Consider the following 57671-nt stretch of genomic DNA (forward strand, 5'->3'; position numbering starts at 1 on the left):
AGGCGCGGATTCTGTTCCTGATTGCCGGGGGCGTGGCGTCGGTGCTTGGGAGCCACCTGGCGGATGTACGCAACGCTAAGCTCCCTGCGTCGCAAAAAGACTTTGTCCAGTGGCTACGAGAGGAGAATGATCTCTACAACACATCCAAGGGCATCCTGGCGTTCACGTACGAAGGCCATCAACACAGGTATTTGAGCTACGTAACCTCTGCATTTATTGCGAAGCTGGATCCGTCGCTCAAAATGGGCATCAGTTACGTTGACAGCGAAACCGGCGGATATGTCTGCGTCGCTTTGGATCCGCTTCCTATACTACCGTAGGCTCGAATCGGCGGGGTAGCTGCCATTGCACAGTAGCTGGTTCAGTTGTGACTGCGCTGGGCCTCCGCTATTGACTGGCCGCGATGTACGTTCCCCTTGTCGCTTAAGGCGGACTCTAACTCTTCTGCGCTCCAGGTCGATGTCTTCTGCCGCGAGGGCTGTCAGTTCGGAACGCGAGAGGCCGAGCCAGCAGTTGCAAACCAGCATCCGCGCAGGCGCCATATTTTGCGGATATCTCCAGAGCAGTTTCTGCATTTCTTCGAGATCGAAAGGATCAGCAATACTGGTAGGCTCTAGGACATGGTTTGCGACCCCGTCAGCGCGGTTTGCGCTTGTGATGTCATTTTTTTCCTAGCATCCTCCCAGACACCTCGTAACACCGTCAGCACATCATTAGTGGTCTTTGGCGACAAGCCGTCCGGATTTGCTCGGCTACGTACCAGCTGATTTCTGAATTGCTGGCTCTTGAGTAGTCACGTCCGCGAGCAACCGCTCTCCAAAAGCCGCCAGTACATGCTTGGCGCGGCTTCGGTAATTCGTGGACGTGCTTTTCGACTTGCCCGAAATCTGGGCCGTAAGCCAAGCTTCGATTTTATTTGCTATCCCGTCGGCTGGACTAGACAAGCGCACTGATATTGCTTGGTTACCTGCTTATGAGCTTTACATTCTCAAGTAAAAATAAGTGAGCAGACTGCATTACGATCCATGATGCATCATTGAGTAAGCTTAGACGTTCATTTACTCAGCCAAGTTAAGGCGTTGGCATCTGATCAGTTGCACTTTTCAATTTTGGGAGCTCCGTTTTTAATGAGCTGATCACTGAGAATAAAGCGTCCACCTTGAGCTCCTTGCTAAGGCCGGGAGTATTGAATGGCTTCATTACAGAACAAAGTCTCTCGTGAGTTTTCACACTGGGAGATCTTTTGAAGACGGGCTGCGCATGGTGAGGCCAGATAGGTGCGATCAAGGTGAGCAGGGAAAACAGGCGCTGTTCGCTTATGGTCTTACATTTTGGCGGAAAGATCTTTTTTGTTTTTACCCATGCTAGCTTTGCGCTGTCGCCTAGCGCTCCACGTTTCGCGTACATCTCCATGGATTCGTACGTGAAGCGATACATCACCACGATTGTTGCTGCTATTTCCTTGTCGTCCATGTCGCTCCGAAAAGACAATTGGCTCGTATACATATCTACTATCGAGTCGAAGCGCTTGTCCAAGATTATACGGTATAGCCTTTCAATCGTTGGGACTAATCGATTCTTTTCGGTCTGTAGTGCGGCGTCTAAGAAAATAATCAATTGGTTCTCATGGATGCATCGAATGTAATTAACGGCTTTGTAGGTTTCTCTAGGTTCTGCATCTGGCATGTAGACAAATGTAACCCCTTGACTTGCAAAAGCATTAACTTTATCTGACGTAACGTTTAGCAGCGATAAGAGGTCGTTGGTTTCGTGATAAATAACGTTATTTGTAAAATGGAAGTTACAGGTTTTTTCGTTGATTTTATAAGATAAGCGCATGAGGATGTCCTGTCTTGTGTGCCGAACCAGTACAGGATATGCATGCGCGGTGTTTGTGAGTCAATCAACCTTCACTTGGGTGTTTGGCCTAGTTAGTTATATTTTTGATATATTCTTTACTGCAAAAAGGGTTTGGTTGCGTAAGTTATCGTTCACATAGCTAAGTTATTCTAGATTAGCTCGTCTCAGAGTGTCGGAAACAGTCGGGAACTGCTATGCAGGTGCTAGACCAGAACTCAATCAAGTGTCAGTGGGGCTTTGATCTAGCCCATGGAGGAAGCGGTAGCTTGCCGAGCGGGGTGGGGCTGGCATGGCTGTTCTGGAATGAATGAGCAAATACTTCTGCCTGGCGGCTATGAATAATCACGCCGCGCTGCGACATATGCGAGCCGGCGCCCATCCGCTGGGTGGGTAGCAATCCGAACTCTACAGCGAGATGGGGCGCGGTACAGCGTGACGCATCCCGGTTCTAATGCTATGGGTTTAGCTGCTAAGGAAGGGGGCGTTGAATCGTTGGTCAGGCTTACCCGCTATATAGGATGAGCTGAACGTGAACCGCTCCGGAGCGGTTGTCGGCCCGCAATTTGGATGAAACCGACTGGTTTAAATCACGTGAGAATCTCTCGCTCCCGCTAGGCCCCATGACAAAACGCGTATAAAACCTTTGTTCCGCAATTTTATGTCTTATGGTCTGTAAGTTATTGATAATAAACGATAAATAGAAAACCTTTCTGGATTTACAGTTTGCTAATAGCGACCGATCGTCGGGTTTCCCAATAGAGGGGGGTTGAAAAAAAATTCGCGAGACGGATCTATATATTTGAGAACAAAAAAAAGCGAGTGATGTGAATCCTGAATTTTTTGTGTCAGATGAGACGCGATTTTGTGGCATCCATTGATCAAGCACGACCGTTAAATTTGAAGAGCATGTGCAGCTGGCACCTCCCTCTCCCTAGGGATCGCCTCCTTCGCGGCCGACAGGCTGCGGCTTAAGGTTTGACAACAAAAAAATGAAACGGCCAAAATTTTTTTGGCTAAAACGCAAGATGTTGTGGTTGTTTTTGCTTAAAGCACCATATATTGCGATTACAGTTGTTTTTCAATCATTCTTGCGCCGTCCATCGCGAGCTTTCAATCATCTGGCCTTGACCGCTGATTAGCGGAGCGCACCGAAGCGCCCGGGCGAGAGTATGGCGAGCTGCGCAACGCGAACGAGATGATACGATCCCAAAGGATAGATGTAGCTCAGGCATGAGCGTTTCGATGCCCCCCTTCACTGCCTCCGTCATCGACGTCTTTGCGCCCCGCATCGTTGCTGGAGAGCCAGTGCCAGCATGAAGGTCGGCTCGTGCTGGATGCCTCAAGCAGGCGCTGCATGTCACGTCAGCGGCGTCGCACATGAGGCTGATCTACTACCGCGGCCTTGGACAGCCAGTACGACTCGATCCGCTATACCGCGCGCCTGACCGAGCTGAAACACCGTCCATAATGAAGGAACGTAAGGCCGTGGGGATGGTGGCCTTGAAATCGACTCACTGGTAAAACCACCAGCGCCTGCTGAGCTCAATCGGCTCTTCCCGAAAGAGGCTTAGGCAAGCTTGCCACCGGCAACTAGAAGGTCAGGCCATGGCTGCCTAACTTAAACGACGTAGCCTTGCACGAAAACGGGAGCGATTCAGTACCTGCTGAACGCAGTGAGGTTTTAGATACTTTGTATGTGCTCGTTTATATAGCCATGGCTGGAGCTCATCCAAATTTGCGAAGTATTTTCGACCGTTTCGACCGTTTCGACCGTTTCGACCGTTTCGATTAGGCGGTAGCGCAGCGCCAGATCCCGGCGAACCTGCTCGACTGCCTGTGACCTTTTCATGGCTTCTCCACGTGTGCGAATAGTTTACCTGTTCAGGTAAACACTATAGGTATGTAGGGTTATGCGACATATATTAGGGGTGGCTTTCAACGGCGATGAATGCTCTGGCGATGCATCGGGCTTGGTATCTATTCTATAAGCATATGGTTGGCACTTCCGCTACCAAGGAAAGCTCAGCGGCTGGCAACCCACAAAGGAGTGTTTTATGTCGAGGCTGGTTAGGATCGTACTGATTGATTCGTTGTGTCGTGGCACCAAAGCTGACCTTTGCCTAGATGGCAACACAGCCATCATGGGTACCAACGGCATTGGCAAGACCAGCTTCATGCGTCTGATCCCGATTTTCTATGGCATAAAGCCAGGGGAGTTGATTTCAGCCGACTCGAATAAGAAATCATTTGCCGATTGGTACCTGCCCAACCCGACTAGCTTCATCGTGTTTGAGTATCTGAATTGGGAGAGCCACCTGCGTTGTGTCGTCATGCATAGGAGCAGCGATACCTACGCTTATCGTTTTGTGAAAAGTGGTTGGCGCAGCGAGCTCATCTACGACGACATTGAAGCCGGACGCATGGTCATGTCGTCCGAACTCCAGCGCCACATGTCGAAGCAGGGGGTGGACTGCACCGCGCAAATCCCGCCGCTGTATTACGGTCGCACAATTCTATTCAACACCGACTCCAATAACCTTGAAGGTATTGACGGCATCGACAAGCGAAACCTGGTTCGCACGATGCGATCAGCATATTCGTTGGCTCCGCGTGGCAAGCATCTGTCTGGGCTTGACCGCCTAACGGTCGCGCTTATCGAGAGTAAAGGTACTTTCGACTCCATGAAGTCGACTATGGCCAGTATTTTGGATCAGGACAGTGCCAATCCTGCCGACATGCTTAAGACCTTTTCGGTGCAGTCTTTCAAGGAAATCCTGGACTCGCGAGATGGATACCTAGCACTTGAAGAGCTGGGCAAAACCATCGTTGAGCTTGATGCGACTCGTCATGAGTTTGAAGCGTGTATTGCCGAAATGGGCAAGCTACGGGGTTGGGCAGCTTTGCTCAATGAAGAACGAGAGGCAGACAGCAGACTGCTCGATGACGAAGCTAAATTGCTAACCGCGAAGGAGAGTGAGTTTAACGAGCAGGCCAGCGATTTGCGGGGTAAAGCTGGGCTTAAGGTTAGTGAAGCGGGTGTTGCCGCCACGACTGCTGAACAGTCTCTGAAAGCGGTCGAAGATAGGCAGGAACGCTTTCAGCAGCATGGCATTGACGAGCTACGGGCTCTGCATCAACGCTTTGAGGGGATGTGCTCTTCGGTCAGTGAGAAGCGCCAGCTACAGGAACATATTGAGCGTGAGGGCGCTGACCTACGCCGTTTCGCTGAGATCAGAATCCAGCAAATTAAAAACGATTTTGCACGTGGTAAAGAATCTCTGGAAGCGAACTACAAGGTAGCTGCCGAGGATTTTGAGCATCGCTACGTAGACATCACGACCAAAAGAGAGCAAGGCTTAGACGACTGCCAGGCAAGGGAGCGAGTCGAGACTCTCGCGCTCCAGCAAAAACTGACTGGGCTGGAGGTGCGTCGCGGGCAATTGCAAAGTGAGCACGCGCAGCTTGCTAGGATGAAGGTGCCTCCCGAAAGTCAGGTCGCTATTGATGAAGCTAATGCAACGATACGCCGCTTGGATGCAGCTCTTAGCGAAACGAATGAGCTGATTGCGCAATGCCAAAAAGACACTCGAAAGATTCAGGAAGGTCTTGATGACTGCGCCCGTGGCACACAGAACATTTCCAACAATCGAAATGAGCTTGTCAGGCTCCAGGAGGAGCTCAAGCGTCAATGCGAACCCGGTCGGGATTCGTTCCTTGGATTCCTTCGCTACTGTCCAGAGGGCTCTCCAGACTGGGTATCCACCATTTCTAAGATCGTTCCAGCTGAGATTCTCTTGCGTACTGATCTTTCTCCCCGAATATCGGGAAAGGGCGATTCAGGGAGCTCACTTTATGGGTACGAGATTGATCTAGATCGCCTTGACGATGGCTTGATTGCCAACCTTGAGCAAATGCGTGTGCAGATTGCTGAGTTGGCAATTCAGCTCGATGATCTCGACCAAGAGCAGTTAAGGATTCAGAAAGAGGCTGACCAGCTCACTGGGAAGTTGAAGCATCAGAAGCTTGTATCAGAGCAGCTCAGCAGGAAGTGGAGTGAGTGCGACGCAAATTTGAAAACTCAAATTAGTGCTCATGAAGCCTTGTGTGAGCGGGCTGAAGCTGAGCATCGCGAGAGCTTGGAGCGTTTGAATGCTGAGTTGATCGAGATGACAGCTTTGGCCGGGGAGGCTGCACAGGCGTTAAAGCTTTTAGAAGCAGCATTTGGCCGGGAGCGCCTGGCCATTAAAAATGAAGCCAAGCTCCACGTTGATGCCCTCGACGCAGAAAAAACTACCTACAAGCAAAGCTATGACAGCCAGGCAGATGGATTCAGGCGTGAGGAAAAACAGCAGATCGAAGGAGTGAATGCGGCGCTTGAATACGATCTTGGTGCCAAGGGTATCAATAACCTTCAGCGCAATCAGCTCCTGAAAGAAATTGACGATTTAGAGCAGAGAATCAAACGCTGCAACGAGTCGCGTAGCCTTATTGAAAGCTATGAGCTTTTTCTGGCTAATGATCTTCCTCGGCTACCCGAGCTTGGCCTTGAGTTATCAAGGAAGCAGGCAGCACTGGAGCTGGCTGATAGGGAAAGGGTACGTCTTGAGCAGGATCTTGATGCGCAACGAAAGCTACATAGCAATGCACGCAAGCTGCTTCGCGAAACATGGGACATTGTCAGTAAAGACCAAGATCGACTGGCCAAGGTTATTGCTCGCCTATCGAGTGTTGCGGCGAACACGTCGGAGTCCATACCTACAGGGATGTCCGTAGCTCAGCTGGAATACCAGGCATCGCAATTGGCCGTTAACCGTAAGCGTCTTGCAGATTCAGGGCGTGAATTGCTTCGTACTGTCCATGACCGGTTTGTACGCAGCCCTGCACGTTCTCTTGCCCACACCCACCAAGGTGCGAAGATCAGCAGGATCTACAGCCAGGCCACAGCAGATGCTGACGATGAATACCAAGCGTGGGTTTACGCAGCACCGCCACTGCTAGACCTGCTCAATAGTCAGCCCGATCACAAACGGTTGCTGATCATGCAAATTCACAACCTGTCCACCGAGCTGGAGAATAGCCGAGGGCAGCTCAAGGATCTGCACAAAACGATCCTGAAACTAGGCCGAAGGGCTACAGACAAGGCCAGAGAGACATTAGGTGCTTTCCCGGCGATCAGAAACTTTGAGTTTCATGTGTCATCTCGAATTCATGCGCTGGATTTCTGGGATGAGTTAGAAGCCTATGTGCGAGAGTTTGCGCGTTGGAAGGCTTTGGGAGCCGATCTCTTGCCATCGGCCTCGTTTATCTCGGCGATGAAGCAGGTAGTGCAGAAGCTTGCGGAAGGTGCCTTTGGCGCAACACTTTCCAACTGCTTTGACGTGTCGGTTCGAGTGGATGACCAGGGCAGTAATAAGGTCGCAACCACGAACAATCAACTGATTGGGATCAGCAGTCAGGGCCTTTCAAGGATCATCGTCTACATGATCTATGTATCGCTTTTTGAGCTGCTGCGGGATACGGCCGATTTTGAGATGTCTATTCCGTTCGATGAGGCTCTCGAAATCGCGCCAGAAAACGTCATCGCGTTGGTGAGCTACTTCAACAATCGGCATATCAGGATGTTGGCTGGATTCCCAGGCGGCGCACCTGAATTACTTCGCCGCTTTCAGCATTGCTACACCCTACGTCGGCAGAGGGAGCGGGTCATCGTCACTCAGTACCTGCCTCCTCGCACGAATCCACTCCAGGTATTAAATGACGAAATTGGTGAGAGCAAGGAAGCGGGGATATACGCATGAGTCGTTTGCGTGAGTGCCTTGAAACACTGCTTCGAGGGGGATTCATCTGCCCATTCAGTCAACCGGATCTTCACCAGGCAATGCTTGATCAGGATCTAGCTGTGCGAGTAGAGCAAGGGTTGCTGCCAGTGGGGCGGGTGCTGGCATGTATTGGTGATGAAGCTGCACCGGATACGTTTTATGCAGGTTACGCATCGCTCGACTCACCTCAGGATCGCCAGTCTGTGGCCAGTGAGCTGACGTGGCTTCGTGATCAGATCAAACCTTTACTGGACTTTATTCGTCTGTATAGCCGGGCTGAAGGCAGTGATGTGTACTTGGCACCCGGTGAGGAGGTTTCTTTCTCTAGGCTGATCGAGGCTATCGAGGCCAATACCACATACGCAGAGATGCTTCGTGACCTTGCGGGACACCAAATCTTTAGGCGTATCAGTTCAGCCCGCGATAACAAAGACAGCCTTGGGAGAGCGCTAGAGGCCTTAACAGATGAGGGCTTCCTCGTGCGAGCCAACACGCAAAGCGCAAATTATGTAGTGACCGGAAAAATGGGTTATGTCTTCATGGCCTTGGAATGGGTGGCTGCGTATCACGAAATTGCCGAGCCCGAGAATCGTCACGAGCTGGCTGCTGTGCAGGGAGGCTTGGAGCTTTGAAGGCTGAAGACTGGAAGCGACTTGGGCAGAGCGTCGCCGCCAACGCGGAGCTGCTTGAGTTGCTGGCAAACTCAGACGAGCTCGGAGTCACTACCCAAGAAAAGGGGCAGAAGAAGCTTCTGTCATGGCTAATCGCAAAAAACCTTATTGATGTTGATGATGGGGTCTACAGCCTGTCGTCGTTGATGCTGGATCTGGGCGCTCAAATCTCGATGACAGGATTCGAGAGAGCCGCTCTAGATTTGGAAGAAAGCATCATAGCCATTACGAATCTTTGCGAATCCTACGGGAGCGCACGTGATAGCGGCAGCGTCGACAGAATGGCACGCGTTGAGAAGAAGCTGAGCCTGCGGCTACGCCAGATCATCAAAGCAATTCGCAGCGAGATTGTTTCGACAAGAATGTTTGTTGAGGCCGGTTTCAATTTTTCTAATAGCCTCTCCGACCAGCTGCGTGAAATTCGCCATGTGGCGGATCGTCTAGTGCATATTCATGACCGGCTGAGCTTATTCACGTACGAGAGCCTATCGCCGCTTTGTCATGATGACCGCACCTTACATCGAGTGATTGTGAAGTTTTTTCTCAGCGCACTCTCCAAGCAACGCGTTCACCTGCACGACCTCATTTCTCGTCTGAACAAGCTCAGTGTCGCTGTTCGTAAGCGCAAGCGGCAACGGCAACTAATCCTTGTTGTTGATGCCTGGCTTGATAGTGGAAATATTCTGGATTTGCTCCCCATGCAGGACGCGAAGACTTACTCAGGGAGTATTCGTGCCCAGAGTATGAGTCTGTCTGCGCATGCGGTTGCAGGGCATACAGATGCTGATTACGTCGCTCAGTTGGAGTCGATTATCGCCAGTCTGCCTCCCCCCAAGGAGCGGATTTTACGGGATGTTGCTCAAAGGCAAGAAGGTGAGTACCCGTTAGTGCCCGACGTTGAGTTGGAGCAGGAGGAAGAGGTGCCGCCATTTGCTGAGCCTCATCTTATCGCGATGCTGGAGGCTTACAAGCAGGCTCAGGCTCCTCAATCGGCTGTGGATTATTGGCTGTTGAATGCCCATCCTGAGGATGACCTCAAGGTCTGGCTATGTGCTCTGGACAACTATCTGCTTGTGCTTCAGTCAGAAGTCAAAAATACGGGAGGAAAGCTGAATTTCAGCATCGTTCCCGAAGAGCTTCCAATGAGCCGATATTCAGCGAATCAGTACATCACGGATATTTGGATTTGCTCAGAGCATGCCCTTGATCAACCTCGCGTCAGAGCCATGCATTGCTGATGCATGCTGAATACCATGTGTGCCCCCACCTATGATCCAGCCAGGTGATATCAGAGCTATCGCCGAAACGGTAGCTTTAGCAAAGGATTACGTCACGGCCAACAAATTATGGAAACGTATTAATGCACAGTACGGGATAGGCGCTAAGCAAGGGGCACGGTTTAGCCTAACGGCGGCGGATCACAAGTACCTTCGCGATATTGTGAGGAACGAGTATGGCTTCGACCCTTTGAAGGAGAGGCCGCTCGACGGTGAGCTCGATCGGATGTCATTGGCGCAAAAGACCCGAAGCGAAAAGCTATCGGGCGAAGGGGTGGGCAGGGACATTATTTTGGTCAGCTCTGGGAGTGGCGACCTGTTTCTACCTCAGGGGGATTTCACTCTGCCCAAGGGGGCTGTACTTCAGCTTCAGGCAAGCGCGCTCCATGGAGCAGAAGAGGTCGTTCTGGTCGAAAACCTCAGCCCTATGTATCACCTTCATCGCTACATCTGGCCTGAAGGGATGAGCCAGATACCAATGATTTTCCGTGGAAGCCCTCAGTATTCGCCCGCAGCTGTAGCTACGGCGTTGGCGGGCGTCAGGAGGGTTATCTGCTTTCCAGATTTCGATCCACAAGGGCTGCTCAACAGTTTCTGTACCGACAAGGCCGGCGGGTTGATGATACCAACCAGGAGCGCGCGCTCTGAACTGATTCGCAGGGGCTTAGATAAGCCGGAAGACTACACCAGGCAAGTTGAAGCAAGGGATTGGCTGCGTAAGCAGAAATTGGGGCTTGAGTTCGTGACTGATCTGTTGGTCTCAGAAACAGGATTCAGCCAAGAATCTATGGTTGGGCTGGACTTACAGGTTGTAGACATTCCGTGAGTCACAGTATTCAGCCTCACCCACAAGGCAGTGGCGAGTCGCTGCATTATTTTTGAGCCAGGGGGCATGCCCTCGTATGCTTGAAAAGTTTACCTGTTAATGTAAACACTACAGATGTGTAAATTTTGATTGCATATATTCCTCCTGAGGGCAAGGAGCCAGCAGTCAGAGGATTCGAGATGGCGTCATTCACACAGCTTTGGGCAGTCGTAGGTCTGGCCGCAGGATTGGGCTTGCTGCTCGCCTTGGTTCTCATCTGTCAGCAACTGCGTATAAGCAGCTTGCCCTCGACGCGCCGGGATTTGCTCCAACAGGTTGAAGCTTTGAGCAATGGTAAGCGCGAGCTTCTAGACCACCAGTTTGAGCTGCAAGCCGCGCTGCGCGCAGAGCATGCACATGTTGAGCAGTTAAAGCGCAAAGCCCTGCTGCTAGAGACGGCCATGCAGGATGAATCCCTACATGCAGCCAGGAGCAAAGCATGACCATCACGGGATGGATAGGTGTGTCCTTTGGACAAGTCGATTGCCTTGCCAATCCGAAATGGTCGGTCTTGTGTGGCTACCGACAGCAGGAACGACACGAGAGCAAGAACTCTTCATGCGCGTTGTATCGAGTGTGTTCTCGATTTGCCCATCACCTTGCACTCTTGAATGTGGTCGGCGCTAGGGCGTTTGTCGCTGGCGCTCAGTCCGGCCGGCACTCAAAATAGGCGCTCTGATGTCGTTGATGAGTTCGAAGCCCTTATGAGCACTCTTTATCTGGCCAATTTCACCAAATGCTCATTAATTGTGCCCGAGACCCGCATCGTTGCTGGTCTGCTGTTGCAGGGAGTGGAAGCTCAAGAATGGGAAAAGCAAGTACATGAGCTGAATGTACTGCAAAAACGCACGGCCAAGACGGCAGCGAGCTATGCCGATTTGGCGCGTGCCCGGTTGCAAACGATGGATGCAGATCTCTGGCAATTGGTGCGTGACGGCAGCATGCCTGTTGCGACCCATGCCGTCCTGGCTGCTACCGTGAAATTCTCGCCCTTGTTTGGCGACTTCCTGCGTACGGTCGTGCGGGATCAGTTTCGTCGTTTTGCAACGCGCCTGGAGGTTCGTCACTGGGACGCCTATATCGAAGACAGCCTACGCTCGCAGCCGAACATGCCTACTCTCAGCGACTCCACACGCGTTAAGTTAAGGCAAAATGCCATGCGTATGCTGGCGGAGGCTGGTTTCATCGAGGCCACCCGTAGCTTGCGCCTACGCAGTCAGCAGATTGAGCCAGCGGTTCTTCACTATTTACGTCAACACAACGAGCAGTACGTGCTCGATTGCCTTCAGGTATGCCCGTGAACGACCTCGACGAACGTCTCAATAAAATCCTGGAAAAAGTCACCTCCGATGACTTTCTCGGCGGTCAAGGGCTGGGCAACGAGGTGCCGTTTTATGCCTTTGACTATCCGCCGCAGGATGAAGTGAAGGTACGTGAGCATGTCCGGTTTCTTGAAGGTGCTATCAGCAAACGCCGTCCTGAGCTGAAGGTTGCGTTTATCAACCTGTTTGAACTGCTTCTGGACATGCTCAACAAACGCAAGCTGCTAGACAAGTCCATCGGCCTGCAAGCGCAGAAGGGCGACGAGGCTATGCAAAAAGCCCTCAAGGCGCCACTGGATGCAGGCAAGGTCGCCAAAGAGCTGGTTGATCGCTATCCGCCCAGTGAGTACGGCTTGCTGGTCATCAATGGTGTCGGCAGTGCCTATCCACTGATCCGCACCCACAACCTCCTGAACAACCTCCAGCCTTTCATGGGGCAGACCCCGCTGGTGGTGTTTTATCCAGGCCTCTATGACGGCCAATCGTTGAAGCTGTTCGGTCAGCTGGGCGAGAAACCTTATTACCGCGCTTTCCGTTTGGTGAGCTGAAAAGGATGTCCACCGTGCAAATCAAGAGTCTGTTTACCCGCTCCATTCACCGCTCGATCAATGGCGTTATCAAAGCTGACCAGGATGACGCTGAGTCGGTCTGGCAGGAGCTGGATGAGTACGTCATCACTCGCGAGTTGGATCAACACCTGCGTAGTTTTTTTGAAAGCTATCTGGCGGCCCTAGACAATCCCCAGGATGCATCCGGACGAGTAGGGGTGTGGATCTCTGGTTTCTTCGGCTCGGGTAAATCGCACTTCCTGAAAATTCTCTCTTATCTGCTGGAGAACAAGAAGGTCAGCAAGGACGGCGAAACGCGCCAGGCCATCGATTTCTTCGAGCGCAAAATTGCCGACCCGATGCTCGCTGCCGACATCAAGCGTGCCATCGCTGCTGAGACCGATGTGCTGCTGTTCAACATCGACAGCAAGGCCGATAGCGGTGATGGGCGTGATGCCATCCTTCGCGTCTTCCTGAAGATCTTCAACGAGCGCCTGGGCTTCTGTGGGGATCATCCGCACATCGCCCACATGGAGCGTCACCTGGACGACCAGGGCAAGTTTGCTGCGTTCAAGCAGGCGTTTGCCGATGCATCAGATTCCACTTGGGAAGATGAGCGCGACGCCTACCACTTCCAGGTTGATGCACTGGCTACTGCTCTTTCCCAAACCCTGGGGCAGGAAATCAAAGATGCCGACGCTTGGGTGGAGCGCTTCGAAAACGACTTCAGCCTCAATGTCGAAAGCTTCGCCAAGTGGGTGAAGGAATACCTGGATAAACGCGGCAAGGATCAGCGCATCGTGTTCCTGGTGGACGAAGTCGGCCAGTTCATTGGCCAGGACACCCACCTGATGCTCAGCCTGCAAACCATCACCGAAAACCTCGGCACGATCTGCGGTGGCCGCGCTTGGGTTCTAGTCACCTCGCAGGAAGATATCGATGCTGTCTTGGGCGAAGTCCGCGCCTCCAAGGCCAATGACTTCTCCAAGATTCAGGGGCGTTTCAAAACCCGCTTGTCGCTGTCCAGCGGTAACGTTGATGAGGTCATCCAGCGTCGCCTGCTCGACAAAGAACCTGAGCCCAAAGATGCCCTGCGCAAGATCTACCGCGAAAAGGCCGACATCCTGCGCAACCAGCTCAGCTTCACCAACACCGGGCGCACGTACAAAGCGTTCACCGACGAAGATAACTTCGCCGCCGTTTACCCCTTTGTGCCGTACCAGTTCCAGCTTGTGCAGCGCATTTTCGAAAGCATTCGCAAGGCCGGTGCCACGGGTACTCACCTGGCCCGGGGGGAGCGCTCACTGCTGGATGCCTTCCAGTCAGCCGCCAAGGCCGTCAGTGAAAACAACGTCGGCGTCTTGGTACCGCTGTACCGCTTCTATCCGTCCATCGAAGGCTTCCTTGAGGGAGTGGTCAAATCGACCATCGATAACGCCGCCAGCAACCCAAGCCTGCAAGAGTTCGACCCCTTGGTGCTGAAGACCCTGTTCCTCATCCGCTACGTTGATGAGATCAAGGGTAACGTCGATAACCTCATCACCCTGTTTATCGATGAGATCGACGCTGATCGCCAAGGCCTGCGCAAGCAGATCGAAGACAGCCTCCAGCGCCTGGAGAAGGAAACCCTGGTCAGCCGGAATGGCGATGACTTCTTCTTCCTGACCAACGAAGAGCGCGACATCAGCCGTGAGATCAAGGATATGGATCTCACTAGTGCCGATGAGGCCCGCGAGCTGGGGCAGCTGCTGTTTGATGAAGCACTACGCGGTCAGCGCAAGTTCCGCTTCCCCGACAATGGCAAAGACTTTGGCCTCAACCGCCAGTGTGATCTTCATCCCCTGGGCAACCGCGTAGATGGTGACCTGTTGATCTCAGTTATTAGCCCCTTGGTGGATGACCGAGACACCTGGAGCGAGCAACGTTGCATTCTTGAGTCCAGCCAGGGGGAGGGCAGTGTGCTCTTGCGCCTTGAGGACGAACGCGACCTGGCCCGTGAGCTGCGTCTGTACCTGCAAACCGACAAATACATCACGCGCAAAAACGACGGCACGCTGCCGCACAACACCAAGCGCATCCTTCAGGATCGTGCCGAGGAAAACCGCCAGCGCCGTCAGCGCCTGAGTACCACTGTGGATCGTCTGCTGCGTGAGGCTGAGGTCTATGTGGCCGGCAACAAACTGGAGACCAAGGCTTCCAGCGCGCCGATGTTGGCCGAAGAAGCACTCGACTACCTGGTGCGTAATACCTTCAGCAAACTGGGTTACATCCAGCATCTGAGCAGCGACCCGCAAAAAGAAATCCAGGCCATGCTGGCCACACAGCAAACACCAGGCCTGGGTCTTGAGAGCACCGGCGAAGCTAATCCACGCGCACTGAAAGAGGTGAGTCAGCACATTGAATTGCTGGCGGGGCAATCACGTCGCATCGTCCTGCATGACCTCGCGGAAACCCACTACGGTCGTCGCCCTTATGGTTGGCCAGAATGGGAAACCGTATTGCTGATTGTGCGGCTAATGCTCAAGGGCGAAGTCAGCCTGATCGGCAATGGTGGCCCGCTGGCTCCGCAGCAAATCTGGGCTGAAATCTCCACCCCGGCTCGCTGGCGCACCACTGAAATTCAGAAGCGCCAACAGGTCGGCTCAGGCGAGCTGCAAAAAGCCCGTCAGCAATTCAAAGAGGTGTTTCAGAAGATCGCCCCGGATGGCGAGGACAGCCTCTATACCCTCCTGCAAAGCAGCCTGGCCAGCTGGGAGAGTGAGTTCAAACAGTGGCGAGCACTGGCGCAGACCGGCCAGTACCCAGGGTTGGACGACATCGACCAGGGCATCAAGCTGATTGGCAAACTCAAGGCTGCGCCGGATAGCTTCGATGCTATCCAACTATTCCTCAAGGAGCGCAGCGCGCTGCTCGACCTCTCTGACAGCTACGGTGACCTGGATAACTTCTATAGCAGCCAGAAAACCGCCTGGGACAAGCTAGGTGCGGCGCAGCGGGACTTCCAGCCCAACCGCCCCAAGTTGGAGAAGGATGAAAAAGCCGCTCGTGCCCTGGCACGCATCGACGAAATCCTCAGCGCCAAGGCTCCATTCAACCTGATTCGCGAAGGTGAAGGGCTGATCCAAACCATCACTCAGATCAACGACGGCTTCCTCAAGGATGCCCACGCACGCGCGGATGCCTGGCTGGACAAGCAGTTGGCCAAGGTCAATGCGGAACTGGATGATTTGCAAGCCAGCACGGATCAGCGCAACAAGAGCCTGCTCGCCCTGCAAAACCTCCGGCAGCGTATTAGCAAACAGCGCAGCCTGGCCCATATCAGCCAAATGCAGGATGAGGCGCGCGATCTAGCCGATGCAGCCATCGACCATTTACACCTGTTGGCCGAACAGGCTGCCGCCAAAGCCAAGGCCGCAGCCAGCGCACCGGCACCAACGCCCGTGGTCTCGGGCAGCGGTAATCCGGGTGTGCCTGTAGCCGAACCCAGCGCTCAGGTGGTGAATACGCCTGCGGCTGTAGTCGCGCCGGTCGTACCGGTCAAAAAACGCCGGGTTATCGATGCTCAGCTGCTCGCGGGCTCTGGCTATATCGAAACACAAGCCGATATCGACAATTTCCTCGCCAAACTGCGTAAAGAGCTTGAGCAGGCAATCGCTGATAACCAGCGTGTAGAAATTCGATAGCCAACAGCCGTGCTGCCCTGTGGGCGGCACGATGCGCATAAGGATGTGAGCATGATTCCCTATCCGGAAGTGACCTCTTTGTTCAAGTACATGCCCTGGCCAGGCTTTGCCAGGGAGACACTGCTTGAACAGAGGATTTGGTACTCCAGCATGTCGGCCTTCAATGATCCGTTCGAGGGAATCTACGACATTCAAAATGACATCTCCGTGCATGCAGCCATCGCCCTGGCTGTCAAATACAAAGCGAATTGTCATTGGGATGAAGTTGAAGGATACATCCGCACAAGGGTGCTTCATTCCCGGCATAACAGCCTTGTTCTCAGCGATGACTTCAAGGCCATGGTGAAGCAGCAGGTTGAAGCGGCCCGAGACCAAATTCGGAGCCTTGGCGTGCTCTCATTATCGATGGTGCCAGACTCGATTCTGCTCTGGTCGCACTACGCCGATGAGCACAAAGGCATCTGCATCGAGTTTGAGCGCAACATCGACGAGGACTCCGGCATCCTCGAAAAATCCAGGCCAGTTATCTACTCGGATATGTACCCGACCCCCAGCGTGGATCAGTTGGTATTAGATCCTCGTGCCCTGACTAACAAGGTTGTGTACACCAAGTCCCACCACTGGGCCTACGAAAAAGAGTGGCGCTTGTGGAAGGACAAAGGCAATCAAAAACACCCGCTGCCAGGCCCGGTGAAGTCAGTGATATTGGGCAGCAACTGGCACGGTAGTCAGGAAGATATTCAGCGAATCTGTCGTGACCTCAATGCTGATCTTGTTCAGGCCAAAATCGTGAAAGGCCGTTATGACATCGAGTTTGAAACCATCCAGCATCGAGAAACATAGTCTGCATCACTGCAATACCCATATGGGTTGGATGCCACTCACTCCAACACAAGATCGTTAAGCGCTCCTCGATCAAAATCGATTGCTGTTGAGCCTTGGAAGGATTTGAAGTTTATGAACCGCTCCGCTCTGAAAAAATACGCCCCCCAGGCTCGTCTCGACTTTATCGAGGCCGTCACCCTGCGTGCCCGTCGCCTCGGGCTTGATCCGACATTGCCGGTCAGTGTCGAACAAACGGGCGACGTATTGCTGATTGCTGGCCAGCCGTTCCCGGCCAGTGTTGCCAAGCAGCGCTCCGCGCTGGCTCAGCGTATTCAGCAGCAGGGCTTTAATGCCGTGGTCGAGGCGTTGGCCTACACCTGGTTTAACCGCCTGGTAGCCATTCGCTTTATGGAACTCAAGGGCTACCTCAGCCACGGCTACCGTGTGCTCAGCCACCCACAAGGTCAGCAGCCAGAGATTCTCGATCACGTTCAGCACCTTGATCTGCCTGGTTTGGACAAGTCTGAAGTCATTCGCCTGAAAACCGCAGGTAATCAGGACGAAGCGCTTTACCGCGAGATTCTCCTCGCCCAGTGCCACGAGCTGCACCGCAATATGCCGTTCCTCTTCGAGGCGTTAGACGATGCCACCGAGCTGCTGCTCCCGGACAACCTCCTGCGTACCGACTCGCCCATTGCTCACCTGGTCAGCGATATCGACGAGGCCGACTGGCAAGAGGTCGAGGTCATCGGTTGGCTCTATCAGTTCTATATCAGCGACAAAAAGGACGAAGTGATCGGCAAGGTGGTCAAGAGCGAGGACATTCCCGCCGCCACCCAGCTGTTCACCCCCAACTGGATCGTTCAGTACCTGGTGCAAAACAGCCTCGGTCGCCTCTGGCTGATGGCCAACCCAGGCTCAAACCTCAAAGACAAAATGCCTTACTACATCGAGCCCGCCGAGCAAACACTGGAGGTGCAAGCCCAGCTTGATGCCTTGATCAAGGTGCGGATGGATGAAGATGGCGGCACGCTCAATCCTGAGTCGTTGACCGTGCTCGACCCAGCCTGTGGGTCGGGCCATATCCTGGTGGAAGCCTACAACCTGCTGCGAGCCATTTATGAAGAGCGGGGCTACCGCCTGCGGGAGATCCCACGGCTGATCCTGCAAAAGAACCTATTCGGCCTCGATATCGACGACCGAGCTGCTCAGCTGGCTGGTTTCGCCCTGCTGATGAAGGCTCGCGAGGATGATCGCCGGCTATTCGATGAGGAAGGAAATCCGCCACATCTCAATGTTATGGCCATTCAGCAAAGTGTTGGCCTGCCGGATGAGGAAATGGCCCAGGTCATTCTTAATGCCGCTATCCAGATTGAGGGCGGCGATGCATTCCATTCAGGACAGCTATTCGGCGGTGGGCAGTTGGAAACGCAACATAGCTCAGGGCTTACGGTGCTTGATTTACGCCAACTAATTCAGTTATTTGAGCATGGTAAGAACTTCGGTTCTCTGATCAGTCTACCGAAAGCTCTTAATGCAAAGCTGGGAAATATCGTTGATCTGCTGGCTAGCGTACGTAACCAGGGCGATGATCTTTCGCGCAGCTATGCGAATCAGGTGTTAAAGCAGTTTGCTTGGCCTGCCAGTTTACTGGCATTGCAATATGATGCGGTGGTGGCGAATCCTCCGTATATGGGTAGCAAGGGTATGAACGCCTTCCTCAAGAGTTTTGCCCAAAGGGGGTTTCCAGACAGTAAAGCAGATCTTTTCGCGATGTTTATGGAGCGAGGTTTCATGTTGTGCCGGTCAAACGGTTTCAACAGCATGGTGACTATGCAGAGTTGGATGTTTCTTTCTTCATACCAGTCTATGAGGGAAAAAATTCTTACAGATAGGGCCGTTATTACCATGGCTCATCTAGGGGCAAGGGCGTTTAGTGAAATATCAGGGGAGATTGTTCAGACTACTGCATTTGTCTTGGGGAAGACAAATATTTCAGAAGCGAGGCCTGTGTTTAACAGGTTGATAGAGGGTTCAGAGCAGGAAAAGCAAGATTTGCTTCTGGCTAGTGGGCAGCGCTTTGATGAAACCTGCCAGTCTGATTTTTCTAAGGTTCCTGGTAGCCCGCTAGCTTACTGGATCGATGATAATACTAGAGATGTTTTTGTTGAAAATCCTAATATAGCCTCTGCTGCGCATTGTATACAAGGAATTATTACTGGTGATACGCAGCGGTATATTAGGCTCTGGCCGGAAATATCTTTTTCTAAAATAGCCTTGGGTGTCGATGATTTTTCTAAAATTGATTTGAATTCTATTTTTTGGATCCCCTATACAAAAGGTGGGCAGCCTAGAAAGTGGTATGGAAATAATGAATATGTTATTAACTGGAAAGATGAAGGGCGAGGATTAGTTAGAGCGAGGACTCAGAACTCAGAGTTTTATCTTAAGCCTTGTGTGACCTGGACTTTGATTGGTTCAAGCTCTTTCGCTGCTCGATATTGTCCCCCGGGTTTTTTATGGGATGTTTCTGGTTCAATTGGTTTTCCAAAAAACACGGATGACTCAAAACTAATTTTGGCGATTTTGTGTAGTAGGTTTTCAAAACTTGCAATAAATATTTTAAATCCTACTATTAATACAAACATCGAGGATGTGGATTCTATCCCTATTTGTGTCCCATCTTTAGATGATAGGTCTGCCATTAATGATCTTGTGCAGAGGGCGATTGATATTTCGAAAGAGGATTGGGACTTGAATGAGATGTCATGGGGCTTTAGATATCCATTCGAGCTAGGGGGGCGGTCACTTTCGGATAGCTGGTTAAGTTTTAAATCAAGTTGCGAGGCTAGGGTATACAATCTTGAGTGTTTAGAGCGTGAAATTGAGTCGTTACTTGTGATCTCTTATAAGGTTGATCAATCACTTCTTCAGCAGGTTGAAAGTGATCAAGTTTCTCTAAAAACAGCCAGTCGCGAAGGTGACGCGGTGCGATTAGTTTCTTATGCCGTTGGCTGTATGAATGGTCGCTACAGTCTAAACGAGCAAGGCCTTGTATATGCTAATAACAGCAATTTCGGTTTTGATCCCTCGCGCTATACGAAGTTTCCTGCGGATGCCGACGGTATTATTCCCATCACCGATGAGTCCTGGTTCGAGGACGATGCCGCCGAGCGCGTACGTGAGTTCGTCAAGGTGGTCTGGGGTGCTGAAACGCTTGTAGAAAATATGGAGTGGCTGGCCGATAGCCTGGGCCGTAAGGCTGGTGAGTCCGCTGACGATGCCATCCGCCGTTACCTGTCCGCCAGTTTCTACAAAGACCACCTGCAAACCTACAAGAAGCGCCCAATCTACTGGCTGTTCTCCAGCGGCAAGCAAAAGGCCTTCGAGTGCCTGGTGTACCTGCACCGCTATAACGAGGGCACGCTCTCGCGTATGCGCATGGAATACGTCGTGCCGCTGCAAAGCCGTATGCAGGCCCGTATCGACAAGCTCACCGATGACATCGACAGCGCCACCAGCAGCGCCCAACAAAAAGCCCTGCAAAAGCGCAAAGATAAACTCACCAAGCAGCTCGAAGAACTCCGCCGCTTCGACGAAAACCTACGCCCCTACGCCGACCAGCGCATCACTCTCGACCTGGATGATGGCGTTAAGGTCAACTATGGAAAATTCGGTAATCTGCTGGCTGAGGTCAAGGCGGTTACTGGCGGTAAAGAAGACTAATCGTTTGTTAAAACTGAGGTGTTACGGTGTTTCCAAACAAACAAATAATCGTAGTTTATCCTGATGACTACGAAGATCTGGCGGTTGCCATGCAGCATGAAATTTCAAAGGTGGATAGTTTTGATTGTTCGGCATGGTCTATCGAGCACTATAAACAAAACGCCCCTACGCTCTCGGGGCGTAGCTATGCGGTCTTTCTGGGAACGCCAGACGAAAATCGATTCACCAAGATGTATCAACCGCAAATCTCAAAAATAGTTAACGTAAATGGGGCGTGCTTGGGCTGGGATGGCAGTAAGGCTATTATTTTCGGCGAAGGTAACCTAGAAAAGAAACCAGCATTTGACGCATTCAAAAGTAAGTTAGGATATGGCTCTGCGGCTGCCGGTATCGCTTCTTCGGCCACGTTAGGTACAGTGATGAGCGCCGGGTTTTTAGTTGCGGTACCTGCTCTTCCGGCCGCGATAATCGGTGGTGGCGTTTATAGTGTTGCTAAATTCTTTATGAATAAAAAGGCGCGCCGAGTACTTCGTTATGAACAAACTAAAATGGCGATCTATAATTTTTTACTGACAGAGCTCGAAATTTGGACTAAGGGACGTGAATAATGGGCGATTTTGCTGACGCCTATTTTAGGGCCAGTAGAGACTTCTCTGGGGTAAGCGGTGCTCTTGAGTCGGCAGCCTTTGTTTCAGATGTGCAGTCAGCAATCGATACGGCTCTTGCCGCAATGGCCAAGGAGGCTGAGCGTCGTGCAAATGTGGGCGTCGACTACGTAAAAGGCAATATTGCAGAAGTCTGGCATGCAGAAACACTTAAGGTTTCTGCGGTCGCAAAAGGCAATGATGATGTATGGGCGACAGCTCTCAGTAATAACAAGACCGGCGAGGATGTGGCTTACGGGAATGCCTCGGCGGCCTCGCATGCTGAGTTGAAGTATTACAAGACGGCTGAAGATACAGCAAGGCAGTTAGGTAATCCTGCGTATTCTGACAGCCAGAAAATTGTGCCTTCGGATCAGCTAGAAGGCGTTGTTGCGGAATCGCAGAAACAAGCTGCACGTAACCAGGATAGCCGTCCCGAGGTATCTGCGGCATACCAAGACACAGCTGATACTGTCAGTGATCGAATTGAGGTCGACGGCGTAACCTCAAAGCCTTTAACCGAAGGCGATGCAAAAAGCATTGCGTCAGAGTTAAAGCAAGATGGTGAGATTGATGCTGATAAGTATGGTCTTAATACTGAAGGTTTTATCGAATGGTCGGATATTTTTAGAGAGTCCGGTAGCGCAGCACTTAACGCGGCCGCCTTTTCCGCTGCCCTGACTGCTGCGCCCCATGTCTACCGCATCATTGACAAGTGCCTCAAAACGGGTGAGTTAGATGCAAAGCTTATCCGTGAGGGCGCAGGCCACGTCCTGTCGAGTTCATCTGCCGCAGGATTACGTGGCGGGCTTGCAGCTGTTATCACTGGATCCTGTAAATCTGGTCTGATGGGACAGTCTCTCAAGGGGGTGTCGCCTAATGCTATTGGTATGGCCACTGCAATGGCACTGAATTCCATCGAAAACTCCTGGCGTTATGCCCAGGGGCAGATCTCTGGAAAAGAGCTTGCTTTCAATTCCTCAAGAGATGCGGTGGCACTGATGATGGGCGGAGGCGGTGCTGCTCTCGGTCAGATGCTTATCCCCGTGCCGATACTGGGCGCTTTGCTTGGCAATCTGGTTGGCTCGACAATTGGTGCAGTAGGCGTCAGCTACGCGAACAACAAGGTACTGGGTATCTGTGTTGAGTCTGGCTGGACGTTCTGGGGGGTTGTGGATCAATCCTATGTGGTACCAGAGCATGTGCTAAGGGAGGCAGGTTTTGATCTTTTTGCACCTCAGTACTTCAAACCTGAGCTGTTTGCTGTGAATAAATTTAACGTGCAGCGCTTTCAAACTGACCGGAGCAGCTTCACCTTCCTGAGAAGAGGCGTGATTGCCTTCAATACAGTTGGCTTCCAGTAGGAAGCAGCCACACGACAAATCATGAATTCCTTGTTCTCGACGGCTTTCCACGTTGACCAGCGTGGGCAGTTGGCTGTCAGGGCCTGTCATCCGGTCGTTCATTTCAATAGTGAGGAGCTAGCCTTTATAGCGGCCTCGGTAGCTGCCGAAGCGGATCGCTTGGAGCAGATTCTGTTGGGTTTGATTCGTAGTGATTGAGGCACTCAGATCTTGATAACTCCATATTGCATGGACGCTCCCCGGGGTATTTCTAGCTTGCGGTAATGATGGGTTGGTTTATAATTTTTCAATTAGATGATCATTTTGCTAGGTTTTTTGCGTGAAAATAAACCATCTGATTGCAGACTGGCCCTCTGGAGTTATTGCCACTCAGAGCTGGTTACACCAGCACGGTGTTGGCAGCAGCCTGGCGCGTAAGTACCAGCAGTCCGGTTGGATTGAGCGGATTGGCCATGGTGCCTGGCAGCGACGTGGCGATAGCGTCGACTGGCTGGGAGGCGTATTTGGCTTGCAGCAGGACGGCCTCTTGAAAGTCTGGCCGGGCGGCCAAACTGCCCTTGCTTTGCAAGGCTATAGCCACTATCTGCCGCTAGGCGAGGATGTGGTGACTTTGTTTGCCTCCCCTGGCTTAAGACTGCCTGGCTGGTTTGCTGAACATAAGTGGGAGGTGTCGATTCGCTGCATTGCGGCCAATCTTTTCAGCGAGCTTGATTCCACTGCCTGGCAAACCTTCAAGCCTGCTCATCGCGAGTTCGAGTTGCAGATTTCCTCTCCTGAGCGGGCGGTACTAGAGCTGATCCACGCCAGTGAAGATGAGGCATTGTTCAGTTCGGTAGCGGAGCTGCTAAACGGGCTGGCTACCTTCAGCCCCAGGCGTTTACAACGCTTGCTGGAGGCCTGTCGCTCAGTACGTGTGAAACGGGTCTTTCTGTTGCTGGCACGCCATTCTGGGCATGCGTGGTATTCCCGTCTCGACCTGACGCGAGTCGACCTGGGTACTGGCAAACGGCAGTTAATTGCGGGTGGGTGTCTGGACAAGCAATTTCTGATTACGGTGCCGGAGCAATTTGCTGATGCCTCTTGATGCTCGTTATGCAGCCCAGGTTCGTCTTTTAGTGCAGACGCTACCCTTGGTCGCGGTGGAAAACTGTTTTGCATTGAAAGGCGGAACCGCCATCAATCTATTCGTGCGCAATTTGCCTCGTCTTTCGGTTGATATCGACTTGGCTTACTTGCCGAATGCTTCACGGCAAGCAGCCTTAGATGATGCGCGTGCCGCACTGGGGCGTATTGCAGCATCCATCGAGCGGGGCATGCTAGGCGTCAAAGCCACTCTGCAAACCAATCGACCGGATGAGCTGCGCATTCTTGTGCGCTCAGCAACGGCGCAGATCAAAGTCGAGGTTTCTCCGGTGCTGCGCGGTACTGTGCATCTGCCTGTGCAGCGGGATGTGGTCGCAGAAGTCGAGGATGAGTTTGGCTTTGCCAGTATGCCGGTCGTGTCTTTGCCGGATCTCTACGGAGGTAAAATCTGCGCTGCACTCGACCGTCAGCATCCTCGTGATCTGTTTGATGTGATGCTGATGCTCAGGGAGGAGGGGCTGACGCGGGAAATCTTTGAAGGCTTTCTTGTGTATCTAATCAGCCATGGACGACCGATGGCCGATTTGTTGGAGCCACGCTGGAAACCTCTGAAGCAGATCTATCAGGCTGAGTTTTCTGGCATGACGCGCGAGACTGTCGGTCTTGAGCAGCTCGAAGCCACCCAGGCCGCGTTAATGGATGCCATTCGAGCGCAGATCGAGCAACGGGATGTCGCGTTTTTGTTATCACTTAAACGTGGCCAGCCAGACTGGTCGCTGCTCGATCTGGCTGGTATTTCAGAGCTGCCAGCCGTTAACTGGAAGCTAACAAATATTCGTGCAATGGCTGAGGGTAAGCGCGCAGAGTCCTTGGCTCGACTGGAGCAGGTTTTACTGCGTTTGATGGTGAAGTCTTGCCAGTAAATCTCCGTGGTTCAAAGCTCCTCATAAAGCATTGGTTGGAAATCCATCCCTTTCGGATGGTTTATTTTTTGCTCTAAAAAAGCACTGAAAGTTTATTTTAGGTGGGTTTTATAAACCCGCTGGAGGCGGTAATTGATGTCTGAGCAGTCTGCACAAATCGTACGGATCATCGACGGCCTACAGCAGCAGTTTGCCGTCAGCCGAGTGGTTTGGTGGGAAGATCCGCTGGGCGAGTTCAGCGAGACGTTGGAAGTGCTGACATTGCAGAATGTTCAGGTTCTGCGCCGCTCGCAGACGCCAGCGCTGGCGATCAAGCAACAGGTCGAGTTGCTGAATCCGAGTGGCCTTTTCCTTATTTATGAAGACAGTCATCGCCCCGAGCCAGAGCAGGATTGGTTGCTGGATATTCGACTGTATGCCGCGCCATTTGCAGCGGATCGTACGTCCATGCTCTTGCAGGAACTGGGACTGCGTAAGCACAGTTTGCGTGAGCACCTGAAGTTGCGTAGTGCGTTCTTCGCCAGCAAAGATCGAGTCACCAAGATCCAGCGGCTGCTCAATCCCGATGACGATGAGGCTGCGTTAGATCTGAAGATCCTCGCGGTGCTGGCGAAGGTTGAGCAGGCTGAATTGTTTGCAGTGCTCACGGCTATCTTTGCGACGTTGGCTGAAGCTGAGGAGCTGGAGAATAACCCCCTGTGGGAGTCGATCTGCAAGTTCGACATGCAACTGGTGTTCTGGCAGCTGATGTTGCAGGCCTTCGGTTATCAGCATGGCGAACCATCCCTGCGGCATTTTCTGGTGCGGTTGTTTGCAACTGATATCGGGCATGCCTTGCATACCCATGCCCCGACCAACCTCAAGGCCCTTCAACTCAACCCCGCACGCGCTGCAAATGTCTCGGTCTTCTTGTCGCAGTGGCGCGACAGCACCTTGCGGCAGCGTGCATATGATCGTTTATCGAAGCGGGTGGCGGCAGATTTGCGCCCGACAGAATTGTTGGCTCAGGTGCCCTTGGAGGCACTGATGGCCGTCAGTACGTTTGTTGATGTTGAGCGTCAGATTGCCGAGCGTTTGCGAGATGCCGTGCTCTCTAATACCAGCGAAGCGGTTGGCCTGAAATTGCGGGATATGGCTAGCCGGCGCATGGATGGTTACTGGGCCAATCCTCGCTGGCCAGATAACGAGGACGCCAACCGTTCGGTGTGGTACGCCTACTACCGCTCGCTGATTGCAGCATCTGAACTGTTCGAGCTGAAGCTACGTTACGTCGGTGGTTTTTCTTTTGCTTCCGCTGAGGCTTGCTACAGCGCTTACACCGGTGAGCTTTATCGTTTCGATCAGCTCTACCGGATGTATCACGAAGCCGCTGATTCTGTGTACGCACGTAGTCCGGACGCCTTGTCCCCGTTGACCTCCCGAGTTGAACAGGACTACTTGAATGGCTTCCTGCAACCGCTGGCACAGAAGTGGGGCAGCTTCGTCGATGGCGGCCTGCTGCAACAGTGGCAATTGCCTGACCTACCCAATCAACAAAACTTCTATGCCGAGCAGGTGGATCGCTATCTGAAAGGTGGCGAGGATCGTCGGGTGTTCGTGGTGATCAGCGATGCGCTGCGCTACGAGGTGGCTCAGGAGCTGAGTGAGTCGCTAAATGGTAAGTATCGGTTTGCCGCAGAGCTGAGCAGCCAACTGGGCGTGCTGCCGTCATACACCAAGCTCGGTATGGCCAGCCTGCTGCCGCACAAGTCACTGAGCTATACCGATGCGGGCTTGGTTCAGGTGGATGGACTGAGCAGTGATGGTCTTGAGGCGCGTAACAAGATTCTAGCCAGTGTGAATGGTCTGGCCCTGCGTGCCGAAGACTTCCTGACTATGAACAAGACCGATGGGCGAGAGCTAATCAAGCCGTACCGTGTTATCTACATTTATCACAACAAGATTGATGCGGTTGGCGATACCGCCAGCACTGAGAGCAGCACCTTCAGTGCTTGTCGCGATGCCATTGAAGAGCTGGAGTCCATCATTAGTCGCATCATCAATAATCTCAACGGTCATCGGGTGGTGGTTACAGCGGATCACGGCTTCCTGTTCCAGGATTCAGCGCTTGAGGCTCTAGATAAGAGCAAGCTGGTCACCAAGCCCTCTGGGACTGTGGTCTCGAAAAAGCGCTATCTGATTGGTCGAAATCTGGGCATTTGCGACCAGGTGCATGCTGGCTACATCCGGGACACCGCAGGCATCAGCGATGACATGATGTTCTGGTCGCCACGCGGGGTGAACCGTTTCCACTTTGTCGGTGGCGCACGGTTTATTCATGGCGGAGCTGCGTTGCAGGAAGTGGCTGTGCCGGTGCTCAAGGTGCAGCAGGTGCGCGGCCAGAAGGCCAAAGACACGGCAGTGCGCAAGGCGCAGGTCACGGTGCTTGGTAACAACTTCACCATCACCACCAACCGCTATGTGTTCAACCTGTTGCAGACGGAGGCAGTCTCCGAGCGGGTACTTCCGGCGGTGCTGCGTGTAGGTTTATATGATGATGCTGGAGAGGCGGTATCAGCGGTGGAGCTGATCTCTCTAGATAGCGATTCACAGAATCTTGACCAGCGCCAACGCAAGGTGATTCTGACGCTATTGAACCGTCCGTTCTCTTCCAGTGAACGCTATTTCTTTAAGCTGCTAGACGCCGAAACCGACGTCGAGCAGTTCCGAATTGATGTCCGTATCAACCTGGCGATTAGCAATGACTTTGACTTCTGATAGCGGCAACCTTGACCTGGATCTTGATGCTCTGCTGAACCGGTTCTTTACCGGAAAGGTAGTGCGCAAGGATCTGACCAAGCGTCTGAAGGAAGGCATCAACGTACCGGTGTACGTGCTTGAGTATCTGCTCGGTATGTACTGCGCTTCGGATAACGAGGAGGTCATTGCCGATGGCTTGGAAACCGTTAAGCGTATCCTTGCTGAAAACTACGTTCGCCCCGACGAGGCCGAAAAGGTTAAGTCGAAGATCCGCGAGCGCGGCAGTTTCAAAATCATCGACAAGGTTTCAGTCAGCCTGAACGAGCGCCGGGATATCTACCAGGCGCTATTCATGAACCTTGGCGTCAAAGATGCCGAGATCCCCAGTCGCTTCATCAAGGAGTTTGAGAAGCTCCTTGCGGGAGGTATCTGGTGCATCGTGACCTTGAATTACTTCTTCGAGGAAGGGGCCAAAGGTTCGCCTTTCACAGTGCATGATCTCAAGCCTATCCAGATGCCAAACATGGATATGGATGCGTTGCTGGAAGCGCGCAAGGCGTTCAGTGAAAGCGAGTGGATTGATGTGTTGCTGCGCTCAACGGGCATGGAGCCAGCTCATTTCAATGAGCGCACGAAATGGCATCTGCTGACGCGGATGATTGCCTTCGTCGAGAACAACTATAACTGCTGCGAGCTTGGCCCCCGGGGCACAGGTAAGAGCCATATTTATAAGGAAGTTAGCCCGAACAGCATCCTGGTTTCTGGTGGCCAGACCACCGTAGCAAACCTGTTCTACAACATGTCGCGCAGGCAAGTAGGGTTGGTCGGGATGTGGGATGTGGTTGCCTTCGATGAGGTGGCAGGTATCTCGTTCAAGGACAAGGACGGCGTCCAGATCATGAAGGATTATATGGCCTCGGGCTCCTTCGCCCGTGGGCGTGATTCCATCTCAGCATCTGCGAGCATGATGTTTGTCGGCAACATCAACCAACCAGTGGACACCTTGGTTAAGACCAGCCACCTACTGGCACCGTTTCCAAGCGCGATGATCGACTCTGCGTTTTTCGACCGTTTCCATGCCTACATTCCAGGTTGGGAAGTGCCGAAGATGCGCCCTGAATTTTTCACCAATCGCTACGGGCTGATTACCGATTACTTGGCCGAGTTCATGCGCGAGATGCGCAAACGAAACTTTGCCGATGCCATCGACCGCTTCTTCAAGCTGGGCAACAACCTAAATCAGCGTGACACCATCGCTGTGCGCCGGACGGTATCTGGCTTGCTCAAGCTGCTACATCCGAGCGCTGATTACGACCGAGAAGCTGTACGCCGCTGCCTTGAGTACGCTTTGGAGACCCGGCGCCGGGTGAAGGAGCAGCTGAAGAAAATCGGTGGGATGGAATTCTTTGATGTCCACTTCTCGTACATCGACGCCGACACCTTGGAGGAGACATTCATCAGCGTGCCGGAGCAGGGCGGGGGCGGGCTGATTCCCGAAGGGCAAGGTAAGCCAGGAGCAATGCACTTGGTGTCGACTGGAGCCAATGGGCACCTGGGGCTTTACCGGCTGGAAACCCAGATCACGGCTGGTAGCGGCAAACTGAATATGTCCGGCCTCGGAACCAGCTCTTCAGCTAAAGAGGCTCTGAAGGTTGCTTTCGACTACTTCAAAGCCAACATCAATCGCGTGAGCGCAGCATCAAAAGTGGGCGATCACGACTATCACCTGCATGCCGTTGAGCTTCACAACACGGGTGCCCCCAAGGCATTGACCCTCGCCGGCTTTGTTGCCTACTGCTCAGCGCTGATGCAGCGACCACTGCAAGCGCAGATGGTGGTGCTGGGGGATATGAGCCTGGGTGGAAACGTGGTGCCAGTGGAGAACCTGGCTGAATGCATGCAGGTGGCTTTCGATGCGGGAGCGAAACGCATCCTCCTGCCCATGGCCAGTGTGACGGACATCCCAACCGTACCTGGTGAGCTGTTTGCTAAGTTCCAAACCAGCTTCTACAGCGATCCGGTGGATGCGGTGTTCAAAGCGCTTGGGGTGACCTAAGGCATTGATGAATAGGGTTGTTCAGCAAATGATTAGGGTTCGGAGGAGCAATGGGCAAGGGGCAGTTCAACAGGCCAGCAATCATCCCAGTTACTGAAATGCGTCTCAGCTATGGCTTTTCAGGGGACTGCTTTCCCCTTACTTTTGAGCTTTCCGAGCAGCTTAAGCCACTCATAACTTCGCATCTGCCTCGACGTAGAAAGTGGCATTTCAATGACCGGGTACTGCTTTGGCTTAGCCCTGAATTGGAGCCAGACTTGATAGCGTTCTATCAAGGTGGTGGTGATATCTTTCTGATGAGGTATGACGCGTCTTGGGCTCAAAAGCTCGACATTGAGCTACTTCGTGAGCTGGCAAAGCGTTTGGAGGTACTCAGTCCCGGTATCCTGGCCATGATTACCGGGCAGTAGAGACCGAGCTGGGTCTTTGCTGTCTGATACATCGACGCTATCTTCTTTGCCCCCTAAGCCCTGCGATCACCACGCAACTCAGCCGCTCCCCGTTTTCCTTCCGCGCTATGGCTCGTATGCCTGTCAGTTTCTCGCCCGGAATCTCCATCACAAGATTGTTCGGGGTGTCGAAGAGACCATCATAATCAGCGGCATTTTGAACCCCGGCCAATTCTTGGATGGATAGCGAGTGGATCGGGTCGTAGCCGTTTTCGTAGCCCTCCACGAGCACCGCCATGTCGTCGGGAAATTGCTGTAGCAACTGAATCAATTGGGCGACGGTCATCAATTCTTTCCTGTCCCGGGTGCTGGAGCAGCGGATATGACGCTCTATCGTTTCGGCTAGTTGCCTAGCGTCTAAAAGTGCATGGTGCGGAGCGTCGTCGAGCTCTTCGGTATCGCTCTGGATCGCAGCTGGAAAAGTCCCAGCCTCAATACCATCAGGGAGGCCTGATGACCCTGCCAGCCAGAGGAGCAACGGCCAGTCCCAGGCTATGGCATCGCTGATGATTTCAGCTGAGCCAACCAAGCGGAGAAACGAGAGTAAGTCCAGCCTGGCTTGTTCTGTGCTTCTACCATGTTGAAGCAAATCTAGCTGGGGTAAAACGATGGACTGGGTGAAGTCGGAGCACTCGTCTTCCGTCCAATTATCTGCAAGCTCGACATAGAACTCCTGACCGTCCGAGGAAACCAGCGCAAGGCTGATCAGCCGGTAGGTAAAGCGGTTCAGTTGGGTGAACTCAGTATCCAGGTACAGACGCATCATGCGCGCTCCTCTGGCTGCCCGGCTGAAGGTTGTATCGCAATATGCAACCTTGGGTCTCACGAGAGTGGAGCCTTGTTTGTGCATCAGCTTCACCGAGTGATTCAGGTTTCTCAGGAAAAAACCTACTCTTGAGAATAGTTTTCCCTGCCAACTTGAAGGTGCTCAAACGTTCCCGCAGGCGTTGAAGCAGGAGGTCGAGCTTTGCTCGTGAGCGGGTTTGAAGCCGGTAGGCCGGTCGGCTCCTAATTTGCTTGGCTAACGCATCAGGGGCAGCAGACCGAAGGATTTCCGGCGTCCCAGTGTATGAAAAGTAAACGCCTGATTTCTCCAGCAGCTCCTTTATTTTTGGCTGCTGCGCTCTAATAGTAGTGTCATCTGTGCGGATGGGCGTCTGGAGCGTCCGCCGCTTCGTTTCTGGATCTGCATCGAGCGCTGTCATTTTCGCTTTGAAGAGATTCGTCCGATTCGCGAAAGCGGATTCGCACTCCGGGGACAGGTAAAACGGGCAGGCGGTCTTGGCGCGTGTGAAGGCGACGTAGGCAGAACGGCGGTCGGTTGTTTCACTGACCAGATAGAACGCATGCTCAACGGTAAGTCCTTGGGATTTGTGTACCGTCATGGCGTAAGCGTGATCGAGCTTGTCGTAGTCGCTGAGATGCCAGCAGATTTCAGTGCCTGAACGATCCAGACGGACATACACAAGCGTTTTAAACTGTGCTTCATCATTACCCGATTCGTGACACTCGATATGGGTGACCGTCGCTCGGTCTCCATTGAACACTGGCGTCTGACCAAGCTTTGCGTTTTTGCGCAGCATGATCCGGTCGCCTGGGCAGAGCGCAAGCTGTCGGGAGTACCCTCTGTCATTGCTCACCTGGATAACCTTTTCGGCAGATTCGTCCAGCTCGCCATGTGCCATGCGTATTTCCCGTACGCGCTGATTGAGCTGGTTTACATGGCTGTTGCGATCAGCCAGCAGGAGGATTTCGCTCCAGTCAGTGCCAGCCCTGTGTACCTGCGCGGCATCGTTGAGCATTCGTTCAAGGGGGGATCGATGCTCGGGGCTCGTTCCGCGAAGCAATCCGCGTCGTTGCATCATTGCAGGGGCATCCTGTGTATCGGAAAACCAGGCCTGGCTGATACCTCTATCCTCAGCGCTACGCTGGCGGGCTATCTGCTCAAGCCGCGCTGCACCGAGGTGCCGGGTAAGCATATGAAGCGTGGATGCCGAGCCAACAGCTTCAAGCTGTTTAGAGTCTCCTACTAGCACAATCTTGGCTCCCGCAGCCTCGATATGGCCAAGGAGTTTATGCAGCGTGCGAGTATCCACCATGCCTGCTTCATCCAGCACGATTACGTCCAGGTTGGTCAAGGTAAATGGTTTTCTGGCGTTATCGCTCTCCAGGCGCATGAGCAGCGCATGGATGGTTTGCGAGTCAATACCGGCGCTTTTTTGCAGCTCGGCCGCAGCTGCCCCTGATGGAGCCAAGCCGAGTACGCGATGCCCGGCAGCGTTATAGGCAGTTTTGAACGCGGCCAGTGATGCGGACTTTCCAGTGCCCGCAGCACCTTGGATGATTGCGATTTGGCGTCCATCGGTGGCATGCAGCATGGCCTGAACCTGCTCATCACGAAGGGGGAATCCTTTCTCCCGTTCGCATTGCCGCAATGCTTGCTGGATTTGAAGGTCGGGCAGGGTGAAGCGCTGCCTATGTCTTGATGCTTGGCGAGCAAAGCGCAGCAGGTCGGTTTCGAGCTGCCTGAAGGTTTCAGTAGTGAAATATGGCTCCTCACCAGGGCTGTCCGGCAGGCGCACAATTCCCAGTTGCTGGGAGACGGCGGATTCAATCTCTGAGAGTGATCCAATACCGCCATGCAGGATGCTCAGCATGGCGACAGCGCGGTCGAGATCGTGATGTCTGAAGACAGAGTTGTTCTTGAATACCAGGGCTTCGGCGGCGAGCAGGGTAGTTGGCGTGAGATCTCCAGGCTCGGGTGACAGGTCAGCTAGGCAGGATTTCCATTCCTCTCGCAACGTTTCCCCTCCAACCCTGGCTTTGGTTTGGCGTGTTCTTTTCGCGACTGCTCGTGCCGCGTCAGCGCCTGATGCCCCCATGGCCTTCAGGGCATCCTGAATTTCCTGGCGGCGTGTGGAAAAACGCATGATTGTGCTGTGATCAATGCCGGCGACGACCAGGCCGCTGCGTTCAGGAGCGCACTCAAGATGATTGGCGACTCTTGGGAGATCGCGTTGCAGGATGCTGGCAAGGCTGGCATCAAACAGAGCGGCAATCTCCACTTGGCGGCGGTATAACTCGCGGGCATCCAACGTTCTCCATTGGCCGTCGCTGCCGAGAACCAGATTCGGAAACTCCGCATGCACGTGAAGGTGCGGCTCCTGGTTGCGATTCGTGAAATGAAGATAAGTCGCTGCCACGACTTCGCCCGGATTAGTCTCGCTGCCTTGTGCGCCAGTGCGGTAAGCGAAGATGCCACGACTTTCGAGGTGCAAGATGGTTCGACCGGTGGCTTCCATCATTGCACGCTCAAATGCCATTTGCTGATCGCGGGGAAGGGTGGCGTACAACAGTGATAGCGACTTTTCGACGTTAAAAGATGTAGAAAATCCGGCCAGGGCTCGATTCGCATTACTTAGCTGAGTCCGCCTTGTCTTGCTACAAAATGATTTTCCCGTCCTCGGATTGATGCCAGACATAAGGGCTTTATAGTCCCCGTTCTTTGGTCTGGCACCGAGTTTCAGTTCGCTTGATCCGCTGCCAACAAAAGCAGTCAGTAGAGTGTCGCCATCGGGTTTGAAGTAATAGTCTTCAGCACCTGACGATTTGTGAGGTATCTCCTCTCCAGTTTCATGGTATTCGGCACGCGCTTGGATGTCTTCTGTATTGAATTTATCGATAGTAAAGATGCTCATGTTTGATCCTCAAAATCGAGGATCGACATTAAACCGGCCCTTGCTCCATCGTTCGCGGCGTCAGTGACCCTAGCGCTCAACAGGGTAAGTGCGCGAGCTATTTCATCCTGAATAACCTGGGCCGTAGCGCGATCTAGCTGGATTATTCTTGCTGTCTTTAAAGAGAGTTGGCGAGTGGTAATGGCTACAAGGTCGTCAACCTCAATCGACGTTATTATTTTTTCAAGAACCCGGCTTTGAGCGATGCCGAGGGATTTGACAAGATTGTCCAATGCTATTTGGTTTGCATGGCTCTCTATGCTCTGACTGTAGATTTTTCTCATAACATGCCTCATTGAATATGCGTACTACATCATTAGTAGAGGCATATGAGCATGCTTCGATGCAACAGCTATTTGCGCTGGGGGTTTGCGCTGGTGCAACCTTTGAAGAAGGTGCAGCAGTGTTAATCGACTTTCTTTTCTATTCATGTCTATTCATATGTAGTCACGTACAGTCGGTTGCTGTCGAGCCCTTTCATTTACAAGCAGCTGGTGTCGTAACATGTCATTATTTTTGTTTGTATACCAGAAATTGAATGAGGCGGTATATTCCATTACAAACGACTCATTGAGATAATAAATAAAAATGAGGTGGCAATATGGTTAAGGGGCAGGCAAGAATTTTACTTTATGGTAAGCAAGCATTTCTGGTGGACGCACTAAAGGACTTTAAGACGCTGTATGAGATCGCAGCTGCCCTTGAGTTGGACGGGGTAAAGGTTTCGGTTTCTAGCCTGTACAGATATATGGTAAGCGACTTAGGTGAATATTATGCAGAATATCTTAGGTGCACAGGCAGGGGGCTAATGAGTAGTCGTCGCACCAACGGTAATTCAGAATTTGCGAAAAAATATATACCGACTAGTTATGCCGTGGCTAAGCGCGAGCGTATTACAAATCCGAGTGATATGAAAAAATTTCTAAAAGAGAAAAGGTGAAATGCATGAAAATAGTAGTGGCGGGTATTAGTGGTAATCTGGGTAAGTCAACGTTGTCTGCGCACATGCTTGTGCCTCGCATGAAAAACGCCAAGTTATTGATTGTGGAGTCAATCAATCAAGACACCAAAGAACTCGTTGGTGCTTCAGAGAAAATACGCGGCGAGGATTTCAAGAGAATATATATGGAGTTGGTGCTGCACGATGATATTGTCGTAGATGTCGGTGCTTCAAATGCCGAAGCATTTTTTGAAGGCTTGTCTTCATTTAGCGAGGGTTATGATGAGGTTGATTTGTTCGTAATACCTGTTGTGCCGGGCGCTAAAGAGCAGGCTGAGTCAGTCTTGACAGCTCGTATGCTTGAGGCAATGGGGGTAGAAAAAGATAAGATTAGAGTTGTATTTAACCGAGTGAAACGCAGCGTTGAAGATGAATTTCCTGAGCTACTACATCTGGCGGCTGAGTTGGAATGCTTTATCGCAAATCCGGAGTGCATGGTATTTGAGAACGATATTTATGAGGATTTAGCTGATCTAAGCTTGCCCCTAAATGATGCGTGCGCTATGGCATGTGACGATTTGAAGGAGTTGAAGGGTGACCTAAGACGCGTTGCGCATGATCCGGCAAAGTTTGCGTTTGCTATGAAAAAGCTAAACGTTGCCAAAAAAGCTATTAATACATCTGTGCAATTGGACGAAGCTTTTAACGCGCTGATCGGAGGTGTGTAATGCAAAATTATAGAGATAGGCCGCTGTCAAGGCATGAAAACCAAATAAGGCTTCTTTTTATGCATGCGGATGAACTAATTCAGAAGCTAGAAGTACTGAATAGCTCTGCCGATAAGCTAGATCATCTGGAAGTAATGATTAACGGGGTTGTTGGTGCGCCAGGGCTCATCGAAGTGGTAGAGAGTCTGGCTTCTCAGATTGATAGGGTTGAACGGTGGAGCGGGCGAGCGTCAGGTCTGAATTTGAGTGATATCTCTAACAGATTAACAAAAATCGAGTCCTTTTTGGTTCGGAATCAAAAATCCATTGAAGCCGAGCGTAGAGGCTCGGTCAACGTCTGGGTCGCGGCAGCAAACATCATAGCGTTCACGTGGGGAGTTACTGTGATGGGCATGTTGCATATGTTATATGCCCATGGCACGCCCTAGATTAGAGGCGTCCAGACTAATACCGCATTAATAATTAGTGCCATATCGCGCGCCGCTAATTGAAATTGGGTTTATGCATATTGGCATTTTCCGGAATGCATGCCCAAAGAATTTCTTCCATTAGGAACAGATACACCGAGACAGATAGTTGCCATGTGCGGAAGGTTATTACGCGTCGAAGCTGGCAGCGCTGTCCAGCGCAACCGTCCTGATCATGAGCGATCCCGTAAGGCACTGACTTTAAAGGCAGCCGCACCAGCAAAAACGGCGGTGGCGGCGTTCGATGTAGCAAAGCCTGCCGAATACGGGAGCCCGTGCCGAGTGGCACCCTCGTCTGGAGCGTCCACCGCTTCGAAATGCCACCCGCGCGAGTACGCTCGCAATCGTTTATCCATTCATCGCTCATTAGCCATTCAGACACCGCATGATCCAGCCACCCGCTAGCGCTGTCCCCGCTAGGATACCGCGGAAAGTGATGCCACAATGAAACCTGCGCTCCCTCCACAAAGGCATATCCATGTCCAAACTTGCTGAATTTAAAGCCCTTGAAGCTGAACTCGCTGCCCAACTCAAACAGCTAGACGCGCTGAAGAACGACGGTGAACTGAAGCGCGAAATCGAGTTTGAGGAAAAACTTCGTGGGCTCATGGCTGAGTACGGTGTCAACCTGAGAGGCATTACTTCTATGCTAGATCCGCAAGCGCACGGGATCACGCCTATTACGGCTCCGGCTGCATCCCGCCAACGTCGGCAACGCAAAGTTAAGGTGTACAAGAACGCAGAAACCGGCGAGGTGGTTGAGACAAAGGGCGGCAACCACAAAGTGCTGAAGGTTTGGAAAGAGCAGTACGGAGCTGAGAAGGTGGAAGGATGGCTGCAATAAGGGAGCGTCCTCGATGATGAAAAGCCAGGCACTGCTTGGCTTTCTGTTTGCGAGCCTGCTCCCATAATCTCTGTGCGGCTGCTTTCGGCTGAACCCAATCATTACCAAGGCAGCTCACGGCCAAAGCTCGCGCTCGCTGGTGCTCGATAGATTTTGAGCCGTCGAAATACGAGCGTGAGCTGCTTGCTGCTTGCTGCTGTCTGCTATTTGCTTAGACGAAGCATGAGCCACGTTAGGTTTGCGCAAAAAGAACGATACTCGGCAGGTAGAGGCCGTCTAGGTCAAAAAAACTACTTTGGGAGACCCAGACTCAATACTCCACATGATAGTGCAGCTGTTCCGCTGGGGCGTAGCATCATCTTGACTTGGGGGCGAAGCATTGATGAACACTCGCAGCAACGCATACACCAGGCGGGGAATAGAAAAGCGCTTCGATCTCGGCCTGGTTTGGCTGGAGGCGGTTGTCGCTGATGCCAGAAGGCTGGCATAGTCTGTTCCCTTGGGAATTGCGTTGAGCAGGTAAGCCAATGTCATTATGGCAAGCGATTTTCGTTAGCGGTTGGCCATCAAGATCCATATCATCGTATATGAATTACTCGAATATCCCGTCGCGTCAGTGAACCAGATTATGCGCATTTATCGCGCGACATATTGCCAATATTAGATAGCGAGTATTTATATGCCGGACGGACAAGCTGCGCCTAAAGATATTGAAAATCAGATCGAGAACGTCATTGTCCATAGCCTTAATAGGACGAGTGAAGGCTTCATTCTGGATGATCGAAAAGAGGTGCTGGAAGTTGGAGATACCGTTCAAAGACTTATCGACCAACTTGCCAAGATATACGCCGGGAAAACAGGAAAGTCGCATGGGAGATTCGAGGAGGATCAAGATAACTATCCCGTGTCTAAATTTTTAGAGGCGTATTGCGTCAAACATGAGTCAGACTTTGTAGCAACTACCTACCAAATGGCAGAAACGCTTAAAAAGTCGATGCAGGGAACCGCCTCCACGGGAGGGCATGTATTTTTCTCACACTTCAAACGCACTGTAGACCAATCTGAGTATCTGATTGTTGCTATTTTGAGCGATGAATTAGGCACTGCATTGAACAAGGCGAAAGATGTCGTCGATGCACTGCACTTAGATATCAAAGGATTTCGTCTGGCGGGACGCGTAAATATTACTGCTTGGCAAGGCGGAAACGATAAGTACCTGAGCTTTATCAAGGGGCGCGGGCAAGATAAAGTTTCTGAATTTTTTAAGCTATTTTTGGGTTGTAACAATTCAGTTGCTGCCATCCTTGAAACACAAAAGCTGAGCACCGCGCTAGAGAATTTCGCAGTCGAGCTGAGCATGACAGATGCTCAGCGTGAAGATCTATTTCAAAACGCCTATGCTGTATGTAAACGTTACGCTGAAAAAGATTTAGAATTTGAATTGGAGCCTTTTGCAAACGAGGTATGGCCAGACAATCCTCTACTGCTAGCTGACTCTTTTGAAAAGTCTGGGTTGGATATATCTGATGGGTTCGTTCCAGATAAAAGGTCACTACGAGGACTTGTAAAATTTAGCGGAAATACCAAGAATTGGCGTATAGTTTTCGATAGAGCTGCGCTCTCTGATAATGAGATTAAGTTCGATCCTAAAACAGATAGCCTTACGATTAATAATTTACCAGATGAATTGCTTGCGCGGCTCAGGGCCGAAGTGAACCAAGATGGCGAAGAGGATTAAGTTTACTGATCTGTTACCAATTTATATTTCGATGCAGAACAAGCATGGGAATACATATGAATTAGTAGTTACAAACGAGCTGATTCTGCGCTCCCTAGAGTTAGCGCTAGATGAAGGCAACGCCGATGAGTCTGGATTGACCGTAATATATGGCGATTATAACGCTATAAACATTGGTGATGTTTTTACTCTGAATGTAGAACAACCGCGTTTAGGGCTTGGGATTCTGGCAACGGATTTTGCTACTTACTTAAAGGCTCCGGGTGCTAAAGTCAAGGAGCGGAAAAATTTTTATCTAATCGAATCATCTTTCTATTCCGGCTCAGCGGGCACTGCACCGCCTGTCGTAAGCAGATATCGGCAGCTTCTTAGGTTTGTAGCGCTTCTGTCTCAATCGGCTCACTATTTGGATGAGATGAAAGAGGAAATGATCTTTTATAAAGATGGGCGATTCGTTGTTCCTCTAAACTATGATGAAGAGGTAATCAGGCGACTAGATGTCCAAAGCTTTGAAAATTTAGAGCGCTTTGTTTTAGATCCTTTACACAGAGATCAAAAGCTAAAAATGCTGAGCGAGAATCTCTTGAGCATACTTGGAGCTATTCCAGAGCAGAAGCGTTTTGCATATTTGGTTGATAGCGTCGCTGGGCTGTATAAGCGTATACAAACCAGTTATGAGCTTTTTGTTGCTGATCACAGTTACGAAAAAGCATTAGCTGAGGTAAATTCCTTTAAAATAGAGGCCATAACCAAGATACACCAAGCTTTAACTGATATACAGGCTCAGGTCTTAGGTATCCCAATAGCCACATTTATCGCATTGAGTCAGCTCAAAGTAACAAACTCCCTTAACGGTCAGTTTGCTACTAACTCAATAATATTTCTCGGAGTGATAGTTTTTTGTGTATTGCTGGTTGGGTTTCTTGTAAATCAAAACTCGACATTGGATACAATAAAGTCGGAGGTGGAGAGGCAGGAATTAGTATTCGAGCGTAAGTTTTTAAACGATGCTTCCATTTACACTTCGAGCTTTTTATCGATAAAGTCTAGATTGTGTTGGCAAAAGGCAGCCATTAAAGCAATAGGGGTTTTAGTGTTCTTAATGTTGGCTGTTTCAGTAATTTACTATGTAGTCCATACCAGGAGTATCTACAATTTAATATTCTGAGCTGCTCTATAGCTTTAACCGAAACTCCCGACCATGTTGCTGTACTGATTATGTCTGGCAAAGTTTCGGTTCATAAGTGAAGTAGGGCTTTGCATTAGTGTCGCGATGATTACCGACTCTGAACCAGTTAAGGCCAACCTCGCCTTCCATGCGATAAACGAACTGCGTTGGGTTTGCAGACGAGTTGCTTACTTAAGCTGCTGGACGCTCTCTATTCGTTTAGCTCACAGTGGCTCTACGATGTCATCTCTGCTCGGGCTCATTACAACATCTCGTTTGAAAAAATGGAGGTGCCCAATGTGGTTCTATGGGTTTAAGGAAATTCCACTTTACGAACTTCATAGACTAAAGCGAGTCCTTACGAACGCAATTTGGGAAAAGCCCATCGTTCCAAAGGGCCTACCGCTTTCCGTTCACCCACTACACTTTATTTATGCGTCGACTCGCGCTTCTATACTTGGAAAAAAGCTAGGCTTGCGGGGGCAATTAGCTGGGCTCGGATTGGGATCAGCTGCTCTCTGTTACCTTACTCCAATTTTTTCCGGCTCGGCTCGGATGTCTTCAACCAACATCTTTCTTCATCATAACTTTGATCACACCAAAGACTTTGTTGGATCAAGTATAAAAGGCACGATCGGAGCCTCGTTGGCTTACCTGGAAATGCAGAGGTTGGGATACGCATGGACTGGTCATTGGGAAGACTGCACCTCACCGTCTGCTATAGCCAAAAGCCCGACATCAAAAAAATCGAAAGGGTCTTGTGCGCCCAAGTCAAATGTACCGACTCCTGATTTCGTCTTTGCTTCATCCCGTGATGTTTGCCTAGTCGACGCTAAAGGATCTTCTCGGTCGATGAAGGACGTCAGGTCGATTGCAAAAAATGAATGGAAACGTCAAATCTACTCAAACAGGCTGGCCAAGCTAAGAGCTGGTGGTACAGCTACCGAAGGTCGTATTATCGCTACATCGTTGGCCCATCCTCACGGGATTGGCTTGGTAACGGCTTATGGGCGGTTTCCGAGCGCTGCTTCTTCTCCTGGCACGTTGATTACTACGTTGCCTAGCGCTACTATCAACGCGATTAAATCCGTCCAGCAAATTAATTTTATTAATGCGTTCTATTTTCTAGGACTGAATGCGATAGCAGCCCATTTCGTTGGCGGGCCGGTGGGCCAGGCTAGAGCCCAATTGAGCTGGGCCCGCCACAGCGCCATAGATATCGATAACCGTGGTGCCGTGTTCCCAGGCGTTAGAAGGGTCATAGATCTGGGAAGCCAAGGGGCGTGGTCAATGCAGCCGTTCTGTAGACTTGATGTTCTTGAGGAGGCGTTTGAGAACCTGTTGTCTGATAACGCCCCACCAGTATCTGAAGCACACTTGATCTTGACTCCCCAGATTGGGGAAAGTGCCAGTTCCGTAGATGATAAGATGAACGCAACGGATCGAATGATCGTTCAAAGTCGCGATGGAGTTGGAGCAATTTTCGAACGCGTGAAGAATACATAGTCAACCTAACGGTGGAGGCTTCCCTTATATCTAGACAAAGTAACTAGTCTGTTGCTTCGATTAGTTGAACCACAACCGATTCTTGTCTGTCGCCACCTTGACCTTCGAGTCAAAGGCTGATGCTTAAATGCCCGCTTCTGGCCCATAGTGTGTAAAAACAATTTCATATCTTGGCCTGAAGTAGTCATGTATTTCTGGCTGACTTCAGCCCTTGCCGATTTCAGAACGGCGATTCGGCTAAAAAACGATCAAATCATCCGCTCTTTCCGGGTTTTTAACCGGCGCGAGCACCTCGCGCCGGTCATTTTCCCTACGCCGGGCCGCGATCTGCCAGATCACCTCACGGTCTTCATGTTCCGGGCGCTTCTTTACGCCGGTGTAACCCGCGTCAGCCCCAGAAATGTTCCTTGCCGTGTAGCAGTTTGTCGATTTGAGTAACGTCTGCAACGTTGGCTGCCGTCCCGACCACGCTGCGCAACAGGCCGGGCTCGTCATCAACGCCGATAAGCGCCTTCGTGCCGAAGCAATACTGCAAATGCCAGGCCTCGCAGAAGACCCATAATCTTCTCGTCAACATCAACGATGTTGCCCTCAAGCAGGTCAAGCTGAAGTCAGCGGTTCGTACCACCCACGGTGGTGTGATGCGCGATCTGGATCGCTACAACGAGGCATTTCAGTTGGCGAGCGAGGCACATCGGCTTTCGCCGGATAGCTTTCGACCCTGCACCCTTCTAGGCGCATTCAATATCGGGATAGGCCAAATCGTATCGGGCCACCAGTGGTATTCAAAGGCAGAGGAGCGAGTAGCTAAGCCAGGCAGCATCGAGTCGGAAATTGGGTCGTTGATGGGACGTATGTCATTTGAGAAACGTGATTCTGTGATCAGCCAGTTGCAGAGCATTGACTCCGTTCGGTACGCCTGGCTGCACAAGAAGCGAAGGGTAACCGATAGTAACTGAAGGCTCAGGTGGAACGGGCAGAAGCCTTTACTGATAGTCTGTGTCTATTCTACGCGGTTGCCGAAATTCGCGCCCAGCCTGGATGGAGAGGGTGCTGAACATCCCCCTAGAGATCAGTTCATGCGTTGATTGCCCCGTGGATTTTGGGGGCAAAAGTGGGGGCAAAATCCAGGCCGCTCCAAACCGTCCAAAACCATGAGGTGGCGTATTCATTGGGCTGTAGAGGAGCGTGGAGCGGTGCAGGCGTGTAGATGGCAGCGTTCAAATCCCTATCTCTCCGCCATTACATATAGCCTAAGCCCCTGAACTCGACAGAGTCCGGGGGTTTTTGCTTTTTGTGCCCTCGGTATGCGGCGGCCGGGTTTGTCTGATGATGGCTACGCTTCAACGGCAGGTGCAGTCTGCTGCATGGCCATCACAGTGTTGTGCGAAGCGAGGGGAGGGTGATGTCGCAGCTACGGCGGGGCTTTATCCTGACCCGGCACTGGCGGGATGCGCCGGAGGGTACGGAGGTCAGTTTCTGGCTGGCCACCGACGCTGGCGCACGGCAGCTACGTGTCCCGCATCAAGATTCCGTCGCTTTTATCCCCGAAGAGCAGCGTCCTCTTGCTGAAGCGCTGCTACGTCGCGAGCGCGATGTGGAATTGCGATCGCTGGCCTTGTGCGACTTCCGCCATCGGCCAGTGATGGGGTTGTACAGCCGTTCGTACCGTCGCTTGCTGGATTGCGCGCGGTTGCTGCGTGAGGCCCGGGTGGACGTCTATGAGTCCGATATCCGTCCGCCCGAGCGCTACCTGATGGAGCGTTTCATCACCGCGCCGGTGTCCTTTTCAGATGCGTCTGGCGGTGACGGTGCGTCGATCGATGCGCAGCTCAAACCGGCGCCTGACTACCGGCCGAAGCTAAGACTGGTTTCGCTGGATATTGAAACTACCGCCCGCGGCGAGCTCTATTCGATTGCCTTGGAGGGCTGTGGCCAGCGTCAGGTCTACATGCTCGGGCCGGAAAACGGGCAGGGCACGACCGTCGATTTTTCTCTGCAGTATTGCGATAGCCGACGCGAGTTGCTCGAGCGGCTCAACGACTGGTTTGCCGAGCATGACCCGGATGCGATCATCGGCTGGAATCTGGTGCAGTTTGATCTGCGCGTGCTGCGCGATCATTCGCAGCGCCTGCAAGTGCCGTTGCGTCTGGGGCGCGGTGGTGCGGAGATGGAGTGGCGCGAGCACGGCGGTCGCGGCAATCATTATTTCGCCGCGGCCGCCGGGCGCTTGATCATTGATGGCATCGAGGCGCTTCGCTCGGCTACGTGGAGCTTCCCCTCCTTTAGCCTGGAGAACGTCGCCCAGACCCTTCTGGGTGAAGGCAAGGCCATCGACAATCCCTACCAGCGCATGGCGGAAATCGATCGCATGTTCGCCGAGGACAAACCGGCTCTGGCGCGCTACAACCTCAAGGATTGCGAGCTGGTAACACGCATCTTCGCCCGCACTGAACTGCTGACCTTCCTTCTCGAGCGCGCCACGGTAACCGGGCTGGCTGCCGATCGCAGTGGTGGTTCGGTCGCGGCCTTCGAGCATCTGTACCTGCCGCTGATGCATCGCCAGGGCTTCGTCGCGCCGAATCTTGGCGAGCGGCAGCCGGAGGCCAGCCCGGGTGGCTTCGTGATGAATTCGCAGCCGGGGCTTTACGAATCAGTACTGGTGCTCGATTACAAGAGCCTCTATCCGTCGATCATACGAACCTTTCTCATCGACCCGGTGGGGTTGATCGACGGGCTGCGCCAGCCGGATGACGAACAGTCGATTCCCGGCTTCCGCGGTGCGCGCTTCTCGCGGACTAGGCACTGTCTGCCGGCAATCGTGGAGCGCGTCTGGGAGGGGCGCGAAACGGCGAAACGCGAGCACAACAAGCCGTTGTCGCAGGCGCTGAAAATCATCATGAATGCCTTCTACGGCGTGCTCGGTTCCAGTGGCTGCCGTTTCTTCGATACGCGCCTGGCCTCGTCCATCACCCTGCGCGGTCACGAGATCATGCGGCGCACACGGGAGCTGATCGAGGCGCAGGGGCATGCCGTCATCTATGGCGATACCGATTCCACGTTTGTCTGGCTGCGCAAAGCGCATTCGGATGACGAGGCGGCGCTGATCGGCCGTCAGCTGGTACAGCACATCAATGATTGGTGGCGAATGTATCTGCAGTCCGAGTACGGGCTGGGTAGTGCGCTGGAGCTGCAATACGAAACCCATTTCCGGCGCTTTTTGATGCCGACCATTCGTGGTGCGGAGGAGGGCAGCAAAAAGCGTTATGCCGGACTGATCACCCGGCCCGATGGCAGCGACGGTATGGTCTTCAAGGGATTGGAAACCGTGCGTACCGACTGGTCGCCATTGGCCCAACGCTTTCAGCAGGAGCTCTACCAACGCATCTTCCACCGCCAGCCGCACGGGGAGTACGTGCGCGACTACGTACGGCGCACGCTGGCCGGTGAGCTGGATGAGCTGCTGATCTATCGCAAGCGCTTGCGCCGCAGGCTCGATGACTACCAGCGCAATGTGCCACCCCATGTGCGTGCGGCGCGTTTGGCGGATGACTACAACGACCGTCAGGGGCGGCCTCGGCAGTATCAGAACGGTGGCTGGATCAGCTACCTGATGACGGTCGCCGGGCCCGAGCCGCTGGAAACACGGTCATCGGCCGTCGACTACGACCACTATGTAACGCGGCAACTGCAGCCCGTGGCGGATGCGATTCTGCCCTTCGTGGGAGATGACTTCGCGTCGCTCGTCGATGGGCAGCTCGGCTTGTTCTGAGTTCACCGGCTCGCGGCATCTATCTAGTGCCGCACCGGTCATATGTCGAGCAACATTTCTGGAGCTCCGACATGTACCTGATTCAGTTGCTGCTACCGCTTTACGACAACGATCAGCAGGCGCTGCCGAAGTCGTCTTTCCGTGCTGTGCGTGATGAGCTCATCGAGCGTTTCGGTGGCCTGACCACCTATTCGCGAGCCCCGGCGAGTGGCTATTGGCTGGAAGAGGGCGACAACGCGGTTCATGACGAGTCGGTGGTCTACGAAGTCATGGCCAATGATCTGGACAGGGGCTGGTGGGCCGATTATCGCGCCGAGCTGGAGCGCCGGTTTCGGCAGGAGAGCCTGGTGATCCGGGCACACGCTCTGACGCTGCTGTAGGCGCTGCCGCGAAGAGCGATGGCCGGCAGACCCGGCCATCATCGTTGGTTACTTGCGAACCCAGTTGCCGTTGAGCTGAATGATCTGGCCCGAGGGCGTCTTCTCGATGGCTTTCTTGCCGGCGATGGCTTCCACGTCGCTGACGCTGATGCCGTTTTGCTTGGCGACGCGGTGGTACTCGGCTCGGCGCGCCTGATTGATCTGGCTTGCGATGTCCTCGGCGTTCTGGCTGGACCGCACCACGCCGAGATAGCCGTCGGGCTTCTCGCCAAGCAAGCCGCTGGCCTTGGCGTCACCCAGGGCGGACATGGCTTCGTTGAGCGTCATGGCTGCCGCTGGCAGAGCGATCATGAGTGCCAACAGCAGGCTTGCCAATTTCAGATAGGTTTTCATCGTCGTCCTCAGAACAGTCCGCTGTCTTCGTTAATGATCGAGTCGAGCTGCTTGTCCACCCGGATGTAAATCTCATGCTCGATCTTTACGTTCAGGTTGATGTTGATCGGCTCGTTCGGTACGGCCAGTTCCACCCGCGGCGTACAGGCGCCGGCGAGCACGGCCAGCAGCAGAATGGTCAGCGATTGGCGCAACCGCATGGCGGTCTCTCCTGTGTCGGCTAGTGGCTGCAAGGCCTCATTGAAGGCGTTGAAGATGTTCCTGCACCCGTCGTTGAATTGTTTCGCTTACCCGGTCGCTCAGTTGCAAGCTGGTCAGCAGCGCCGGAATGTCCTCTTCCAGATTGATCGAAAAATTGATCGGGCGGCCTCCTTCCAGGGCTGGATTGCGGCCGTTCAGGCGCAGCGCGAGGTTCAGTTTGCCGCTCTCATCATAGCGGACGTCACTGCTCAGCCGATCATAATGAAAATCGTGCAGGGCTTCGGTGACGATCTTCATGGCCGGGTTCGACTGACCAAGGGCTTCTATCTTCGGCGAACGAAAGCGCAGTACACCGCCGGGTGCGCGCGCGGCCAGCTCGCCCTGGTCGACGCTGAACCCGAGTACGCTGCGGCGAATGTCGAAGCTGCCATCAATCAGGCCGCTGCCATCGAGCCCTTCGGTAGGGTAGGCGGCGAGCATGTCGCTCAGTTGCAGTCCTTGCAGCTTGGCGCTTAATTGTTGCTGCGGTGCAGCCAGGTCGAGCGTGGCGGGGGCGAGCCAGAACCTGCCGCCGAAGATTTGGGTTTCCGCGGTTGCCCAGCGCAGTTGGCCTTGCACTGGATGATCGAGATCGGTGCGGTAGTTTCCGCGCAGCAGCAGCGGGCCAAAAGTGAATCCGGGATTGAGCTGAGCGAGGCGCAGCTCGGTTATATCCAGCTCCAGGCGGTTGCGCTCGAGGCTTGCAGCGATTCTTGCGTCGAGCCCGGATATCTCGGCGCGGTCGATGATGCCGGCCAGTCCGCGGGCCTCCAGCGTGAGCCTGGCGGATGGCGGTGTGCTGCCAGCTGGCACAGAAAGCGTGCCATCAGCCAGCAGGCGCCCGCTGTTCAGTTCGAGCATCTCCGGCCAGGCTGTGAAGCTGCGGGCAAGCGGGTTGCCGGCGCGCAGAAAGATCTCCTGTAGCTTGCCGCTTGCCTGTAGTGGGCCGTTCCAGCGCTTGTTCAGGTTTGCTGCCAGTGTCAGCCCGACATCGTTGCTCAATGGGCCGGTCGCTGCCAGTTTTGTGGCATCAGCTTCCAGGTGCCCGCTCCAGTGCCAGCCCTGGGAGATCAGTCGTGGGTGATCCAGTCGGCTGACGCGCAGGTCCAGCGGCCCCTGTACGCGCCAGCTAGGCGGCTCTGAGTTGCGGCGGTCGAGATGCAGGCTGAGCGGTTGGGAGAGCAGGGCCTGCAGTTGGCGGGCAGTGAGTTCTCCGCTGGTCAGGTCGGTGAGGGTGGCCCGTGAGCTTTTATGCAGCTGTACATCGATCTGCTCGAGGTTCGCACGACCGGAGAAGTCCAGCGTGGCCTCCAGACCTCCTAGCGAAAGTGCATCCAGCTTCAGCTTGCTACTGCGCAGTTGCAGTTGCGCCTGCTCGATCTGCAGTACATATGGCGGTGCAGTATTCAGTCGCACCCGTGCCTGCAGGGTCGCCGGTGTGGCGCCTTGGGCGTCCAGCTTGACCTGTAGCGGCAGTTTGTCTTGATCGGTTTCGGCATCCAAGGGCTCGATCTGGATGTCCAGCCGCTCAGGTCGCAGATTCTCGGGAAGTTCGGCGACGAGCGCCGGTTCGGGGCGTAGCTGGACATTGGCTTTCATCTCGGTAGGCAGCCACTGGCCATCCTGTCCATTAGTCGCGAGGTCGATATCGCCTTGCACCTCGCCAAGCCCGATGATCGGCCACGGCGCCGGCAAGTGGCCGGAGAGACGCAGATCCCCGCCGGCACGGCGCCATTCGAGCGTGCCGTCTGTCGAGCGAGGCACGCTAAGCGCCCAACCTGCGCCAAGCCGCATGTCAGCTGGCATGTCTGGCAGCGGGGTAGGTTCGTAGCCGGTCCAATCGCTTAGCCAGCTCAACAGCCAGGGCGCTTCCGGCAAGCTGCCCATGGCAAGGGTGCCATCGGATCGCAGGGTGTTGCCGAGGAGGTTGAACCGGTTACGGCCTTCCAGGCGCGACTGCTCGTCGATCAGCAGTCTGGCTTCGATCAGGCTGTGCATGGGGTCTGGTCCCTGTGCACTGACGATCAGCGAAACACGGTGTTCGTTGCGGCGCAGGTCCAGCCGGGCATCGACAGGCAGCAGTGTTTCGCCGGCGTGTTCCAGCCACAGGCTACCCCGTTCGTCGCACTGACCCTTCGCGCAGGGGAGGTCCATCCTCAGATCAGCTATGGTCATTCGCTCCGGCAGCCACGCCACCCAGCGTGCATATTGCTCGGCGTCGCGCGGAGGCGAGCTCTCGTTCCCGGCATGCGGTAGCGAGAGTAGGGTCGTGCTGAGACGATCTATTTGAAGCGATTGTGGTGGAAATGGCTGAAAAATGCTGGGAACTTGCAGCGCGATATTTTCAGCCCGGACGGTCAGGTTGAGGCCGTTCCCGGTCAGCTGTGCATAGTCAAGCTGGCGGATCGATATGCTTCTGAAAGAGACACGCAGCCCCTGCCAGTCGAGTTCGACGATGCCTTGTTCGCGCTTGAACGCTGTCCATTGATACCAGGCGAAACCGCCGGCAAGCAGCAGCAGTAGCAGCAGGCCAGCCAGCAGCCAGCGCAGTATTCTCGACGGTTTCGTCATTTCCAGTTCCAGAATGCGAGGCGTACAGCATAGCCGCAGAACAAGCGTAGCTACCGTGCTCCGGCAAGGTGCGCAGGACGACAACAGCCTTGTCTGAAAGTTCGCTCTTGTGCCGCTGCAACCCTTGTGGCAAGCCGCTTCGCGCCTGGTGCGCTGAACTTGTGCACATTTGCGCAGCACGCCTGTCAAGGCCTTATGACAAACTGTCGCAAATCGCCTGAACTCATAGATCGTTAATAACCAATTGAAAAATAAGAACTTTTTTCATTGGCGAAAAAAACGTCAGTTTAAGCGCAGCCCCATGAGACGTGGCATTCATAGATTTGTCTTCTGTTTGTCCACTGACTTATCCACAGCTTCTGTGGATTAATTTTTGGTGTGATCCGGATCTAATTTTTTCGCTTTTGACAAGACTTTAACTCTCGGAAAAAAGGAGTAGAGTGCGCGACCTTATTCATCCAGCCCCCAGATGTGCATGAGAACGCGTACAGCCTCCTCCGCTTCCTTCGCCACTACCGCCCCTACGGCACGGTTGCCGCTGCGCATGGCGCTGTGGTTGCTCGATAGCCAGCACCTGGGCAGAAATCAGGGTGTCAAACGGATTGCAGGGCGCCTGCTCAAGCAGCCGGCGCGTGAGGGCGTGGTGGAAGCGCAGAGTCGTCTGGGGCGTCTGCTGTGCTGCGAGTGCGATGGTCAGCGCGACCGCCGTATCGGTTTCGAGCTGCTGCGTCAGGCGGCCCGTGCAGGCGACTGCCAGGCACAGCTGGAGCTGGGGCGCCTTTATTGCCAGCCCGACCACAGCGAACCTGCCAAGGCGCGCCTGTGGCTCGAGCAAGCCGCCGCACAGGGTTCCCAGGAGGCTGCGAGCTTCCTTCAGCGGATCAAGGGCTGACGACACCCGCCTGACCACCCACCTGCGGCTCGCTATACTGCCCGGCACTTTTGCCGGAGCCCTTCATGTCCTTTGATCCTCTTCATCTATTGATCGGTCTGGCGCTCGGCCTGGCTGCCCTGGCTGGGCTGAGCCTTTATCTGCAGCGCCGCCTGTCCGCCAGCGAGTCCGAACAGGCGTTGCTCGATGAGCGGCTCCGACAGGCCACCCTGGCGCAGGAGGGGCTGACGGCGCAGCTGGAGGGCTGTCGGATCGAGCTGGCCGAGTTGAGTAGTATCAAATCAGCGCAGCAGGCCGAGCTGGCTGCGCTGCGCCGCGAGGCCGAACTGTTGCGCACGCAGCGTGACGGCCATGATGAAACCATTGCCGACCTGCAAGCCGAGCGCGACGCCCAGCAAGGTGAACTGCGCCGGTTGAGCGCGACCCATGCCGCACTCGAAGCCGAACTGCGCGAACAGCACAACGCCCATCAGCAAAGGCTGGCAGACCTGCAGGCAGCGCGTGACGACCTGCGGGCACAGTTCGCCGAGCTGGCCGGCAAGATCTTCGACGAGCGTGAGCAGCGTTTCAGCGAGTCCAGCCATGAGCGCCTGGGACAGCTGCTCGAACCGTTGAAGGAACGCATCCAGTCGTTCGAGAAGCGAGTCGAGGAGAGCTACCAGAACGAAGCGCGCGAGCGCTTCTCCCTGGCTCGCGAGCTGGAGCGCCTGCAGCAGCTGAACCAACGCCTTGGTGATGAAGCGACCAACCTGACCCGTGCGCTGCAAGGGCAGAAGACACAGGGCAACTGGGGCGAGCTGGTGCTGGAAAAGGTGCTGGAGCACGCCGGGCTGGAGAAGGGCCGCGAGTACCATACGCAGGTCAGCCTGAAGAGCCCGGACGGTGAGCGTTTTCAGCCGGATGTGCTGATCCATCTGCCCGGCGACAAACAGGTCGTGGTTGATGCCAAAGTCAGTCTGACCGCCTATCAGGCGCTGACCTGCGCCGAGGATGAAGGCAGCCGGGCGCTGGCGCTCAAGCAGCATGTGCAATCGCTGCGCAGCCACCTCAAGGGGCTCTCGCTGAAGGACTACCAGCGCCTCGATGGCTTGCAGAGCCTCGACTTCGTGCTGCTGTTCGTGCCAATCGAGGCGGCTTTCGCGGCCGCGCTGCAGGCAGATCCCGATCTGTTCCAGGAAGCCTATGGGCGGCACATCGTGATCGTCAGTCCGACGACCTTGCTCGCCACCCTGCGGGTCATCGACAGCCTCTGGCGGCAGGAGCGGCAAAGCCAGAACGCCCGGGAGATCGCCGAGAAAGCCGGCGGGCTTTACGACAAGTTCGTCGCCTTCATCCAGGATCTCGATGAGATCGGCAGCCGATTGCAGCAGGTGGATCGTGCTTACCTGGCGGCGCGCAACAAGCTTAGCGATGGTCGCGGCAACCTTGTTGGTCGGGCCGAGCAATTGAAGTCGCTCGGTGCACGGGCCAGCAAGCGCTTGCCGGGCGACTGGCTGGAGCGTGCCGGTGCCGAGGAACTCAGCGAGGCGGGCGACTAGATCGCGGCGCTAACGCAACAGCAGCACGGCGAGCGCAGTCAGCAGCCCGGCGAACATGATCGGCAGGGTACGGATAGCCAGTTCACGGCCACCGATGAAGGCGATCAGCATGGCCTTGACCAGGCTGTTGCTCAGCGCGGCGAATACGATGCCGCGCGACGCGACCTCATGGCTGAGCCCGTCGCGGGCATTGTTGGCCAGCGAGAGGGTGATCGCATCCACATCGGTCAGACCTGCGACCAGCGACACCATGTAGATGCCGGCATCGCCCAGCCAGCGCCGTGCACCCTCGACCAGCAGCAGGATCAACACCAGCAAGGCGGCGAAGCGTAGCGCTGGTCCCAGCTCGAACGGGTTCTTCAGCAGGGGCTCGGCAGTGTCTGTGGGCGTTTTGGCTGCCAGCAGGTAATAGAAGATTGCACCTGCTGTATAGATGGCGCCGGCGCACGCCAGAGGCAGGATCAGGCCGGGAAGCAGCGCCGGATTGACCAGCCCCACCTCCAGTAGAACGCGAGGAAACATGAGCGCCGACGTCGCCAGCAGGCCGGCTGCGAGCGCGGCACGCAGCTTCGGCGCATTCAGCCGCGCCAGCGTGATGGTCATCGCAGTGGAGGAGACGATGCCGCCAAGCAGCGCCGTGACGAAGAGGCCGTGACGAGGGCCGAGGATACGGATCGCCACGTATGCGGCGAAACCGATTCCGGCGATCAGTACCACCATCATCCAGGTCGTGTAGGGATTAAGTGCCTGCCAGGGGCCATAGCCCTGGTTCGGCAGCGTGGGCAGCAGCACCACGGAGATGAACAGCATCTTCAGCGCGCCGCCCAGTTCCGCCTCGCTGAGCCGCTTCAGCGCCTGATGCAGCGGGGCTTTCAGGCTCAGCAGCAGCGCCACGACGATGGCGCATGCGGCGGCGAGCTGCCGGCTCTCCGCGACCGCCAGGCTGCCGAGAACAAAGGTCAGCAGCATGGCGACCTCGGTGGTCATGCCATGGTCGCCGCTGCGACGCGCATCGATCAGATAGCCGGCAATGACCAGCAGCGCGAGCATGGCGAACATGGCCACCCAGGCAGAGCCGCCGAGATGGCTGACGCTAACCGCCGCGAGCCCGCCGAACAGGCCCGACAGGCCGAAGGTGCGGACCCCGGCGACCAGCTCCTGGCCGGGGCCGTCTCTGCCGCTCCAGCTACGTTCGGTGCCGATCAGTAGCCCGACGGCAAGCGCCGTGGCGAGGTTGAGAAAAAGCTCGAGCGTCATCGGCCACCTTGCCGCCAAGTGTGCAAATTGCCAGCAGTGTAACCGGCCTCGGCCGCGATTGTTTCACCCGCTGGCCGAGGTCGCCTGTTTACTGAAGCGTCAGGTGCCGGCTCATCAGGGCGCGCAACGCCGCAGGCTTGACCGGCTTGGCGAGGAAATCCAGGCCGCTTGCGTGAATCGCCGCCACCAGTTCCGGGCGGCCATCGGCACTGATCACCACGCCGGGCACCGGCTCGCCCAGCCGAGTGCGCAACCAGGCCATCAGCTCGGTGCCGGTCTGGCCCTCGTCGAGGTGGTAGTCGACCAGTACCAGTTGCGGGCGAATGTCCTCGGCCAGCAGCGCTTCGCATTCGGCGCGGTTGCTGGCGGTCCATACCTGGCAACCCCAGCGGGTGAGCAGGCTGTTCATGCCGACCAGAATGCTGTCCTCGTTATCGATGCAAAGCACCTGAGTGCCGGTCAACGCGGTGTGCTGCGGCTCGCCACGCTTGGCTGCCGGGCGCGGCTGGCTCAATGCACGGGCGACCGGCACGGTGACGCTGAACACGCTGCCCTTGCCCGGCCAGGAGCGCACTTCCAGCGGGTGTTCGAGTACGTGGCAGAGACCGTCGGCGATGGCCAGGCCCAGGCCCAGACCTTTCTCCGCGCGGGTCTGGTGGCTGTCCAGGCGTTTGAACTCCTCGAAGATCACCTTCAGCTTGTCATGCGGGATGCCCGGGCCGCGGTCCCAGACTTCGAGCCGCAGTGATGCGCCTTGCCGGCGCACGCCGAGTACCACGCGGCCCTTGGCGTAACGGAAGGCATTGGTGAGGAAGTTCTGCAGCACGCGACGGAGCAGGCGGATGTCACTGTCGACGCGCAGCTTGCTGCCGTGCACGCGGAAGTTGACCCCCTGTTCGCGGGCCAGGGCGGTGAACTCCGTGCCCAGCGTGTCGAACAGCGTGGCGAGCGGGAAGGGGTTGCGATCCGGAGTCACCCGACCGCTTTCCAGGCGCGAGATATCCAACAGGTCGGTGATCAGGTCTTCAGCCGAACGCAGCGAACTGTCGAGATGCTGCACCAGTTCCTGGGCCTCGCTGGGCAGCGCGCTCTGCTGATGCGACAGTGCGGCGGAGAACAGCCGTGCGGCGTTGAGCGGCTGCATCAGGTCGTGGCTGACGGCGGCGAGGAAGCGGGTCTTCGACTGGTTGGCCGCTTCCGCGGTGCTCTTGGCTTCGATCAGCGCCTGGTTGAGCTGCGACAGTTCCTGGGTCCGCTCGCTGACGCGCTGTTCGAGACCTTCGTTGGCATCTTTCAAGGCGCGTTCGGCTTCGCGGTAGGCGGTGATGTCACTGAAGCTCATGACGAAGCCGCCGCCCGGCATCGGGTTGCCGATCAGCTCCACGACGCGGCCGTTGGGGAACAGCCGCTCGGACGTATGCGCGCGACCTTGGCGCATCCAGTACAGGCGCTTGGCCACGTGGGTGTCGGGATCACCGGGACCGCATAGTCCGCGTTCGGCGTTGTAGCGGATGATGTCGGCGATCGGGCGGCCGATGTAGACCAGCCCGTCCGGGTACTCGAAGAGTTCGAGATAGCGATGGTTCCATGCCACCAGGCGCAGCGACTGATCGACCACGCTGATGCCCTGGGTGATGTTCTCGATCGCGCCTTGCAGCAGTGCGCGGTTGAACTGCAGCACCTCCGACGCTTCGCCGACGATGCGCACCACGTCGTCGACCTGCATGTCGCGGCCTTCCAGCGCTGCCTTAACCACCGCACGGGTGGACGACGCGCCGAGCACGCCCGCCAGCAGGCGTTCGGTATGGGCGATCCACTGACCATCGGCCTGCAGCTTGGGCGAGAAGTCCTGGCCGTGGCGACGGGCAAAGCGCTGGAAACTCTGCTCGGCGCGCTCGGCGCCGACGAAGCGGGATGCCAGGACCAGCAGGTCTTCGACGCGTACGGCGAGCAGACGGCGGGCACCGGTCGGGGAGGCGATCTCCTGACCGATGAAACGGCTGGCCTGCCAGTGCTCCGCCACATGAGTCTGGGTGAGGATGGATACCCAGAAGAACAGCGTTGCGTTACCGATCAGCGACAGGGTCACGCCCAGGGTCAGTCCGCTGAGGCCGAAACCGAGGCCGCCGTTGTACATCCAGCTCAGGCCCGGGAACATTTCCAGCGGCCAGCCCAGCAGAGGAACAATCAGCGTATAGAACCAGATTGCCGCGCCGGCGGTCAGGCCGGCGAACACGCCGCGACGGTTGGCCTGCTTCCAATACAGCGCACCAACCATCGCCGGGGCCAGCTGAGTGATGGCGGCGAAGGCGATCTGGCCGATTGTAGCCAGCGATGCCGTGGAGCCGAGCAGGCGGTAGCTGACATAGGCGAGCAGCAGGATCACGACGATGCTGATGCGACGTACCGAGAGCATCCAGTGACGGAACGCCTCGAATGGGCGCTCGGTTTCCTGGCGGCGCAGCAGCCAGGGCAGCAGCATGTCGTTGGAAACCATGGTCGACAGTGCGACGCTGGCGACGATTACCATGCCGGTTGCCGCCGAGGCGCCGCCGATGAAGGCGAGCAGGGCGAGCCAGGGATGCAGTTCGGCCAACGGCAGGCTGATGACGAAAGAGTCCGGCGTTACGCCGGCGGGCAACAGCATCTGCCCCGCCAGCGCGATCGGGATCACGAATACCGCGGCGAGTACCAGATAGAGCGGAAACACCCAGCGGGCCATACGGAAGTCTCGCGGCTCGATGTTTTCCACCACAGAAACGTGAAACTGCCGCGGCAGACAGACGATCGCCATCATCGCGACGGTGGTCTGGACCAGCATGGCTGACCAGTTGACACCTTCGCTCCAGAATCCGGCAAGGTCCGGCGAGTCATAGGCCTGATTGAACAGATCGCCGAAGCCGTCGAACAGGCCGAAGGTGACGAAGGCGCCCACCGCCAGGAATGCCAGCAGCTTGATCAGCGATTCGAAAGCGATTGCCAGGACCATGCCGCGGTGATGCTCGGTCACATCGAGGTTGCGCGTGCCGAAGAGGATGGTGAACAGCGCCAGCACGATCGAGACGATCAGCGCGGTGTCGCGCGTGCCGGTGCCGGCTGCCTCGATGTTGATGCCGCTTAGCAGGTTGACGCCGAGTACGATGCCTTTGAGCTGCAGCGCGATGTACGGCAGTACGCCAACCAGGCAGATCAGCGTGACGACCACCGCGAGCAGCTGCGACTTGCCATAGCGGGCGGCGATGAAGTCGGCAATGGAGGTGATGTTCTCCTGCTTGCTGATCATGATCATCTTCTGGATCACATGCGGTGCGAACAGCATCAGCAGGATCGGGCCCAGATAGATCGGCAGGAACGCCCAGAGCTGCTCGGCGGATTGGCCAACGGCACCGAAAAAGGTCCAGCTGGTGCAGTACACCGCCAGTGAAAGGCTATAGACCCAAGGCCGCAGGCGCGGCGACATGGAAGCGCTGTTGCGGTCGCCGTAGAAAGCGATGGCGAACAGAATGGCCATATAGACGAGGGCGACCGCGGCGATCAGCCCGCCTGACAGCGTCATGCAAACTCCAGAAAACGAAAGGTGAGTGCCAGGCAGGCCTCGGCGGGCCGGTAACGGTGCCGAATTCAATCAGCCCTGGCGACTCGTTAATATGCTGAGTTCGCGAAGTTTCGCAGCAATGGTCACCCCGTGTGCAGGGTTGCGACCAAGGTCGCATGCGTCTAGCGCGGGCCCGCCAGCAATATCGCCGGTCGTCCGCGAAGTACGGCGTTTCCTGCGCCATGGGTTACTGTCTGGTAACCGCCGATTTGCCCGAACGCAATAACAGGAGAATGTCATGCTCAGCCCCCATCCGGTAACCCTGCAACGCGGGGCGCTGCGCCTGGAGCCGCTGATGGAAGCGGATATCCCGGAGCTGGTTGCCCTGGCAGAGCGGAACCGCGCCGAGCTGACATATATGGCCGGGCCGCTACGGCCGGACTGGTACCGCCATGCGCTGGCGGAACAGCGCGAGGGGCGCGCGGTTGTCTTCAGTGTGCGCATGGCCGAGCAGCTGGTCGGCACCACGCGCTTCGCCGACTTCAACCTGAGCCTGCCGGCGGCCGAATTGGGCTGGACCTGGCTGGATCAGGCGGAGCATGGCACCGGGCTGAATGCCTCAATCAAGTACCTGCTGCTGCGTCACGCATTCGAAGAATGGCAGTTGGTTCGCCTGCAGCTGAAGACTGCCGCCAGTAACCTCCGCTCGCAGCGGGCCATCGAAAAGCTAGGTGCCCTACGCGAAGGATTGCTGCGTAACCATCGGCGACTGGCAGCCGGTCGTCTGGACGATACCGTGCTGTACAGCATCACCGACCGTGACTGGCCGCAGCTCAAGCAGCGGCTCGCGGCCGACTGACTGCTCTGCGACGCATCGCCTGGGCGTCTCAGTTCGGTTATCGTGCGGTGCTTTGCCGCATGTCTTGCGTCGATCTGTCCGCCCCCCACGCCTTTCGCTACGAGGTCGATAGGCAACGCAAGGTTCGGTGCGAAATTGGCTACAGGAGTTCCAATGTCCCGCTCGCAAGAGTTCGTTCACGGATGCCGTGACATTCTGCCGTTGATCCTCGGTGCGATTCCGTTCGGCGTCATCTTCGGCACGCTGGCCGTCGGCGCCGGATTGACGCCCTGGCAGACCATGGGCATGTCTTCGCTGGTCTTCGCCGGTTCCGCACAGTTCATCGCGATCACGCTGATAACCGGTGGCGTAGGCGCAGCCGTGGTACTGCTGACCACCTTCGTGGTCAATCTGCGGCATGCCTTGTACAGCGCCGCGCTGCAGCCATTCGTTCGTCATCTGCCGGGCCGCTGGCGCGCCCCTCTGGCGTTCTGGCTCACGGACGAGGCCTTCGCCGTGGTGCAGAACCGCTATGCCCGCGACGATGAGTCGCCGTACAAGCATTGGTTCTTTCTCGGCGCTGCGCTGACCATGTACATCAACTGGCAGCTGTCGACACTGGTGGGTGTCGCCTTCGGTCAGGCGGTTCCGGATATCGCCAGCTGGGGGCTGGACTTCGCCATGATCGCCACCTTCATCGGCATCGCGGTGCCGATGATGCGGACGCGCCCGCAGGTGGCCTCGGCGCTGGTGGCTGGCGCGGTGGCCTTGCTGACCTGGGAGCTGCCTTACAAGCTCGGACTGATCGCCGCCGCCATGGCCGGCATCGTCGTCGGCGTCTGGCTCGAACGTCGCGCCGAAGCGGCTGCGCGCATGCAGGGGGCGCTATGACGACCTGGTTGCTGATCTTCGGCATGCTGGCGATCACCTTCGTGATCCGCTACAGCTTTTTCGCCTGGCCCAACCTGCGCTTTCCCCGCGCTATCGAGCAGGGGCTGCATTACGTGCCGGTGGCGGTACTGACTGCCATCGTGGTGCCGGGAATGCTGATGCCGGAAGGGCAGTGGGCGTTGCGCCCGGACAATGCCTATCTGCTAGCGGGGCTGTTGGCGATCCTCATAGCCGCGTTTAGCCGCAACCTGCTGGCGACTATCGCCGGCGGACTGCTGAGCTTCTTTCTGCTGCGCTGGGCTTTCGGGCAGTTGCCGATATGAATCAGGAATCGACCGGGGCTAGCTCGACAAGGCGTGTGCCAGCTGGCGGGCCGGCGACC

The 57671-nt window shown here is 54.8% G+C and carries 45 protein-coding genes and 1 pseudogene (2 of these 46 only partly in view); 35 read left to right on the plus strand and 11 right to left on the minus strand.

The window, feature by feature from the left end; all coding sequences use genetic code 11:
* Positions 1-320, plus strand: partial view of a hypothetical protein gene (locus CW305_RS04045; RefSeq protein WP_104097147.1) — the 3' portion only. Its footprint begins 115 nt before the window's first position; 320 of the gene's 435 nt are visible here — the last part of the coding sequence; its start codon lies off the left edge, out of view; the stop codon is at positions 318-320.
* 751 nt (positions 321-1071) lie between these two features.
* Here CW305_RS04045 and CW305_RS04050 read toward each other — a convergent pair.
* Together CW305_RS04050 and CW305_RS23345 are read right to left on the minus strand one after the other, a co-directional pair.
* Complete coding sequence (locus CW305_RS04050) at positions 1072-1839, minus strand: hypothetical protein (protein WP_104097148.1); 768 nt, start codon at positions 1837-1839, stop codon at positions 1072-1074.
* Positions 1840-3541: 1702 nt separating this feature from the next.
* Positions 3542-3709: a hypothetical protein gene (locus CW305_RS23345; RefSeq protein ID WP_181063860.1), complete on the minus strand. Its 168-nt coding sequence runs from the start codon at positions 3707-3709 to the stop codon at positions 3542-3544.
* A 205-nt stretch (positions 3710-3914) separates the two neighbouring features.
* Between CW305_RS23345 and CW305_RS04055 the strand changes: the two genes are divergently transcribed.
* The 18 genes from CW305_RS04055 to CW305_RS04135 all read left to right on the plus strand — a co-directional run bounded on the left by CW305_RS04055 (position 3915) and on the right by CW305_RS04135 (position 29815).
* Positions 3915-7658: an ATP-binding protein gene (locus tag CW305_RS04055; RefSeq protein WP_104097149.1), complete on the plus strand. Its 3744-nt coding sequence runs from the start codon at positions 3915-3917 to the stop codon at positions 7656-7658.
* Positions 7655-8311: a hypothetical protein gene (locus CW305_RS04060; protein WP_104097150.1), complete on the plus strand. Its 657-nt coding sequence runs from the start codon at positions 7655-7657 to the stop codon at positions 8309-8311. Before CW305_RS04055 ends, CW305_RS04060 begins: the two co-directional genes overlap by 4 nt.
* Positions 8308-9588, plus strand: coding sequence for a hypothetical protein (locus CW305_RS04065; protein WP_104097151.1), 1281 nt, complete (start codon positions 8308-8310; stop codon positions 9586-9588). Before CW305_RS04060 ends, CW305_RS04065 begins: the two co-directional genes overlap by 4 nt.
* A gap of 31 nt (positions 9589-9619) precedes the next feature.
* Positions 9620-10453 (plus strand): DUF7281 domain-containing protein, encoded by an 834-nt coding sequence (locus CW305_RS04070; RefSeq protein ID WP_104097152.1) that lies wholly within the window; start codon positions 9620-9622, stop codon positions 10451-10453.
* A 179-nt stretch (positions 10454-10632) separates the two neighbouring features.
* Positions 10633-10935: a hypothetical protein gene (locus CW305_RS04075; protein WP_245890966.1), complete on the plus strand. Its 303-nt coding sequence runs from the start codon at positions 10633-10635 to the stop codon at positions 10933-10935.
* A 261-nt stretch (positions 10936-11196) separates the two neighbouring features.
* Positions 11197-11793: a DUF1819 family protein gene (locus CW305_RS04080; protein WP_104097420.1), complete on the plus strand. Its 597-nt coding sequence runs from the start codon at positions 11197-11199 to the stop codon at positions 11791-11793.
* Positions 11784-12362, plus strand: coding sequence for a DUF1788 domain-containing protein (locus tag CW305_RS04085; RefSeq protein WP_104097153.1), 579 nt, complete (start codon positions 11784-11786; stop codon positions 12360-12362). The genes CW305_RS04080 and CW305_RS04085 overlap by 10 nt, the downstream gene beginning before the upstream one ends.
* A 5-nt stretch (positions 12363-12367) precedes the next feature.
* Positions 12368-16045 carry a BREX system P-loop protein BrxC gene (brxC, locus tag CW305_RS04090; protein WP_245890967.1) on the plus strand — a complete coding sequence of 1226 codons (3678 nt, stop codon included), beginning with the start codon at positions 12368-12370 and terminating at the stop codon, positions 16043-16045.
* A 51-nt stretch (positions 16046-16096) separates the two neighbouring features.
* Positions 16097-16888: a DUF2971 domain-containing protein gene (locus CW305_RS04095; protein WP_104097155.1), complete on the plus strand. Its 792-nt coding sequence runs from the start codon at positions 16097-16099 to the stop codon at positions 16886-16888.
* Between the two features lie 114 nt (positions 16889-17002).
* Positions 17003-20596 carry a BREX-1 system adenine-specific DNA-methyltransferase PglX gene (gene pglX / locus CW305_RS04100; RefSeq protein WP_104097156.1) on the plus strand — a complete coding sequence of 1198 codons (3594 nt, stop codon included), beginning with the start codon at positions 17003-17005 and terminating at the stop codon, positions 20594-20596.
* A 26-nt stretch (positions 20597-20622) separates the two neighbouring features.
* A complete protein-coding gene (locus CW305_RS04105) occupies positions 20623-21204 on the plus strand; it encodes a hypothetical protein (RefSeq protein WP_104097157.1) in 582 nt (193 codons plus the stop codon).
* The gene (locus CW305_RS04110) at positions 21204-22604 is read left to right on the plus strand and encodes a hypothetical protein (RefSeq protein ID WP_104097158.1); all 1401 of its coding nucleotides are present in this window, start codon (positions 21204-21206) and stop codon (positions 22602-22604) included. Before CW305_RS04105 ends, CW305_RS04110 begins: the two co-directional genes overlap by 1 nt.
* A 21-nt stretch (positions 22605-22625) precedes the next feature.
* The gene (locus CW305_RS23350; protein ID WP_181063846.1) at positions 22626-22802 is read left to right on the plus strand and encodes a hypothetical protein; all 177 of its coding nucleotides are present in this window, start codon (positions 22626-22628) and stop codon (positions 22800-22802) included.
* 121 nt (positions 22803-22923) lie between these two features.
* Positions 22924-23688 carry a type IV toxin-antitoxin system AbiEi family antitoxin gene (locus tag CW305_RS04115; protein ID WP_104097159.1) on the plus strand — a complete coding sequence of 255 codons (765 nt, stop codon included), beginning with the start codon at positions 22924-22926 and terminating at the stop codon, positions 23686-23688.
* Positions 23678-24610: a nucleotidyl transferase AbiEii/AbiGii toxin family protein gene (locus tag CW305_RS04120; protein WP_104097160.1), complete on the plus strand. Its 933-nt coding sequence runs from the start codon at positions 23678-23680 to the stop codon at positions 24608-24610. The genes CW305_RS04115 and CW305_RS04120 overlap by 11 nt, the downstream gene beginning before the upstream one ends.
* A 135-nt stretch (positions 24611-24745) precedes the next feature.
* Positions 24746-27367, plus strand: coding sequence for a BREX-1 system phosphatase PglZ type A (pglZ, locus tag CW305_RS04125; protein WP_104097161.1), 2622 nt, complete (start codon positions 24746-24748; stop codon positions 27365-27367).
* A complete protein-coding gene (gene brxL, locus CW305_RS04130) occupies positions 27351-29405 on the plus strand; it encodes a protease Lon-related BREX system protein BrxL (RefSeq protein ID WP_104097162.1) in 2055 nt (684 codons plus the stop codon). Before pglZ ends, brxL begins: the two co-directional genes overlap by 17 nt.
* Before the next feature lie 50 nt (positions 29406-29455).
* Positions 29456-29815 carry a hypothetical protein gene (locus CW305_RS04135; protein WP_104097163.1) on the plus strand — a complete coding sequence of 120 codons (360 nt, stop codon included), beginning with the start codon at positions 29456-29458 and terminating at the stop codon, positions 29813-29815.
* A gap of 37 nt (positions 29816-29852) precedes the next feature.
* On the opposite strand, the gene CW305_RS23355 is transcribed toward CW305_RS04135, so the two are convergent.
* The 3 genes from CW305_RS23355 to CW305_RS04150 are packed head-to-tail and all read right to left on the minus strand — an operon-like array spanning position 29853 to position 33875.
* Positions 29853-30620: a hypothetical protein gene (locus tag CW305_RS23355; protein ID WP_181063847.1), complete on the minus strand. Its 768-nt coding sequence runs from the start codon at positions 30618-30620 to the stop codon at positions 29853-29855.
* Positions 30595-33552 (minus strand): MobF family relaxase, encoded by a 2958-nt coding sequence (gene mobF / locus CW305_RS04145; RefSeq protein WP_104097164.1) that lies wholly within the window; start codon positions 33550-33552, stop codon positions 30595-30597. The genes CW305_RS23355 and mobF overlap by 26 nt, the downstream gene beginning before the upstream one ends.
* Positions 33549-33875 (minus strand): hypothetical protein, encoded by a 327-nt coding sequence (locus tag CW305_RS04150; RefSeq protein WP_104097165.1) that lies wholly within the window; start codon positions 33873-33875, stop codon positions 33549-33551. Before CW305_RS04150 ends, mobF begins: the two co-directional genes overlap by 4 nt.
* Positions 33876-34192: 317 nt before the next feature.
* On the opposite strand from CW305_RS04150, the gene CW305_RS04155 reads away from it, so the two are divergent.
* The 7 genes from CW305_RS04155 (at position 34193) to CW305_RS23175 (ending at position 40982) form a co-directional block, all read left to right on the plus strand.
* Positions 34193-34531 (plus strand): hypothetical protein, encoded by a 339-nt coding sequence (locus CW305_RS04155; protein ID WP_104097166.1) that lies wholly within the window; start codon positions 34193-34195, stop codon positions 34529-34531.
* Positions 34532-34536: 5 nt separating this feature from the next.
* Positions 34537-35259 carry a StbB family protein gene (gene stbB, locus CW305_RS04160; RefSeq protein ID WP_104097167.1) on the plus strand — a complete coding sequence of 241 codons (723 nt, stop codon included), beginning with the start codon at positions 34537-34539 and terminating at the stop codon, positions 35257-35259.
* Complete coding sequence (locus CW305_RS04165; RefSeq protein ID WP_104097168.1) at positions 35259-35687, plus strand: hypothetical protein; 429 nt, start codon at positions 35259-35261, stop codon at positions 35685-35687. Before stbB ends, CW305_RS04165 begins: the two co-directional genes overlap by 1 nt.
* A 517-nt stretch (positions 35688-36204) precedes the next feature.
* On the plus strand, positions 36205-36570 hold the full coding sequence (locus CW305_RS04170; RefSeq protein WP_104097169.1) for a histone-like nucleoid-structuring protein, MvaT/MvaU family: 366 nt from the start codon (positions 36205-36207) through the stop codon (positions 36568-36570).
* Between the two features lie 679 nt (positions 36571-37249).
* Positions 37250-38308: a nucleoid-associated protein gene (locus CW305_RS04175; protein WP_104097170.1), complete on the plus strand. Its 1059-nt coding sequence runs from the start codon at positions 37250-37252 to the stop codon at positions 38306-38308.
* A complete protein-coding gene (locus CW305_RS04180) occupies positions 38292-39476 on the plus strand; it encodes a hypothetical protein (protein WP_104097171.1) in 1185 nt (394 codons plus the stop codon). Before CW305_RS04175 ends, CW305_RS04180 begins: the two co-directional genes overlap by 17 nt.
* A 297-nt stretch (positions 39477-39773) precedes the next feature.
* The gene (locus CW305_RS23175; protein ID WP_146067136.1) at positions 39774-40982 is read left to right on the plus strand and encodes a hypothetical protein; all 1209 of its coding nucleotides are present in this window, start codon (positions 39774-39776) and stop codon (positions 40980-40982) included.
* 273 nt (positions 40983-41255) lie between these two features.
* On the opposite strand, the pseudogene CW305_RS04190 reads toward CW305_RS23175, so the two are convergent.
* Positions 41256-41514: pseudogene (locus CW305_RS04190) on the minus strand (transposase); the annotation flags it as partial.
* Between CW305_RS04190 and CW305_RS23360 the strand changes: the two are divergent.
* The 3 genes from CW305_RS23360 to CW305_RS04205 all read left to right on the plus strand — a co-directional run bounded on the left by CW305_RS23360 (position 41432) and on the right by CW305_RS04205 (position 45134).
* Positions 41432-41941 (plus strand): hypothetical protein, encoded by a 510-nt coding sequence (locus CW305_RS23360; protein WP_181063861.1) that lies wholly within the window; start codon positions 41432-41434, stop codon positions 41939-41941. The pseudogene CW305_RS04190 and the gene CW305_RS23360 sit on opposite strands and share 83 nt — an antisense overlap.
* A 446-nt stretch (positions 41942-42387) precedes the next feature.
* Complete coding sequence (locus CW305_RS04200; protein WP_104097174.1) at positions 42388-44754, plus strand: DNA polymerase II; 2367 nt, start codon at positions 42388-42390, stop codon at positions 44752-44754.
* Between the two features lie 71 nt (positions 44755-44825).
* Positions 44826-45134 (plus strand): hypothetical protein, encoded by a 309-nt coding sequence (locus CW305_RS04205; RefSeq protein WP_014821016.1) that lies wholly within the window; start codon positions 44826-44828, stop codon positions 45132-45134.
* Between the two features lie 48 nt (positions 45135-45182).
* Here CW305_RS04205 and CW305_RS04210 read toward each other — a convergent pair whose 3' ends face one another.
* The 3 genes from CW305_RS04210 to CW305_RS04220 are packed head-to-tail and all read right to left on the minus strand — an operon-like array spanning position 45183 to position 48338.
* The gene (locus CW305_RS04210; RefSeq protein WP_014821015.1) at positions 45183-45527 is read right to left on the minus strand and encodes a YdbL family probable chaperone protein; all 345 of its coding nucleotides are present in this window, start codon (positions 45525-45527) and stop codon (positions 45183-45185) included.
* 8 nt (positions 45528-45535) lie between these two features.
* Positions 45536-45727: a YnbE family lipoprotein gene (locus CW305_RS04215; protein WP_104097175.1), complete on the minus strand. Its 192-nt coding sequence runs from the start codon at positions 45725-45727 to the stop codon at positions 45536-45538.
* A 37-nt stretch (positions 45728-45764) separates the two neighbouring features.
* Complete coding sequence (locus tag CW305_RS04220) at positions 45765-48338, minus strand: intermembrane phospholipid transport YdbH family protein (RefSeq protein WP_104097176.1); 2574 nt, start codon at positions 48336-48338, stop codon at positions 45765-45767.
* Between the two features lie 544 nt (positions 48339-48882).
* Between CW305_RS04220 and CW305_RS04225 the strand changes: the two genes are divergently transcribed.
* Together CW305_RS04225 and CW305_RS04230 are read left to right on the plus strand one after the other, a co-directional pair.
* The gene (locus CW305_RS04225) at positions 48883-49230 is read left to right on the plus strand and encodes a tetratricopeptide repeat protein (RefSeq protein WP_014821012.1); all 348 of its coding nucleotides are present in this window, start codon (positions 48883-48885) and stop codon (positions 49228-49230) included.
* A gap of 65 nt (positions 49231-49295) precedes the next feature.
* Positions 49296-50768 (plus strand): DNA recombination protein RmuC, encoded by a 1473-nt coding sequence (locus tag CW305_RS04230; RefSeq protein WP_104097177.1) that lies wholly within the window; start codon positions 49296-49298, stop codon positions 50766-50768.
* Between the two features lie 9 nt (positions 50769-50777).
* Here CW305_RS04230 and CW305_RS04235 read toward each other — a convergent pair whose 3' ends face one another.
* Both CW305_RS04235 and CW305_RS04240 read right to left on the minus strand, forming a co-directional pair.
* Entirely contained in the window at positions 50778-52025 is a 1248-nt protein-coding gene (locus tag CW305_RS04235; RefSeq protein ID WP_023446240.1) for an MgtC/SapB family protein, read from the minus strand.
* 88 nt (positions 52026-52113) lie between these two features.
* Complete coding sequence (locus CW305_RS04240; protein WP_104097178.1) at positions 52114-55581, minus strand: hybrid sensor histidine kinase/response regulator; 3468 nt, start codon at positions 55579-55581, stop codon at positions 52114-52116.
* A 277-nt stretch (positions 55582-55858) separates the two neighbouring features.
* Here CW305_RS04240 and CW305_RS04245 point away from each other — a divergent pair, with 277 nt between their 5' ends.
* From CW305_RS04245 to CW305_RS04260, 4 genes are all read left to right on the plus strand, one after another.
* On the plus strand, positions 55859-56419 hold the full coding sequence (locus CW305_RS04245; RefSeq protein WP_104097179.1) for a GNAT family N-acetyltransferase: 561 nt from the start codon (positions 55859-55861) through the stop codon (positions 56417-56419).
* Between the two features lie 153 nt (positions 56420-56572).
* Positions 56573-57289: an AzlC family ABC transporter permease gene (locus CW305_RS04250; RefSeq protein ID WP_014821007.1), complete on the plus strand. Its 717-nt coding sequence runs from the start codon at positions 56573-56575 to the stop codon at positions 57287-57289.
* Positions 57286-57612, plus strand: a complete 327-nt coding sequence (locus CW305_RS04255; protein ID WP_014821006.1) for an AzlD domain-containing protein — start codon at positions 57286-57288, stop codon at positions 57610-57612. The genes CW305_RS04250 and CW305_RS04255 overlap by 4 nt, the downstream gene beginning before the upstream one ends.
* On the plus strand, positions 57609-57671 hold the 5' portion of the coding sequence (locus tag CW305_RS04260) for an MFS transporter (RefSeq protein ID WP_104097180.1). It continues 1350 nt past the right edge of the window; the window shows 63 of its 1413 coding nt (coding positions 1-63); the start codon lies at positions 57609-57611; its stop codon lies off the right edge, out of view. Before CW305_RS04255 ends, CW305_RS04260 begins: the two co-directional genes overlap by 4 nt.

The organism is Stutzerimonas kunmingensis, from assembly GCF_002929225.1.
Lineage (GTDB): Bacteria > Pseudomonadota > Gammaproteobacteria > Pseudomonadales > Pseudomonadaceae > Stutzerimonas.

What these genes read in the sequence shown, in the direction of transcription:
- CW305_RS04250 (WP_014821007.1), top strand. Translation starts at nt 56,573, where the DNA reads ATGTCCCGCTCGCAAGAGTTCGTTCACGGATGCCGTGACATTCTGCCG.
- CW305_RS04050 (WP_104097148.1), bottom strand. Translation starts at nt 1,839, where the DNA reads ATGCGCTTATCTTATAAAATCAACGAAAAAACCTGTAACTTCCATTTT.
- CW305_RS04135 (WP_104097163.1), top strand. Translation starts at nt 29,456, where the DNA reads ATGGGCAAGGGGCAGTTCAACAGGCCAGCAATCATCCCAGTTACTGAA.
- brxC (WP_245890967.1), top strand. Translation starts at nt 12,368, where the DNA reads ATGTCCACCGTGCAAATCAAGAGTCTGTTTACCCGCTCCATTCACCGC.
- CW305_RS04255 (WP_014821006.1), top strand. Translation starts at nt 57,286, where the DNA reads ATGACGACCTGGTTGCTGATCTTCGGCATGCTGGCGATCACCTTCGTG.
- CW305_RS04230 (WP_104097177.1), top strand. Translation starts at nt 49,296, where the DNA reads ATGTCCTTTGATCCTCTTCATCTATTGATCGGTCTGGCGCTCGGCCTG.
- CW305_RS04245 (WP_104097179.1), top strand. Translation starts at nt 55,859, where the DNA reads ATGCTCAGCCCCCATCCGGTAACCCTGCAACGCGGGGCGCTGCGCCTG.
- pglX (WP_104097156.1), top strand. Translation starts at nt 17,003, where the DNA reads ATGAACCGCTCCGCTCTGAAAAAATACGCCCCCCAGGCTCGTCTCGAC.
- CW305_RS23355 (WP_181063847.1), bottom strand. Translation starts at nt 30,620, where the DNA reads ATGATGCGTCTGTACCTGGATACTGAGTTCACCCAACTGAACCGCTTT.
- CW305_RS04220 (WP_104097176.1), bottom strand. Translation starts at nt 48,338, where the DNA reads ATGACGAAACCGTCGAGAATACTGCGCTGGCTGCTGGCTGGCCTGCTG.
- CW305_RS23175 (WP_146067136.1), top strand. Translation starts at nt 39,774, where the DNA reads ATGTGGTTCTATGGGTTTAAGGAAATTCCACTTTACGAACTTCATAGA.
- CW305_RS04155 (WP_104097166.1), top strand. Translation starts at nt 34,193, where the DNA reads ATGGTTAAGGGGCAGGCAAGAATTTTACTTTATGGTAAGCAAGCATTT.
- CW305_RS04225 (WP_014821012.1), top strand. Translation starts at nt 48,883, where the DNA reads ATGGCGCTGTGGTTGCTCGATAGCCAGCACCTGGGCAGAAATCAGGGT.
- CW305_RS04095 (WP_104097155.1), top strand. Translation starts at nt 16,097, where the DNA reads ATGATTCCCTATCCGGAAGTGACCTCTTTGTTCAAGTACATGCCCTGG.
- CW305_RS04235 (WP_023446240.1), bottom strand. Translation starts at nt 52,025, where the DNA reads ATGACGCTCGAGCTTTTTCTCAACCTCGCCACGGCGCTTGCCGTCGGG.
- CW305_RS04070 (WP_104097152.1), top strand. Translation starts at nt 9,620, where the DNA reads ATGATCCAGCCAGGTGATATCAGAGCTATCGCCGAAACGGTAGCTTTA.
- CW305_RS04165 (WP_104097168.1), top strand. Translation starts at nt 35,259, where the DNA reads ATGCAAAATTATAGAGATAGGCCGCTGTCAAGGCATGAAAACCAAATA.
- CW305_RS23350 (WP_181063846.1), top strand. Translation starts at nt 22,626, where the DNA reads ATGAATTCCTTGTTCTCGACGGCTTTCCACGTTGACCAGCGTGGGCAG.
- CW305_RS04120 (WP_104097160.1), top strand. Translation starts at nt 23,678, where the DNA reads ATGCCTCTTGATGCTCGTTATGCAGCCCAGGTTCGTCTTTTAGTGCAG.
- CW305_RS04205 (WP_014821016.1), top strand. Translation starts at nt 44,826, where the DNA reads ATGTACCTGATTCAGTTGCTGCTACCGCTTTACGACAACGATCAGCAG.
- CW305_RS04170 (WP_104097169.1), top strand. Translation starts at nt 36,205, where the DNA reads ATGTCCAAACTTGCTGAATTTAAAGCCCTTGAAGCTGAACTCGCTGCC.
- CW305_RS04055 (WP_104097149.1), top strand. Translation starts at nt 3,915, where the DNA reads ATGTCGAGGCTGGTTAGGATCGTACTGATTGATTCGTTGTGTCGTGGC.
- CW305_RS04200 (WP_104097174.1), top strand. Translation starts at nt 42,388, where the DNA reads ATGTCGCAGCTACGGCGGGGCTTTATCCTGACCCGGCACTGGCGGGAT.
- CW305_RS04175 (WP_104097170.1), top strand. Translation starts at nt 37,250, where the DNA reads ATGCCGGACGGACAAGCTGCGCCTAAAGATATTGAAAATCAGATCGAG.
- CW305_RS04180 (WP_104097171.1), top strand. Translation starts at nt 38,292, where the DNA reads ATGGCGAAGAGGATTAAGTTTACTGATCTGTTACCAATTTATATTTCG.
- CW305_RS04215 (WP_104097175.1), bottom strand. Translation starts at nt 45,727, where the DNA reads ATGCGGTTGCGCCAATCGCTGACCATTCTGCTGCTGGCCGTGCTCGCC.
- CW305_RS04060 (WP_104097150.1), top strand. Translation starts at nt 7,655, where the DNA reads ATGAGTCGTTTGCGTGAGTGCCTTGAAACACTGCTTCGAGGGGGATTC.
- brxL (WP_104097162.1), top strand. Translation starts at nt 27,351, where the DNA reads ATGACTTTGACTTCTGATAGCGGCAACCTTGACCTGGATCTTGATGCT.
- CW305_RS04085 (WP_104097153.1), top strand. Translation starts at nt 11,784, where the DNA reads ATGCCCGTGAACGACCTCGACGAACGTCTCAATAAAATCCTGGAAAAA.
- mobF (WP_104097164.1), bottom strand. Translation starts at nt 33,552, where the DNA reads ATGAGCATCTTTACTATCGATAAATTCAATACAGAAGACATCCAAGCG.
- CW305_RS04080 (WP_104097420.1), top strand. Translation starts at nt 11,197, where the DNA reads ATGAGCACTCTTTATCTGGCCAATTTCACCAAATGCTCATTAATTGTG.
- pglZ (WP_104097161.1), top strand. Translation starts at nt 24,746, where the DNA reads ATGTCTGAGCAGTCTGCACAAATCGTACGGATCATCGACGGCCTACAG.
- CW305_RS04110 (WP_104097158.1), top strand. Translation starts at nt 21,204, where the DNA reads ATGGGCGATTTTGCTGACGCCTATTTTAGGGCCAGTAGAGACTTCTCT.
- CW305_RS04075 (WP_245890966.1), top strand. Translation starts at nt 10,633, where the DNA reads ATGGCGTCATTCACACAGCTTTGGGCAGTCGTAGGTCTGGCCGCAGGA.
- CW305_RS04150 (WP_104097165.1), bottom strand. Translation starts at nt 33,875, where the DNA reads ATGAGAAAAATCTACAGTCAGAGCATAGAGAGCCATGCAAACCAAATA.
- CW305_RS04240 (WP_104097178.1), bottom strand. Translation starts at nt 55,581, where the DNA reads ATGACGCTGTCAGGCGGGCTGATCGCCGCGGTCGCCCTCGTCTATATG.
- stbB (WP_104097167.1), top strand. Translation starts at nt 34,537, where the DNA reads ATGAAAATAGTAGTGGCGGGTATTAGTGGTAATCTGGGTAAGTCAACG.
- CW305_RS23345 (WP_181063860.1), bottom strand. Translation starts at nt 3,709, where the DNA reads ATGAAAAGGTCACAGGCAGTCGAGCAGGTTCGCCGGGATCTGGCGCTG.
- CW305_RS04210 (WP_014821015.1), bottom strand. Translation starts at nt 45,527, where the DNA reads ATGAAAACCTATCTGAAATTGGCAAGCCTGCTGTTGGCACTCATGATC.